We start from the raw sequence: 57,671 nt of genomic DNA, 5'->3' as shown, positions 1-57,671 counted from the left end.
GCCCAGTGCTCGACGCGCAGCCGGGTGTCGAACAGGCCGTGCGGGAAGGACGCGACGTCGCCGGCCGCGTAGATGTCGGGGTCCGAGGTGCGCAGCGTCGCGTCCACGGCGACGCCGCCTCCGTGGGCGCGGTCGGCCATCTCCAGGCCGGCCGCCTCGGCGAGGGCCGTGCGCGGGGCCGCGCCGATCGCCGCGAGGACGTCGTGCGCCGGGTGCTCCTGGCCGTCGTCGGTGCGGGCGGCGAGGACCATGCCGTCCTGCCCGACGATCTCGGTGAGCCGGGCGCCGAAGTGGAAGCGGACGCCATGCTCCCGGTGCAGGTCGGCGAAGACGCTGCCGAGCTCGGGGCCGAGGACCCCGTGCAGCGGTGTCGGCTCGGGTTCGACGACGGTGACCTCGGCGCCGTACTCACGGGCCGCCGCCGCGATCTCCAGCCCGATCCAGCCGCCGCCGGCGATCACGATGTGGCCGTTGTCCCGGCCGAGGGCCGCGAGGACGCCCTTGAGGCGCTCGGCGTGCGCGAGCCGGCGCAGGTGGTGAACGCCGGCCAGGTCGGTGCCCGGGATGTCCAGGCGGCGCGGCTCGGCGCCGGTGGCCAGCAGCAGCTTGTCGTAGTGGGCGAGCGTGCCGTCGTCGCCGAAGCGGACCGTCTTCGCGGTGCGGTCGATCGCGTCGACGGTCTGGCCGAGGTGCAGCTCGATGTCGTTCTGCGCGTACCAGGCGGGCTCGTGCACGAAGACGCTCTCGCGCGGCTCCTTGCCGAGCAGATAGCCCTTGGACAGCGGCGGCCGCTCGTAGGGGTGGTCGCGTTCGTCGCAGATCAGTATCACGCGGCCGGTGAAGCCCTCCGCTCGCAGCGTTTCGGCCGCCTTCGCGCCGGCCAGGCCTCCTCCGACGATGACGAATGTCTGATCCGCGTCGACCACGTGATGCCTCCTCGTTGAGCGTGCCGCCATATGCGAGCGTCCCGCACGCAGCGTGATGGGGGAAGGGGGACGTGCCCGATCACGGCACGCCGTGGCGCGTTCCGGCCCGTTTGGGCGCACGGGACGGACGGGGCGCTCCCGGTCAGCGTCTGGTGTGCGCCGTCAGCCGGCGGTGGAGCGAGCGGGCGGAGGCGTCGGTGAGGGACGCGATCTGGTCGACGACGACGCGTTTGCGGGCGCGGTCGTCGTCGGCCCGCTCGAACAGCGCCCGGAACTGGGGGTCGAGGCCGTCGGGGGCGCGGGCGGTGAGGGCCTCGGCGAGTTCGCCGATGACGACGCGCTGGTCGGCGCGCAGGCGTTCCTGCTCGGCGCGCTGCATGACGTACCGGTCGGCGACGGCCTTGAGGACCGCGCACTCCAGGCGGGTCTCGTGCGGGACGACGAGTTCGGCGCCGTAACGCGTGAGGCGGCCGGCGTGGTGCCGCGCGCGCGTGGCGCCCTCGGCGGCGAGGCAGAAACGGCCGATGAGCTGGCTGGTGGCGTCCTTGAGGCGGGCCTGGGCCACCGCCGTGCCGTCGTAGCCGTGCGGCCACCACGCCTGGTCCTGGAGGCGGTCCAGGGCGGCGGCGAGCTCCGCCGGGTCGGTGCCGGCGGGCACGTAGCGGCCGACGGCGACCCGGAAGATCTCCTGGCGTTCCGGTTCGGCGTGCAGGCAGTTGGGGTCGATGTGGCCCGCGTGCAGGCCGTCCTCCACGTCGTGGACGGAGTACGCCACGTCGTCGGCCCAGTCCATGACCTGGGCCTCGAAGCACGTGCGCGTGCCGGGGGCCTCCTGGCGGACCCAGTCGAAGACGGGCCGGTCGTCGTCGTAGACGCCGAACTTGGGCGAGCCGGCGTCGGTGGGGTGGCCGCCCCGCGGCCAGGGGTACTTGGTGGCGGCGTCGAGGGTGGCCCGGGTGAGGTTGAGGCCCACGGACCCGTCCTCCGTGAAGCGCTTGGGCTCGATCCTGGTCAGCAGGCGCAGCGACTGGGCGTTGCCCTCGAAGCCGCCGCAGTCCCGCGCGAAGTCGTTGAGGGCCTGCTCGCCGTTGTGGCCGAAGGGCGGATGGCCGAGGTCGTGGGAGAGGCAGGCGGCCTCGACCAGGTCCGGGTCGCAGCCCAGGGCTGCCCCGAGCTCCCGGCCCACCTGGGCGCACTCGAGGGAGTGGGTGAGGCGCGTGCGCGGCGTCGCGTCCCACTCGGGGCTGCGCTCTCCCGGGGTGACCACCTGTGTCTTGGCCGCGAGCCTTCTGAGCGCCGACGAGTGCAGGACGCGCGCGCGGTCGCGTTGGAAGGCGGTACGGCCGGGGCGTTTGTCGGGCTCGGGGGCCCAGCGGGCGACTGACGTCGGGTCATAGGCGGTGTCGGGGTGTGCGGTGCCTTCCATGATTCGACAGTAAGCGGCGGGAGTGACAATCGGGGCGCTACTCGCCTGCCGGGTCCCGTGGGGGGCGCGTTCGTGGCGTCTGTGGCGGGGCGCGTGCTTCCGCGCGCCCCTCAGGCCGCGTCGCTCCTGCCGTCCGCCGCCAGGGCCCGGTCGTAGCGGTGGAGCAGGAGGCTCGCCATCAGGGGGTGGACGCCCAGCGGGGCCGCGGCGATCCACGGGGCCGCCTGCGCGGCCTCCGTCGCGAAGCGTCCGGGGGCCGTGAAGCAGGAGGCCACCGCCACCCGGTCGCGGCCTCGCGCCGCCAGGGCCCGCAGCGCCGTCGCGACCGTCGGGGCCGCCGTCGACGCGTAGGCGGGGACCACCGGCACGCCCAGCCGTTCGGCGAGCAGCCGTGCCGTGCGGCGTGTGTCGGTCGCCGCGTCGGGGTCGCGGGAGCCGGCGGCCGCCAGCACCACCGCGCTCGACCGGCGCTCCCGCTCGGTCGCCGGCGCGCGCCAGCCGGCCTCGGTCAGGCGCTCGTGCAGGGTCTGCGCCAGCAGCGGGTGCGGTCCCAGCGGCGCGGCCACGCGCGTGCGTACCCGGGCCCGCGCCGCCGTCTCGGGGATGTCGTGCTTGACGTGGTGGCCACGGGCGAGGAGGAGCGGGACGAGGACGGCGTCCGTCGTGCCGCGGGCGTCCAGACCGGCCAGGGTGTCCGTGAGCAGGGGCTCGTTCAGCTCGATGTGCCCGAGGTGGACCGCCAGGCCGGGGCGCTCGGCGCGGACGACGTCCAGGAGCGCGCGGACGCTGCTCAGGGCGCGCGGGTCACGGCTGCCGTGGGCGACGACGACCAGCGCGGGCGGGCCGGGTCGCCGGCGGCCGTCGAGGTGGACGAGACGTGGCTGGCTCATGCACCCATCCTGGCGGGCCGAGGTTGCACCCCCGTTGCCTGACCGTCACGACTGTTTTCCGGGGGTTCACCGCCGGGGCGGGACGTGTGTGAGGCGCGGGACACATGGCCGCAAGGGCGAACCGGATCACCGCCCGTCACGTCTTCCCTGGCCGAAGGGGAGTTCGACTGGGGGGATCTCATGAACATCCGTCGACCGCGGCTGCCGCGCACCCGCGCCGGGCGGCGCCGGCTGGTGCAGGCCGTGATGGCCGGGTGCGTGCTGGCGCTGCTGCCGGCCACCTGGCTGTACGTGTCGACGTCCGACCGGATCGGCACGACGGCGCAGGCGCCGCGCCGCGAGGTCGCCGTCGTCTTCGGGGCGGGGCTGTGGGACGGCGAGCCGTCGCCGTACCTCGCGCACCGGCTGGACGCGGCGGCGAAGCTGTACCGGGCCGGCCGGATCGAGGTCGTCCTCGTGACGGGCGACAACAGCCGCGAGGACTACGACGAGCCCGACGCGATGCGCGCCTATCTGACGAGACACGGCGTGCCGGACCGGCGGATCGTCAGCGACTACGCCGGGTTCGACACCTGGGACTCGTGCGTGCGCGCCAAGAAGATCTTCGGCGTCGACGCGGCCGTGCTGATCAGCCAGGACTTCCACATCCGGCGGGCGGTCGCCCTGTGCGAGGCGGCGGGCGTCGACTCCTACGGCGTCGGCGTCGCCGCCAAGCACGACGTCACCTGGTACTACGGGGGCGCCCGGGAGGTCCTGGCGGCCGGCAAGGCGGCCCTGGACGCGGTGTTCGAACCGGATCCCCGCTTCCTCGGGCCGAAGGAGCAGGGGGTGTCCCGGGCGTCCGCGGCCGCCAGGTGAGGCGCCGGGGCGATCCGGGGGCGGGCGGGCGCGAGGTGCGCTTTCCGTGCCCGCCCGGTCCGCCATGCCCGCGGTGCTCCCCGTACCCCTCGACTTCTCGTACTCCTCGTGCCCGCCGCACGGGGAGCGTCAGCGTCCGGTGAAGCGCGGCCGGCGCTTCTCGAGGAACGCGGCCATCCCCTCCTTCTGGTCGTCCGTCGCGAACAGGGCGTGGAAGACGCGGCGTTCGTAGCGGATGCCGTCCCGCAGACCGGTTTCCAGCGCCCGGTCCACGCACTCGCGGGCCGCCCGCACCGCCGCGCCCCCGTACGACGCGACGGCCGCCGCCGCCTCCCACGCCTCGGGCAGGACCCGGTCGTCGGGGACCACCCGGGAGACCAGGCCCGCGCGTTCCGCCTCACGGGCGTCCATCGTGCGGCCGGTGAGGACCAGGTCCATCGCCTTGGGCCGGCCGATCAGGCGGGTCAGGCGCTGGGTGCCGCCGATGCCCGGGATCACCCCCAGTTTGATCTCCGGCTGCCCGAACACCGCCGACTCCCCCGCGATCACCAGGTCGCACATCATCGCCAGTTCACAGCCTCCGCCGAGGGCGACGCCGCTCACCGCGGCGATCCGCGGGGTGCGCAGGTCCGCGAAGTCCTCCCAGGCGGAGAAGTAGTCCTCCCGTGCCATCTCCACGGCCGATTTCCCCGCCATCTCCCGGATGTCGGCGCCGGCCGCGAAGGCCCGCTCGGAACCGGTGACGACGACGCATCCGACGGAGTCGTCCGCGTCCAACGGGCTCAGTACGTGCAGGAGTTCGGCCAGCAGTTCCGCGTTCAGCGCGTTGAGGACGTGCGGTCGGTGCAGACGGACCGTCACGACCCCGCCCGCGCGCTCCAGCTTCAGGTTGTCCATCGTGTCGCCTGCCTTCCCTTGTGTGTCCGGGCCCGTGCCCGGGCCTTGTCCGGGCTCTCGTCCGGGGCTCACGAGTCCCAGATCGCGCCGTACGCCGGAATCCCGCGCCGTTCCAGCCCGTGCACCACCTGCCAGGTCAGCTTCTTGTTGGAGATGCAGATCACCGCCTCCGCCCCGAAGTCGTGGTAGGCGGCGTACGCGAGGGCCACCATGTCGGGCTTGCCGCTCCGGGAGGTGTCATGGACGACGGCGTGGGGCTGGGCGGCGAGGATCTCGTCGACCAGGGCGTCGCCGTAGGTCGCCCGTGGATCGCGGGTCGCCCAGACCAGCCGGGAGGGGACCTCGGCGGCCAGCAGATGCGGCAGGCAGGGGCCGATGCCGCTGCCGGTCGCCACGTAGACCACCTTCGTGAACAGGACCTCGATGTTGGCGACCCCGGCGGTGGTGATGCCCTTCGTCCACACCTTCCGCGGCAGGTCGTCGATGAAGGCGCCGGTCCAGTCGCCCGCCCGCGAGACGGTGAGACGGAAGCCGGACTCGCCGGGGGCCGGGACGTTGGCGAAGGAGTGCCACTCCTTCAGCGGGCTGCGGCTGATCGCGGTCGAGGAGCCGGCGAAGGGCGTCACGCCGTGGTCGAAGCGCGCCAACGCCACATGACGGGAAGGGCGTTCGAGACGGACGTCCACCCTGCGCAGTCGCAGCCAGGGCAGCGCGACGCTGAAGGTGACCAGCGCCAGCACGGACACCGGCCCGGGGCCGGGAGCCGACATCAGCGTGTGCGTCCAGAAGAGGGCGAGGGCGGCCCAGCCGCCGAAGCGGTGGATCTTCTCGAAGTGGTCGTGGTGGCGGGAGCGGAAGGGCGGCAGGGCGGTGGCGACGATCACGGCGAGCAGCGTCGCCAGGGTCCAGCCGACGACCCGCAGCGAGCCGTCGGTCGTCCGGAGCGTCAGCGACAGGAACCAGGCCGCTCCCGCCAGCGCTGCGCCCACGTGCAGTCCGCCGAAGTGGTAGACCTTGCCCAGCGTCCAGCGCAGCCGCAGCGGCCAGTGCGTCGGGGCCGAGGTCGCCAGCCGGAACAGCAGGTTGATGACGTACTGCTGGCGGACCAGGACGGCCAGGGCGAGGTTGGCGAGGGACGCGTGCGCCAGGGTCTCCGCCGACAGGGGCCGACTCCCGTACGCGTAGGCCAGGTTGGCCAGCAGCACCAGCGCCGCGAGGCGGTTGTGGTGCATCAGCCGCGGGTGCTTGAGCAGACGCCTGGGCGCGGACAGCGGCGGGGGCAGCTCGACGGACCGCCCGTCCGGGGACGGCGAAGCGGAGACGGGGGCCGAGTCGGAGTCGGAGGCGGGGGCGGGGGCGGGGGCGGGGGCGGAGGGCGCGGGAAGCGGGGACGAGGGCGGTACCGGGGACGCGGGCGGGGAGGGGGGCGGGGAAGAGGACGTCGTCATCGGGCGGCCACCGCCGTCCGCTGCCGGGCCAGCTCCAGCAGCGCCGGCTTGTCGATCTTTCCGCGGTCCGTCTCCGGCAGTGACGTCATGGGCATGACATCTTCGGGCACGCAGTAGTACGGCAGTGCGTCCGCCACCGCGCGGCGGGCCGCGTCCGGGTCCACGTCGGCCGGGCAGACGAAGGAGACCAGGCTGCGGGCGTCGCGCCGCAGGGTCACCGCCCGGGTACAGCCCGGAACGCCTTCGAGGACCGACGACACGGAGTCCAGCTCGACGCGGAACCCGCGCACCTTGACCTGGTCGTCGGTGCGGCCGAGGTGTTCGAGTTCGCCGCCGGGCGTCCAGCGGCCGAGGTCCCGGGTACGGAACATCCGGCGCCCCCCGCCGAGGAACGGATCGGGTGCGTAGCGCTCGGCGTTCAGTTCGTCGTTGCCGAGGTAGCCGGCCGAGACGCAGTCGCCGCCGGCCCACATCTCACCGACCTCGCCGACGGGCAGGGCGCGGCGGTCGGCGTCGAGGACGTAGACGGTGTTGTTCGGGGTGGGACGGCCGATGGTGAGCAGCGGGGCGGCCGGGGCGTGCCGGCTCATCGTGTTCACGATGGTCGTCTCGGTGGGGCCGCAGCAGTTGTGGAAGGCGGCCCGGGCCGCCCAGGCGTCGGCGAGCGGGCGCGGGCAGGGCTCGCCGGCGACGGCCACCGTGCGCACCCGGGGGCAGGACGCCGGGTCGATGCCGGCGAGCACGGTCGGGGTGGCGACGAGCACGGTGGCGGTGCGCGCGGCCGCCGCGATGTCCTTGCCGCGGACGACCAGGGTGGCGCCGTGGGCCAGGCAGCCGAGGATCTCCCAGGCGGCCATGTCGAAGGCGATGTTGAGGAGTTGGGCCACCCGGTCGCCCGGGCGGATGCCGAGGCCGCCGGGTTCGGTGCACAGGAGGTTGGCGACGTTGCGGTGGGTGACCTTCACGCCGTTGGGGCAGCCGGTCGTGCCGGAGGTGAACAGGACGTAGCAGCCGTCGTCGGGGTCGATGCGGGGGCGGGGCGCGGTGGCGCGCGGGAGGGGTTCGTCGAGGGCGAGGACGCGGGGGCCGCGCGGGATCCGGCCGACGTGTGCGCGCTGGGTGAGCACGACGCGGGTGGCCGCGGCCCGGACGACGTGGGCGAGCTGGGCGGCGGGCGCGAGGCCGATGTCCTGGGGGACGTAGGCCGCGCCCGCCTTCAGGATGCCGAGCAGGCCGACGAGCATCGGCAGCGAGCGGCGGACGAAGAGGCCGACGTGGTCACCGGGGCGGACGCCCTCGTGGACCAGCCGGGCGGCGAGGGCGTCGGCGTACCGGTTGAGCTCGCCGTAGGTGAGGGTCGTGCCGCGGTGTTCGGCGGCGACGGCGTGCGGCGCGGCGGCGGCGTGCCGTTCGACGGCGCGGTGGACCAGCGGGTCCGGGACGTCGACGGCGGGGCCGCGGCCGTAGCGCCAGAAGAGATCCTGGTCACGGGGGGTGAGATGGCGCAGAGGCATGGTGGGGTGACCTCCAGGCTGCTTCGGGGATGCAGGTGACATGGCCGGCGACGGGGCGTGCCCGGACGTCGGACGGCTCACCCGGGGTGCGAACGCCGTTCGGGGGCTGCGGCGTGCGGGTCGTGCGGCGTGCGGTCTGACGCCGTGCGGAGTCGTGCGCCGTGCAGGGGTGGAGCGCCGCGCAGGGGGTCGTGCGCCGTGCGTGGTTCTGCGTGGTCCTGCGCCGTGCGGGTCGTGCGGGTCGTGCGCGCACTCGACTGTATCGGCGCCTTTTCAACCTTCAAGCATGCGCAACCGGACATCCACTGGACGGAATGAGTCACTTGCGGCGTCTTCGTCCACAGGGGCAACGTTCGTGCGGGTCGGCGACGACTCAAGGGCGGGGCGCCCTGTGCCTCACTCCGGGACGCGGCACTCGGGGAGGGTGCCAGCACACCGCCGTAACAGGAGGCCGCACGGCGTGTAACACAGGCGACGCACGCTGGGGGCATGCCGACCGCCTCGACGCCCACCCACTGCCCGTACTGCGCCCTGCAGTGCGGGATGGCCCTGTCGCCTCTGCCCGCGGGAGGCGTCGAGGTGGTCGAGCGCACCGGCTTCCCGGTGAACCGGGGAGCGCTGTGCGGCAAGGGGCGCACGGCGGCGGCGGTGCTGGCCCCGGGCGTCCGGCTGACCTCGCCTCTCGTACGGTCCGGCGACTCGCTCGTGCCGGCCTCCTGGGACCAGGCGCTGGACCGGATCGCCGGGGAACTGGGCCGGGTGCGGGCCGCGCACGGGGCCGACGCGCTCGGTGTGTTCGGCGGCGGCGGGCTGACGAACGAGAAGGCGTACGCGCTCGGCAAGTTCGCCCGGGTGGTGCTCGGCACCTCGCAGATCGACTACAACGGCCGGTTCTGCATGTCGTCCGCGGCGGCGGCCGGGATGAAGGCGTTCGGACTCGACCGGGGACTGCCCTTCCCGCTGGAGGACATCCCGCGCACGGGCTGTGTGATCCTGGTCGGCTCCAACCTCGCCGAGACCATGCCTCCCGCTCTGCGGTTCTTCAGCGAACTGCGGGAGAACGGCGGCACGCTGATCGTCATCGACCCGCGCCGCACCAAGACCGCCGAGCAGGCCGACCTGCATCTGGCGCCGCGGCCCGGGACGGATCTCGCGCTCGCCCTCGGCCTGCTGCACCTGATCGTCACCGAAGGGCGGGTCGACGAGGACTACGTGCGCGAGCGCACCGTCGGCTGGGAGGACGCCCGGGCGGCCGCCATGGCCCACTGGCCGGAGTACGTGGAACGGATCACGGGGGTGTCCGTTCCACAACTACGGGAGACCGTAAGGCTGTTCTGCGAGCCCGAGGCCGCGATGGTGCTCACCGCGCGCGGGCCCGAGCAGCAGTCCAAGGGCACCGACACGGTCGGCGCGTGGATCAACCTGTGCCTGGCGACGGGCCGGGCGGGGCGGCCGCTCAGCGGCTACGGCTGCCTGACCGGGCAGGGCAACGGGCAGGGCGGGCGCGAGCACGGCCAGAAGGCCGACCAGCTGCCCGGCTACCGCAAGCTGGACGACCCGGCGGCCCGCCGGCACGTGGCCGAGGTGTGGGGCGTCGACCCGGACTCGCTGCCCGGTCCCGGTCGCAGCGCGTACGAACTCCTGGACGCCCTGGGGTCCGACGTCCGGTCGCTGCTGCTCATGGGGTCCAACCCGGTGGTGTCCGCGCCGCACGCCGCGCACATCGAGCAACGCCTGAAGTCCCTCGACTTCCTCGCCGTCTGCGACGTCGTCCTGTCCGAGACGGCGGCGCTCGCGGACGTCGTCCTGCCCGTCGCCCAGTGGGCGGAGGAGACGGGGACGACGACCAGCCTGGAGGGGAGGGTGCTGCTGCGCCGGCAGGCGGTCACCGCCCCGGAGGGCGTGCGCAGCGACCTGGCGGTGCTGCACCAACTGGCTGCACGGCTGGGCGTCGAGAAGGGCTTCCCCGTCGAACCCGAGGAGGTCTTCGAGGAGTTGCGGCGGGCCAGCGCGGGCGGGATCGCCGACTACTCCGGGATCAGCTACGAACGGCTGGCGGCGGAGGACGGGGTGTTCTGGCCCTGTCCGGCCGGCCAGGACGGCCGCCCGGCGCCCGGCACGCCCCGCCTGTTCCTCGACCGGTTCGCCACCGAGGACGGCCGGGCCCGGTTCGCGCCCGTGTCGCACCGGCCGAGCGCCGAGGAACCGGACGACGACTACCCCGTGCTGCTCACCACCGGGCGGGTGGTCGCGCAGTACCAGTCCGGCGCCCAGACCCGGCGCGTCGCCGAGCTGAACGCCGCCGCGCCCGGCCCGTTCGTGGAGCTGCACCCCCGCCTGGCGGCGCGGCTCGGGGCGGCCGAGGGCGATGCGCTGGCCGTCGTGTCCCGGCGGGGACGGGCGGTGGCGCCGGCCCGGATCACCACGGGCATCCGCCCGGACACCGTTTTCATGCCGTTCCACTGGCCGGGCGCGGGCCGGGCCAACACCCTGACCAACCCGGCCCTGGACCCGACCTCGCGGATGCCGGAGTTCAAGGTGTGCGCGGTACGGGTGGAACTCGCGGGACCGTCCGCCTAGCAGAGCCTCTGCTCCGAACTCCCGCTCCGGACCCCGCCCTTCCGGACCCCGACGCCCCGGGGACTGACGACCCGGACCACGACGATCCGGAGCCTGACGACCCGGACCCGACGCTCCGGAGCCCTAGTCCGGCAGGCGCAGGGCCAGGCCGTCCAGCACGACGTCCAGGCCGTAGGCGAACTTGCTCTCGCGCAGCGCCACCGGATCGGCCGACTCGGCGGCGCTCGCGGCGTACGCGTCGGCCAGGTGGGCGTAGGGGGCGGCGGCCTGCTGGGCCGCGGGCATCAGGCGGGCGACGAAGTCCGCCTCGCTCTCGCCGGATCGGGCGACCGTGGTGAGCCAGGCCGCCTCGGTGGTGCTCACCCCCATGACGTAGCTCAGCACGGGCTCGATGGCGCGGCCCGGTTCGGCGAACCCCGCAGCCGTGAACAGCGAGGCCAGCCGCTCCGAGAAGGACATCAGGTTGGGGCCGAGGTAGGCGAGGCCCGCCTGACCGAGCACCGAGGCGAGCCACGGGTGCCGCAGTGCGGTCGCGCGGAAGGAGCCCGCGGCCTCGGCGACGGCGGCGCGCCAGTCGGGGCCGTCGGCCGAGGGGACCTGGATCTCGGCGGCGACCTCGTCCACGGCCAGCTCCATCAGCTCGTCCTTGGTGGCGACGTGCCGGTAGAGGGACGTCGCGCCCGCGTTCAGCCGGGCGCCCAGCTTGCGCATGCTCAGCGCCTCGATGCCGTCGACGTCCAGCATGGCGACCGCCTCCCGGACGATCGCGTCCCGGCTGAGCGCGGGCTGGTCGGGCTCGCGGCGCCCTCGGGCCCACACGGACGGGACGGGGCGGGGGTTCTGCGTCTCGGCGGCCACGGCTCTGCTCCCAAAGGGGTCGACTGACGACGGGCGAACATCGTGCGCGTCCAGCGTACAGAGTTCCCCGTTGCGCACACCGTTCCGATCTGCGTACAGTGTGCGCATCGAGCGGAACGCTGTACGTAGCGCTCGGCAGGCCGCCGTCGGAACAGTGTGCGCATCGCGAGAACACCGTGCGCACGACGAAAGGACAGGACGTCATGGAAACCCGTAGTCCCCGCCGCTGGTGGATCCTGGTCGTGCTGTGCCTGAGCACGCTGGTCCTGACGATCGACAGCATGGCGCTGACCGTCGCGGTGCCCTCGATGACCGAGGACATCGGCGCGAGCGCCCAGGACACCCAGTGGATCCTCGACTCCTACATCCTGGTCTTCGCCGGCCTGCTGCTGACCTCGGGAAGTCTCGGTGACCGTTTCGGCCGCCGACGGGTGATGCTGATCGGCCTGACGCTTTTCGGGGCGGCCTCACTGGCCGCCACGTTCTGCACCGACCCCGGCGAGGTGATCGCCGTCCGCACCGCGATGGGCGTCGGCGGGGCGCTGATCATGCCGTCCACGCTGTCCATCCTCATCACCGTCTTCGACGAGGAGGAGCGCGGCAGGGCGATGGCGGCGTGGGGCTCGGTGTCCATGCTGGGCCTGGTCGGCAGTCCGGTCCTCGGCGGCGTCCTCATCGACCACTTCTCCTGGCACTCGATCTTCCTGATCAACGTCCCGGTCGTCGTGCTCGCCGTCGTCGCCGCCTTGACCCTGATGCCGGAGTCCAGGGCGCCCTGGCAGAAGCCCGACCCGCTCGGCGCGGTGCTCTCCGCGGTCGGCATGACCTCCCTGGTCTGGTGGATCATCGAGCTTCCGCTGCACGGCGCGTTCGGCGGGCGCTCCACCCTCGGCCTCGCGGTCGCCGTCCTCGGCCTGGCCGGGTTCGTGGTCTGGGAGAACGTGACCCCCTCGCCGATGGTCCCGCTGGTCCTCTTCAAGCACCGCAACTTCAGCGGCGGTTCGCTCTCGCTGGCTCTGGTGCAGATCGGCAACGGCGGTCTGCTGCTGGTCCTCACCCAGTACCTGCAGTTCGTCCTCGGCTACTCCCCCGTCCGGGCCGGCCTCGCCTTCCTGCCGTTCGCCCTCGCGGCGCTGGCCGGCAACGGGGCGGGCGTGCACCTCGCCGGGAGGATCGGCAACCGGTTCGTCGTCCTGGCCGGGATGCTCGTGATGGCCGCCTCCTTCGCGCTCCTCGCCACGGTCGGCGCGGACTCCGGCTTCACCGTCCCGGCCGTGGCGCTGGGACTGCTCGGACTCGGCGCCGGACTCGCGATGCCCGCCGCCGTCGCCGCCCTCATGGGCACCATCCCCGCGGACAAGGCGGGCGTCGGCTCGGCCCTGAACGACACCGTCCAGCAGGCCGGCACCGCGCTCGGCATCGCGATCCTCGGTTCCCTGCTGACCAGCGGATTCGCCGCCGAGATGCCGGCCGACGCCCCCGAGGCGGCCCGGCAGTCGATCGGCGGGGCGTTGGCTGCGGCCGGCGGCGACCGCACTCTCGTGCGGGCGGCCCGGGAGGCTTTCACCGCGTCGATGACGACGACCTTCACGATCAGCGCGATCGGTGTCCTGGCAGCGGCCGCCCTGGCGGCCCTGGTCATGCGGGACGCCCGGCCGCAGCAGCCGGTCGCCGAGGCACCCGCGGAGGAACCGCAGCCGGTCGCCTGACCGTCACGGCTCCCGCACCGCGAAGGCCGACGCCCCACGGGGGCGCCGGTCTTCAGCGTGTCCGACGCGTGCGGCGTGCCCGGCGTGCCCGGCGTGTCGGCGGACTCCGGCCGTCGTCACCGTGATCCAGGACGACGGTGCGACCGGGCCCGCGTGCGGCGTGCGGCTGCGGTGTGCGGCCACGCCGGGTGGCGTGTCAGCGGACGGTGGTCCAGCCCGGGATCGTGGGGAGGACCTGCTGGGCGATGCGCAGCAGTGCCGTGTCGTCCGGACGCACGTCGTCCTGGCGCCAGATGGAGAGCTCGTAGGACCCGCCGCCGTCCTTGACGTCCGGGGCGACGACCAGGGTGCGGGCGACGCCGCCGGGCGCGGTCTGCGACTTGCCGCCGCCCAGGTTGAACTGGATGGCGATCGTCGGGCTCGAGTAGAGCACCGCGGGGTGACCCGCGATCGTCTTCGTCTGCGCCTCGTTCAGCAGGTCCTGCATCCCGCCGATCGGCAGGCCGTCGTAGGACCGCGACAACTTCACCGTGTAGGTGTCCAGTTGGACGGTCCCCTCGGGGGACGGGATGCTCTTTCCCCCCGTCTCGACCGAGCCGTCGCTGCCGTAGGCGGTCCGCGCGTACTCCGTCGGCGTGCCGAGGAGCGTCGGCAGGTCCGTGCGGTTGAGCGCCGTGCACAACTGCGTCCCGGAGAGGCGCTGCGCCGCCTTCGCGGCCTCGTCGGCCTTCTTGTCCTCGTCGTCGGCCCGGCAGGTGGCCGGCTTGTCGGCGGCCTTGGCGTCGTTCTGCTGGATCACGTACAGCGCGCCCCCCAGCGCGCCGACCACCACCAGCGCCGCGATGGCCTGAGCCCATGCGTTCGGGCCCTTCTCGGCCGCGGCGACTTCCTCGGTCATGTCCCCCATTACCCCCGGTACCCCCAGCTCGCGCCGGATGCGCGCGGAGGGAGCGTAGCGGGTGATCAGGCCACGGGGGAAGCGCGTTCCCGCCACGGCCCGCCCCGGGAGGTCGTCGGGGCGGGCCGCGGCGTCGGGAGCGGTGGAGGTCAGTTCACGTTGACGGCGCTCCAGGCCGCCGCCACCGCGTTGTACTCCGTGCTGCCGGCGCCGTACAGGTCACGGGCGGCGTTCAGGGTCGCCGTCCGCGCGCCCGCGTACTTGGTGGAGGACGTCATGTAGACGGTCAGGGCCCGGTACCAGATGGCGCCGAGCTTGTCGCGGCCGATGCCGGTGACCGTCGAGCCGTTGGACGTCGGGGAGTTGTAGGTGACGCCGTTGATCGTCTTCGTTCCGCTGCCCTCCGCGAGCAGGTAGGCGAAGTGGTTGGCGACTCCCGAGGAGTAGTGCACGTCGAGGTTGCCGACCGAGCTGCTCCAGTAGTCGGCCGAACTGCCGTCCTTGCTCGGCTTGTCCATGTAGCGCAGGGCGTCCCGGCCGAACCCGGAGCGGACGATCTTCTCGCCGATGAGGTAGTCACCGACGTCGGAGGAGTTGTTGGCGTAGAACTCCACCAACGAGCCGAAGATGTCGGACGTCGCCTCGTTCAGACCGCCGGACTCGCCCGAGTACGTCAGGTTCGCCGACTTGGACGTCACGCCGTGCGACATCTCGTGGCCGGCCACGTCCAGCCCCACCAGCGGGCCGAGCTGCGTGGCGTTGCCGTCGCCGTACGTCATGCAGAAGCAGCTGTCGTCCCAGAAGGCGTTGGCGTAGTTGTTGCCGTAGTGGACGCGGTTGTAGGAGCCCTTGCCGTCGCCTGCTATGCCGTTGCGGCCGTGCACGTTCTTGTAGTAGTCCCAGGTCACGTTGGTGCCGTACTGGGCGTCCACGGCCGCCGTCGCGCGGTCGGCCGCGGCTCCCGTCCCCCAGTGGTTGTCGGCGTCCGTGAACAGCGTGGCGGGGGCGCGGCTGAAGCAGATGCCGAAGATGCACAGGTCGGTCTTGTTCTCCGCGTCGCCGGTGTACGTGTTCCCGCGCGTCGGGTCCTTGAGCTGGTACGTCGAGCCCGACTGGGTCGTCTCCAGCGCGACCGTGCCGCCGTACAGGGACTTGCCGTCGCCGGAGACCGTCTCCAGGGCGTCCCAGGCGTCGATCTGGGCGCCGGTGCGCGCGTCGGTCAGCACTGTGCGGGCGACCGGGTTGCCGAGCGAGTCCAGGCCCACGGCGTTGGTCCGCCAGGCCAGTCGCGGGGCGCCGTGCAGGGCGTCGACGACCAGCTGCGGCTTGGCCTTCACCTGGTTCAGGCGTTCGCCGAGGTTGGCCGCGCGCAGGGCGTTCACGGCGACGTCGGCGGCTTGGGGAGCGGACAGCTTCGGGGTGATGCTCGGCAGTTCGATCGCCGCCCCGGTCGCGCGGTTCGCGCTGCGGTACGTGCCGTCGGGGGCCAGGTGAACGACGAAGTCCCCGCCGAGCACGGGGAGTTTGCGGTAGGTGCGGTCGTAACGGACGTGCTGGGCGCCATCCTTGTCGACGACCACGTCACGGACGGACGTGCTCTGCCCGGAGGTGAGGCCCAGGGCCGCGGCCCGGTCGGCGAGGACCGCCGCCGCGTTGTCGAGGGCGGTGGCGCGGGTCGGTCTGTCGGCCGCGCCGGCGGCCGGGGAGAGCGCGGCCGCCAGGAGTGCGGCCGTGGTGACGGCGATGCCGGTGGTGGCGAGACGGGAACCTCGGACGTGCTGCCGTATCCGACTCATCAGTCTCTTCGGTCTCCTCAAGAAGGCGCCGTGGGGGCGCGCGTGGGGATGGCGCTGACGTCGTCCTGGCATTTAAGAGGCCTCGACATGTCATGTCCATAGCATCGACGCGAGGGACCCGTGCAGGGCCGGTGAGGGGAGAGAATCGTTTCCGTGACCGCCCCCGCACTCCCCTTCTTCGTCTACGGCACCCTGCGCCCCGGCCAGGTCAACCACGACCTCTTCCTGCACGGCCGCACCCTGCGCGAGGAACCGGCCCGGCTGCCGGGCGCGGTGCTGTACGACGGGCCCGGCTATCCCTACGCGGTCGAGGCGCCGGGCGAAGCGGGCGCGACCGTCGCCGGGGACCTCGTGACGGCCCGCCCCGAGGAGTACGCCCGCCTGCTCGACGAGCTCGACCGGCTGGAGGAGTACGCGCCCGGCGACCCGCACAACCTCTACGAGCGCGTCGCGCGCGAAGTGACGAGGCCGGCGGCCGACGCCGCTCCCGTCCGCGCCTGGGTGTACGTGGCCGCACCCGCCGTCGCCGTCCGTCTGCGGGTACGCGGGAAGCCGATCGATGGCGGCGACTGGCTCACGCGGCGCTGACCGGTCACCCGTTCACACCTCCCGCAGACGGATTTCCGAGCGAAGCCGTACACACGCACGTGACCTGGTGAAACGCGACCGCACAGCACCCCGGCCACCGGCCGTCCGACACCCGTTCGCCCCATTCCTGACACACCATCAGCAAGCGCGTCCGCTCCGCTGCGACTTACCTCGGAAGGGCAGGGAATCTCGAGGAGCGAGCTCGAAGGAGCATCGATGCGACGACGCACCACCCGTCTGCCGACCGCCCGTCTGCTGACCGGTACCGCGCTCGCCGTCACCGCCGCGGCCGCCTTCGCCGCGCCCGCGTACGCCGTCACCGCACGCGGAGGCACCGGTACCGGCGCCGGGCGTCTGGAGGTGTACCCGGCCACCGCGGTGCCGGGCGGGCAGGTCTCGGTGAACACGGCGGACTGCGGGGCGGGCGCGGCGGCCGGCGACGCCGGAGCCGTGGGCGCCGGCCGTTTCCCGCTCGCGCCCGGCGCCCACGAGGGCGAGGCGGCCGGACGGTTCGGGGTGCCGCCGAGCGCGCAGCCCGGCACCTACGAGATCGTCGCGGAGTGCGCCTCGGACGGCCGGCGCATCACCGGGGACCTGGTGGTCGTGCTGGCCTCGGACCGGCAGCAGACGCTGCCGCGAGGAAGTGTGAAGACGGGGGTCGGCGGCGCACTGGGCCCCGACCCCGTACAGACCGCGGCCGGCGTGGCGGCTCTCGCCGTCGCCGCCGCGGGCGGTACCTGGCTCCTGCATCGCCGGGCGAGAGGCGACGGGATCTGACGGACACCCTCCGCTGTCCGTCCGCCGGTACCGCATGTCCCCTCCCCCTCCGGGTCCGACGCCCCTCGCGACCCGGAGGGGGACACGGGAGTCGCCGCACGCTTCCCACCCGCCCGCTCCCACCCGCCCGACGTCTGCACGCCGGGCGTCACCGCGCCGGACGTCACCGCGCCCGACGTCACCGCGCCCGATGTCACCGCGCCTGACTTCCCGGAACCGGACGTCACAGAAACGGGGTCTCCCGATGCTCAGGGTCGGCAACACCGCCATAGCCGCCGTCACCGCGGCCGCCCTGTGCGGCGGCGCGTGGCTGCTGCGCAGCGGCGCCGAGACGCACGCCCCGCCGCAGCCGTCCGCCGCCCAGGCCCACGCGGCCGGCCCCGACCGTGCGGGCAGGTCCGCCCCGGCGCTGCCGCCCTCACCGCCCGACCGCATCCGCATCCCCGCGATCCATGTGGACGCCCCGCTGACGGGCCTCGCCCTCACCCCGTCCGGCAGCCTCGACGTCCCGCCCGCCGAGAAGGAGAACCTCGCCGGCTGGTACGAGGCGGGCACCACCCCCGGCGAGACGGGCACCGCGATCGTCGCCGGCCACGTCGACAACGCCGACGGACCCGCCGTCTTCTACGACCTCGGCGCGCTGCGCAAGGGCAGCGCCATCGAGGTGGACCGGCGCGACGGCGGCGTCGCCGTGTTCACCGTGGACGCCGTCGAGGTCTACCCGGCCCGCGACTTCCCCGACGAGAAGGTGTACGGGGCGGCGAGCAGGCCCGAACTGCGGGTGATCACCTGCGGCGGGGGCTACTCGAAGGCGACCGGCTACCAGGGCAACGTGGTGGTGTTCGCCCACCTGACGTCAGCCCACAGCTGACCGACCCGCCCCCGCCCGCGCGCCCGGCCGCCGCCCCGCTGACCCGGCCGTCCACCGCCCCGCACGCCCAGTCATCCGCCGCCCGCGCGCCCGGCCCGCCTGCGCCCCGCACGCGCGGCCGCCTCCGCCCCGCATGCCCGGCCGCCCGCCGTCCGCTCACCCGGCCTCCTGCGCGCCGCGCGCCCGGCCGGCCACCGTCCGCCGTCCGCTCACTCGGGTATCCGGGCCGGACCCGGAACCCTCACACCCCCGCTCCTCGCCCGCTGAGGGCAGCGTTCCTCGCGGGAAACAACCGTGATGCGGCCGGGTAACGTCGGCACCGCACGCTCCTTGACATGACCTCGAATTCGCGTGTGGTGGTGATCGGAGCCGGCCTCGCGGGCGCCCGACTCGCCCGCCGGCTCGGCGAGCTGGGCACGCCCGCACTGCTCGTCGGCGAGGAGGAGCACCGGCCCTACAACCGGGTCCTGCTCGCGGAGGTGCTGGCCGGCCGGTACGCCCCCGAGGTGATCGCGCTGCCCGCGCCCGCCGGACTGGTCCGGGCCCGGGTCACCGGCATCGCCCGCGACCGGCGGACCGTCTCCTGCGCTGACGGCTCCGAGATCGCGTACGGCACGCTCGTCCTGGCCACCGGCTCCAACCCGGTGCTGCCGCCGCTGCGCGGCCTGTTCACCCCCGACCACGTCCTGCCGGAAGGCGTCCACGCCTTCCGGACCATGGACGACTGCCTCGGCCTGTCCAAGGCGGTACGGCCGGGTGTCCGGGCGGTCGTCATCGGCGGCGGACTGCTCGGCGTCTCGGCGGCCCGCGCGCTCGCCGTGCGCGGCGCGCAGGTCGTCCTCGCCCAGCAGGCCGAGCGCCTCATGGAGCGCCAGCTCGACCCGAACGCCTCCCGGCTGGTCCTGCGGCACCTCAAGGACCTCGGCGTCGAGGTCCACACCGAGTGCCGGGTGCGCGACGTGCGCTGCCTGGGCGGCGCCGTCCGCTCGGTGGAGATGTCCGACGGCTACGCCCTCGACGCCGACCTGGTGGTGCTGGCCTGCGGCGTCTCGCCCCGCGCCGGCCTCGCCAAGGACGCGGGGATCGCCGTCCACAAGGGCATTCTCGTCGACGACGAGCTGCGCACCTCCGACCCGCACATCCGCGCGATCGGCGACTGCGCACAGCACGACGGGACCGTGTACGGGCTCGCCACGCCCGCCCTGGAACAGGCGGACGCCCTGGCCGAGTCGCTCGCCGGGCGGCCCTCCCGCTACACCGGAACCCGCGTCCTCACCCGGCTCACCCTCGCCGGCAACAGCGCCTTCGACCTCGCCGCGTTCGGCGAGACCGAGCCGCTCCCCGGCGACGACGTCGTGCAGCTCGCCGACGCCACCCGAGGCACCTACCGCAAGGTCGTCGTCCGCGACGACCGCCTGGTCGGCGGGGTCCTCGTCGGCGAACTCGGCACCGTCGGCGCGCTCGCCCGCGCCTGGGAGGGAGCAGAGCCGCTGCCCTCCGACGGCGGCCCCCTGCTCCACCTGCTCACCAACGATGGAGGCTCCTGATGACCGCCACCCCGGAGGCCACGGAGGCCACCCCCACGATCGTCCTCGTCGGCCACGGCATGGTCGGCCAGCGCTTCCTCGAGGCGCTCGCCGAGCGCGGCCTGACCGCCACCCACCGCGTGGTGGTGCTCTGTGAGGAGCCGCGTCCCGCCTACGACCGCGTCGCCCTCACCTCGTACTTCTCGGGGAAGACGCCCGAGGACCTCTCCCTCACCGACCTGGAGTTCATCGCCGCGCACGGCATCGAGCTGCACATCGGCGACCCCGCGGAGACCGTCGACCGCGACGCCCGCCGGGTGACCGCCCGCTCGGGCCTGGTCGTCGACTACGACGTCCTCGTGCTGGCCACCGGCTCCTACCCGTTCGTCCCGCCGGTCCCGGGCAAGGACGCCGAGGGCTGCTTCGTCTACCGCACGATCGACGACCTCCTCGCCATCGAGGAGTACGCGAGGACGCGCGCCACGACCGGCGCCGTCGTCGGCGGCGGGCTCCTCGGACTGGAGGCGGCGGGCGCACTCAAGGGCCTCGGACTCACCTCCCACATCGTGGAGTTCGCGCCCCGGCTGATGCCCGTCCAGGTCGACGCGGGCGGCGGCGCGGCCCTGCTGCGCACCATCGAGGACATGGGCCTGTCCGTGCACACGGGCGTCGGCACCCAGGAGATCGTCGTCGGCGAGGACGGCGCGGTCACCGGCATGAAGCTGTCCGACGGCTCCGAACTCGCCGCCGACATGGTGGTGTTCAGCGCCGGTGTGCGCCCCCGCGACCAGCTCGCCCGCGACTGCGGACTGACGGTCGGCGAGCGCGGCGGCATCACCGTCGACGAGCAGTGCCGGACCGTCGCCGACCCGCACGTCTTCGCGATCGGCGAGTGCGCGCTGGCCGCCGACGGCCGGGTGTACGGCCTGGTCGCGCCCGGATACGAGCAGGCCGAGACCGCGGCGGCGACGATCGCGGCCGACGAGGCCAGCTTCACCGGCGCCGACCTGTCGACCAAGCTGAAGCTGCTCGGCGTGGACGTGGCGTCCTTCGGCGACGCGCACGGCACCGCCGAGGACTGCCTGGACGTCGTCTACTCCGACTCCCGCTCCGGCCTGTACAAGAAGCTGGTCATCGGCCGTGACGGCACCCTGCTCGGCGGCATCCTGGTCGGCGACGCGGAGTCCTACGGCACCCTGCGGGCGTTCACCGGATCCGTGCCGCCCGTCTCCCCCGAGTCGCTGGTCCTGCCCGCCGGTTCCGGGGAGGCCGTCCAGCTCGGCCCGTCCGCGCTGCCCGACGAGGCGATCGTCTGCTCCTGCCACAACGTGTCCAAGGGCACCATCCGCGGCGCGGTGACGGAGCACTCCTGCACGACCGTGCCCGAGGTGAAGAAGTGCACCAAGGCCGGTACCGGCTGCGGCAGTTGCGTGAAGGTACTCGGCCAGCTGGTCACCGCCGAGCTGGAGGCGAGCGGCGTCGAGGTCGACAAGGGCCTGTGCGGCTGCTTCTCACAGACCCGCGAGGAGCTGTACGAGATCGTCCTCGCCCTGCGCATCAACACCTACCAGGACCTCCTGGACCGCTACGGCCGCGACGGCGCCCGGGGCGGCGACGGCTGCGACGTCTGCAAGCCCGCGATCGGCTCCATCATCGCGTCCCTCGCCCCGACCATCGGCGCGAGCGGCTACGTCCTGGACGGCGAGCAGGCGGCGCTGCAGGAGACCAACGACCACTTCCTGGCCAACCTGCAGAAGAACGGCTCCTACTCGGTCGTCCCGCGCATCCCCGGCGGTGAGATCACCCCCGAGGGCCTGATCGTGATCGGTGAGATCGCCCGCAACTTCGGCCTCTACACGAAGATCACCGGCGGCCAGCGGATCGACATGTTCGGCGCCCGCGTCGAACAACTCCCCCTGATCTGGACCCGGCTGGTGGACGCCGGCTTCGAGTCCGGCCACGCCTACGGCAAGTCGCTGCGCACCGTGAAGTCCTGCGTCGGCCAGACCTGGTGCCGCTACGGCGTCCAGGACTCCGTCCGCATGGCGATCGACCTGGAGCTGCGCTACCGGGGGCTCAGGTCGCCGCACAAGCTCAAGTCGGCGGTGTCGGGCTGCGCCCGCGAGTGCGCCGAGGCCCAGTCGAAGGACTTCGGCGTCATCGCCACCGCCAACGGCTGGAACCTCTACGTCGGCGGCAACGGCGGCGCCACCCCGCGCCACGCCGACCTGCTCGCCCAGGACCTGTCGGACGCCGAACTCGTCCGGCTGATCGACCGGTTCCTGATGTTCTACATCCGCACCGCCGACCGCCTGGAGCGCACCTCGACCTGGCTGGAGCGCATCCCCGGCGGCCTGGACCACGTCCGGGACGTGGTGGTGGAGGACTCGCTCGGCATCTGCGAGGAGCTGGAGTCCCTGATGACGGCGCACGTGGCGCACTACGCCGACGAGTGGGCGACCACCATCAACGACCCCGAGAAGCTGGCCCGTTTCGTGTCCTTCGTGAACGCGCCGGACACTCCCGACCCGGTCGTCGGCTTCGTCCCCGAGCGCGACCAGATCAAGCCCGACCTGCCGCTGCTGACCATCGGCCACCGACCCCTGGAAGGGAGTGCCCAGCGATGACCCTGGCGCCCGAGACCACCGACCTGAAGGTTCAACTCCGGCTGGCGCAGCACGCGGAGGAGTGGTTCACGGTCTGCGACCTGAGCCTGCTCGTCCCCGGCCGGGGCGTGGCCGCCCTGCTGCCGGACGGCCGCCAGGTCGCCCTGTTCCGCGACCGCGCCGGCGAGCTGTACGCCGTCGACAACCGCGACCCGTTCAGCGGCGCGGCCGTCCTCTCCCGCGGCCTCACCGGCACCCACCGCGGCCGCCCCTTCGTCGCCTCTCCCCTGCTCAAGCAGCGCTTCGACCTCACCAGCGGCGAATGCCTGGACGACGAGACGGTACGCATCCACACCTACGAGGTCCGCACGGCCTGAGGGCTGGGGGCGCGGGCCGAGGGCCGGGAGGGGGCGGGCCGGGGCGCGGCCTGCCCGGCCGCCCTCAAGCCGTCGAGGGGCAGACCGTCAGGCCTTCAGGCCTTCAGGCCTTCAGGGCGTCGTACGACACCCCGGTCAGCTCCTCCGAGGCGGTCCACAGCCGTGCCGCCACCCGGTCGTCCAGGGTCCAGGACGCGCGCCAGGAGGGTGCGGGAGCGCCGCGCCACATCGCGAGGGACGGGCCGGTGAACGAGTCGGGGCGCACGCCGGGCGCGGTCGCGGCGTACAGGGCGGGCAGCGCACCGGCCTCGGCGGGCTGGGCGAGCACCCGGTTACCGAGCGCCATCATCCGCTCGGCGATCCGGCGTCCCTCCGCACGAGGACCGGCCGTCTGCAGGTTGGTCGACGCGTATCCCGGGTGCGCGGCCGCCGCCACGACGTCGGCGCCGGTCGCCGCGAGCCTGCGCGCCAGCTCGTGCGTGAAGAGCAGGTTGGCGGTCTTGGACCGTCCGTAGGCCACCCAACGGCGGTAGCTTCTGCCGGAGTTGAGATCACCGAGATCGACGGCGCCGAGCAGGTGCGCCATGCTGGACACGGTCACGACCCGAGGTCCGGGGGTCCGATCCCCCGCGGCGAGCAGCCTGGGCAGCAGAAGCCCGGTGAGGGCGAAGTGCCCGAGGTGGTTCACTCCGAACTGCGTCTCGAACCCGTCGGCGGTGACGCCGTACGGCATCGCCATCACACCGGCGTTGTTGACGAGCAGGTCGAGCCGCTCGTACGGCAGCGACGCGGCGAACGCCCGCACAGAGGCGAGATCCCCGAGGTCGAGCGAGCCCAACTCCACCTCTGCCTGCGGCACTTCGGCGCGCAACCGCTCGACGGCGTCCCTCCCCCGCACCTCACTGCGGCAGGCGAGCACGACGCGTGCACCCCGCCGCGCGAGCTCCCTCGCGGTCACATACCCGAGCCCGCTGTTGGCCCCGGTGACCACGGCCGTACGACCACGCTGATCAGGCATGTCGCGCACACTCCAGGCAGCCATGGCCGTCCTTCCTCCGTGCTCCCAGCCCCGTTGGCAGGCACAGCGTACGGCGGCCGTCGCCGGGACCGGGCGAGGGGCCTCAGCCGCCGCCCACCCGATACCCGTCCGCGTAGCCGATCAGCGTGGTCTCCGACCTCAGCTCCACGGGACGCTCGCAGAGGACGACGACGTCCTCCAGCGGCCACCACCGGCCGACCCGGTACAGGGCCTCCTGCGCGGTCTCCAGCGCCGGCGAGGCGGGCAGTCCCGCGGCGGCCAGCATGCAGCGCCACCGGATCAGCTCCCACGCCGAACCCCAGCAGTCCAGGCCGCCGCCGAACTCCTCGTAGAAGTAGATCTGCTCCCGGCTCGGCGGCGGTGGCGGCGTGATGACGTCCCCGTCCCGCTCGGGCCGCACGATGCGCTCCGGAACGGGACCGCGGATCCTCCCCAGCAGGTCGTGGTGGACCGAGACGGCGAAACGGGTCAGGGACGGGGGCGGCGACGAGCCGAACCGCTTCGTCATCTCCTGCTCCAGCTCGTACGCGCCGTGCACGTCCCGGTCCCAGTAGAAGTCGAGCTGGTCGTACATCGGGAAGCCCAGGGCATCCACCAGTCGTGCCTGCGCGTCGGCGGAGTCGATGAACGCGTGCCCCACCGGTCGTCTCACCCTCCCGGCCGCCTGCACCTGTTCGCGAAGCAGTTCCTCGGCCCGCTGCGCGAACTCCGGCGGCACCGATATCGGCGGCCCTGCGACGGCGTCGCCGAGCAACGTGCCGTCGAGCCGGTCCTCCCACCCGTGGCGCATCACCCAGGACGCCAGCGCGCCGCCCAGCGGTGACTCCATCCACACCGCCGTCCGCGGAACGGTCATGCCGTGGGCCCGGTACACCTCGGCGACCGCCGCCTCCGCCGCCGCCCGGTCACAGCGCTCAGTGGACAGCGCCGCCCTCAGTAACCTGTCGGACTCCCCCGCCACCCGCTCCGCGACCGCCTCGGTCACCAGTTCTTCATATCCCATACCCGTCATCTCCCCCTCCGCCACCCGGCCCACGCCCGGCCCACGCCAGGGGTGTTCGCCCGCCCCCATCCCTGGCGACGGGTACGTTCTTGACCCTCACACCGTGTCAGGCGGTCACCTCGGAGACATCATGTTCACCATCGGAGACTTCGCCCGTCACGGCCGCGTCTCGGTCCGCATGCTGCGTCACTACGACGCGATCGGACTGCTGCGCCCGGCCCACGTCGACCCCGCCAGCGGCTATCGCCACTACACGGCCGCCCAGCTCGCCCGCCTCAACAGGATCATCGCCCTCAAGGACCTCGGATTCACCCTCCAGCAGGTTCAGGACATCGTGGACGAGAAGGTCGGCCTCGAGGAACTGCGCGGCATGCTGCGGCTGCGGCGGGCCGAACTGGAGACCGCGATGGCCGCCGCGGGAGCACGTCTGGTCCAGGTCGAGGCGAGGCTCCGGGCCATCGAGAACGAGGGACACATGCCCACGAACGACGTCGTGATCAAGAGCGTCGCTCCCATCAGGGTGGCGGAACTGACCGCCACGGCGGCGAGTTACGGGCCTGAGGACATCGGCCCCATCATCGGGCCGCTCTACGACGAACTGTTCCGGTGTCTGGACTCGGCGGGCATCACCCCCACGGGCCCCGGCATCGCGTACTACGAGGACGCCCCGGAGGGCGGCGGCAGGATCAGCGTCCACGCCGCCGTCCAGGTCTCCGCCGCTCTGCGGGACGGCGTCCTCCGCGTCGTCGACCTGCCGTCCCTCGACGGGGCGGCGACCATCGTGCACCGCGGCTCGATGGACACCGTCCTCCCCACCGCCCAGGCGCTGGCCCGCTGGATCGACGCCAACGGCTACCGGCCCATCGGATACCCCCGGGAGGTCAACCTGGAATGCCCCGAGAACCGCGACGAGTGGGTGACCGAACTGCAGGCCCCGCTGCGCCGGACCTGACCACTCGCGCCCCGGACGCTGTCGCCCGGGTGGGTCAGCTCGTGGCCGGGACCACGGGGCCGAAGGAGGCAGCGGCTATCTTCTGGACGTAGCGGACCTCGGTGCCGTCCACGCCGGTGGGGTTGATCGAGTAGACGATCTTGCGGGAGAGGTCTCGGGCGGCGAACACACCGCTGGTGTAGCCGGGACGGGAGCCGGTCTTGCCCCACACCACGGCGCCGTTGGATGCCTTGACCCGCATCAGGCCCATGGTCATACAGGCCCGCCCGGCGTCGGCCTCGGTCCGGCACTGGCTGCTGCGGAAACTGGGGACGTCCGGGACCGCGAAGAGCTCGGCCTGCTGGGCCGGCGGAAGGAAGCGGCCACGGAAGAGCGAGGATATGAAACGGTCGAGGTCTGCGGGGGTGGAGATCATGCCGCCCTCGGCCCAGGGCCAGGGACTCTGCTCCGTGACGTCCACCGGGTGCGTCGTGCCGTCCGAGGACTTGACCGTCAAATAGCCGTGGGCGTGCGGGCTGGGCAGCCGCGGATCATGGGCGTCGGGAACGTACGTATCGTGCAGGTCCAGGGGCCGGGTGATGCGGGACCGCACCTCTTCGGCGAAGCCGTGCCCGGTGACCTTCTCGACCAGCAGGCCGGCGACGAAGTAGTTCATCCCGCTGTACTGCTGCGCGGTGCCCGGCGCGAACTGCATGGGCTGGCCTGCCATCAGGTCGATGACCTGCTGCGGTGTGAAGCTCTTGAAGCGGTTGGCGGCGAACCATTCAGGACTGCCGTCCCCGAAGTCGGAGCCGCCGGCGCCGCGCGGAAGGCCGCTGGTGTGGTTGAGCAGCTGACCGACAGTGACAGGCGGCAGGTCGGCGGGCACGACGCCCGGCAGATACCGCTGGACGGGCTCGTGCAGGTCGATCCGGTGCTCGGCAGCGAGCTGGAGAACGATCGTGGCGGTGAACACCTTGGAGATACTGCCGACGCGGATATGCGCATTGGACGGCACGCCCTGACCGGTCTTCAAGTCGCCCACCCCCGCGGTGCCCGACCAGTGGCCCGCACGGCCGGTGATCCGTAACAGCGCGCCGGTGACGTCCGCATTCGGCAGGCCGCCGATGGCCGCCTGGAGCGCGACCGGGTCCAGCCCGGGCAACGGCGCGGATACGGCAGCGGGTGTCGAGCCCGAAGTGGCGGCGGAAGCCGGCGCGGCCAAAGCCGTGGCCAGCAGGCTTCCGCAGGCGGCCAGGGTGATCCAACCGGTTCGACGGGCAGAGCTGTTCACTGTGGGGCACTCCATGAGGGTGATGGGTGATGGGTGATGGTGACGGGACCGGCAATCGACCGGCCCACCACCAGTCTCATCCGCACCGACACCCCAGCCCATCAGGGAGCCCCCTGAGCCGACCCCGATCCAACCCTGGTACGTGCTCGGCTCCCGCATGCCGTTCCGGCGACGCAACAAGAAGAGGGGCGGCGCCCGACCAGGCACCGCCCCTCATCACCCCGCCACTAATCCCGCCGAATCAACTCCGGATCGATCCGCCGCCCCACCAACGGCAAGGACCCAAGAGCGGCGACAACGACAACCCCGACCGCCGCCCCCAACAACAACGGCAACCCGTCACCGTCCCAGAAGGTCTCACCCCCGCCGGTGACCAGATAACTGGACTCGGTCATCTTTCCCGTCACTACGGCGAGCACGAGCCCGATACACAACGGTAGAACGACCTGGGCCACTTGCACGGCTTGCAGAGTTCGAACCTTTGCCCCCAACAACGTCAACGCCGTGACCTGAGCCCGACGCTCCATGGCCCTGTCAGTGGCAGCAACGAGATAGGCCACCACGCCGATGACCAGCCCCAGCACCATGCCAACGGCGAGGAGTGTCTTGATGACGGTGATCTGCTGGAGCGAAGTGATGACGATGCCGGGCGTATCTACTGCAGTCGTCGGGTCAACTCCAGCGATGCCATCTAGGACAGAACGCACCGTTTCGGGCGCTGAACTACTGAGGAGGACGAGGGTGGCTCTAGCGGGACGAAAACCTGACGGAAGAGCATTGGGCGGGAGGAGAACGTCGCCGCTATGCAAGGAAGGTAGACCTGGATAATCCCTGTACCAGAGTTGCTTAGCCGGCAATGTCAGGTGCACGACTCTACTCTGCTTTTCACGCAAGACATGAAACGGGAAGACCATTCCTGGTTTGTCAGTCTCGTCATAGCTCTGATTCGGATCCATTAGTCGAACGGCTCGCCCATCCACACATCCATCAGCCCTCACAACAATCGCCCGCAACTGATTACATGTCGCGACTACAGCGCTGACCATGCCTTGGGGCTGATCTGCACCAAGATCTCTCCAGGAGTCCATGACAACAGCATGAGCACGAACACCCTTGACTTGTTCCCACGCCCTCTGCTTCTGATTAGAGACTCCATCTAGGGAGATCTGATAGAGCTGAACTGGCGAGGTGTTTTTGGAAACCTGGGCCAACTCGACGAGCACGCCTTGCACGAGCGAGGCAGAGAAGATCAGCAACACCAGGCTGGTCGCAACTCGCAACACTCCACCAGACTCTGCCTCGTTTCGCCGCATAGCCAGTCCCAGCGAAAGCGATTCGGTAGAGCGAGCCATTCGTCGAGCAAGCGAGCGGGAAAGTAGCGGTAGGCTGAGTACGATTCCGCCGCCGACTAGCACGACGGCAATAGGAATCAGGATCGAAGACAGTTCGGTATCTCGGGGCTGACGCCCCAACGCGCCAAGCAGACAATACGTGACCACGATGCCCATCCCCGGAGCCACCAGGAGCAACCCCCACCTGCTGGGCTGCTTTTCAACAGCACTGCGCCGTACGGCTAGCGGACTGTCCGCCGCTTCGCTGGCGCTAGACCGGCCTACGATCCACGCCAAGGTGGTGGTACACACCACACAGAGGATGATCGTCGATTCAGACAACGCGCCATCGGACGGATACCACTTAAAGCCAGGCAAGCCTGTCCGCGAGACGCACTGGTTAACGATCCAATATGCGCCAAGGCCAGCAACAGAGCCTAGTAGGGCTGCTGCAACTGTCTCGGCAGCGTTTACCCTTTGGGTGCCCTTCCTGCTCAACCCGATGAGCCGCAGAGCAGCAAGCCTTCGACCTCGAGACGCGGCGGAGAGCCTGGCGCATACGGAAAGAAAGACCACAAGCGGGAGCAGCACAACACCGGTGAGGGTGAAACGCAGAATCTCTAGTGTCGAAGGCTCTACGGTGTCATATGGCGGCACCTGTGTACCGAATGTGGTCACACGGTGGCCACCCTCGAGGGCGTGTCGGTCAATGCCTACGTACGCATACAACTCATCCGGATAAGCCAGACCAGTCGCTCCGATTAGCCCTTTATCTTTACCTGGCAAAAGTTGAGCAAGACCAGGCTCCCGCCGTAGCACATCACGCAGACGAGGGGAAAGAAAGACCTCCCCCGCGCCGGGAAGCTCAAGCAGCCCAGGCGGCGGCGTAATGATCTTGCTTCCTCTGGCTACAAAAACGCGAGTGAGTGGCTTAGAACCGTACGGGTCAGTTCTCGTGAGGGCGAAAGAGTCCCCCATTGCAGCAATACATTGGCCGCTGAAGTTCACTCTGTCGCAATCAGGTTCACGCGCTGCCATGCGTCCGTCCTGCGCAGCCAGAATCCCGGGAATCGCCAACACGACGGCAAGGCAGCAAACACCGATTGCACTTCCCGTCGCCATGAGCAGAAAGCGCACGCGGTTTCCACCAGCGCTCCCCAACAGCAGCTTTGTTCCGAGGATGAGCTCTCTCACGACACCTCCCGAATATGGGCCGCGATTTTACCGTCACACATGATGTAGCGACTATCCGCACGCGCTGCCACTTGGTCATCGTGTGTGACCAACAGCACGGCGGTCCCCTGTGAGCGAGCGAGGGCCAGGAACTCCTCCAGCACAGCTGCAGCATTGGCGCTGTCAAGTGATCCGGTCGGCTCATCCGCAAAGACCACGGCTGGCTTGTGTACCAACGCACGAGCGACTGCGACCCGTTGACTCTGCCCTCCTGAAACCTGTGAAGGCCTGCGCTTCCGCAGATCTGATAGTCCGAGCCGCTCCAGGACTTCACCAGCAGCGGCAAGAGCCGGGGCTTTGCGCTGCCCGGCAAGCCGCAGAGGCAGGGCCGTGTTCTCCTCCACGGTGAGCTCCGGGAGCAGTTCGCCATACTGGAACACAAACCCGAAGCGTTCACGACGCAGGGCGCTGAGTTCCTCATCATCGAGTTCACCAAGGACTCGCCCCTCAAACCGGACTTCACCACGCGACACTGGCAGAACCCCGGCAAGGCAATACAACAGCGAGGATTTACCTGAGCCACTCTGCCCAGTGATAGCCGAGACTTCGCCACGGTTCAGACTGATGTCAGCCGCCTTGACAGCAGGGGTTGCACCGTAAAAGAGGTCAACTGCCGTTCCAGTGAGAACTTCTGACGTACTAATCATTGCCACCTTAAAGAGCGGGAGCCCAGACGCAGATGCCCCTGGGCTCTGAGCTGCGTGGGTCTCAGTCGCGGTGATGCGACAAGCTCTTGGTCTTCGAGCAGTTGTCAGGATGCAGGGATCCTCGGTCACGGCAAGCACGGATCTTTGCTTGAGTCGTGTAGCGCTGCGCGCCGTCCCAGTTGAAGTGATGCATGTTCACCGTGCGGCGTTGTTTGCCGTTGTAGCGCACCCAACCGTGCCCCTCGACCTGCACCTGCATATAGACGTTATGGCCGTCGCCGGCAGAGTCGTCATGAAGCAGCCCTGACCACTCAAAGGCCCCGTGCTGCGTACCGGGCGGGTTGAACTTGAACGCGCCCTCTGTGAACTCCACTCCTCCCGAGTGAAGCCTCTCGATGCTGCCCGACTGCACAGCCAACGCGGTCCCAGCCCCCAGGAAGAGCAGTCCTGCCGCGACCACTGTCGTCATTGCCCGCCTCACGCCATACCTCCATCACCACCAGCGACGCTGTCATCGCCTTGAGTAACGGACTGTAGCGGTGCGTATGTTGACAGAAACGATCTATCACCGCGTAACCACCACATCAGGTGATCGACTTCAAGCCACCCCATGCAAAAAGAAGACGGCACCCCCCGCACGGGGTGCCGTCTTTCTTGGGGCCGGGGCCGTCATCGATCGGTGAGGGTCGGGGACCGGCGGCGGCTCCGGGGTTCTTGGCCCGGCAGGGCTCAGCGGTGGTCGCTGCCCACCGACTGGGTTGCCGCCCGGCCTGCCTCGAGGCGGGCGACCGGGATGCGGAACGGGGAGCAGGAGACGTAGTCCAGGCCGACCTCGTGGAAGAAGTGGACGGACTCCGGGTCGCCGCCGTGTTCGCCGCAGACGCCGAGCTTCAGGTCGGGGCGGGTGGCGCGGCCCGCCTCCGCCGCGGACTTGACCAGTGAGCCGACGCCGTCCCTGTCGATGGTCTCGAAGGGGCTGACGCCGAAGATGCCCTTCTCCAGGTAGGCCGTGAAGAACGAGGCCTCCACGTCGTCGCGGCTGAAGCCCCACACCGTCTGCGTGAGGTCGTTCGTGCCGAAGGAGAAGAACTCGGCTGCTTCGGCGATCTGGCCGGCGGTGAGGGCCGCCCGCGGGAGTTCGATCATCGTGCCGATCGCGAGCTTCAGCTCGACGCCGGTGGCCGCCTCGACCTCGGCGATGACCTGGTCGGCCTCCTCGCGGACGATCTCCAGTTCCTGGACCGTGCCGACCAGCGGGATCATGATCTCGGCACGCGGGTCGCCCTTGGCGTTGCGGCGCTCCGCCGCCGCCTCGGCGATGGCGCGGACCTGCATCGTGAACAGGCCGGGGATGACGAGGCCCAGGCGCACGCCGCGCAGGCCCAGCATCGGGTTCTGCTCGTGCAGCCGGTGCACCGCCTGCAGCAGCCGCAGGTCGTTCTCGTGGGACTCCTGGCGGGACTCGGCCAGCGCCACTCGTACGGACAGCTCGGTGATGTCGGGCAGGAACTCGTGCAGCGGCGGGTCCAGGAGACGGACCGTCACGGGGAGGCCGTCCATGGCCTCGAAGAGCTCGACGAAGTCCTTCTTCTGGAGCGGGAGCAGCTGCTTCAGCGACTCCTCGCGCTCCTCCTGCGTGTCCGCCAGGATCAGGCGCTCCACCTGCTCGCGGCGGTCGCCGAGGAACATGTGCTCGGTGCGGCACAGGCCGATGCCCTGGGCGCCGAAGCGACGGGCGCGCAGCGCGTCCTCGGCGTTGTCGGCGTTGGCGCGGACGCGCAGCCGGCGCTTGCGGTCGGCGAAGGCCATGATGCGGTGGACGGCTTCGACGAGCTCGTCGGCGTCGTCGGCGCCCGCGTGCATGCGGCCCTCGAAGTACTCGACGACCGGGGACGGGACGACGGGTACCTCGCCCAGGTAGACCTTGCCGGAGGAGCCGTCGATGGAGATGACGTCGCCCTCCTCCACCACGTGGCCGCCCGGCACGGTCATCCGGCGGCGCTTGGTGTCGACCTCGAGCTCCTCGGCGCCGCAGACGCAGGTCTTGCCCATGCCGCGGGCCACGACCGCGGCGTGGGAGGTCTTGCCGCCGCGGCTGGTCAGGATGCCCTCGGCGGCGATCATGCCGTCCAGGTCGTCGGGGTTCGTCTCACGGCGGACGAGGATGACCTTCTCGCCGGAGCGCGACCACTTAACGGCCGTGTAGGAGTCGAACACGGCCTTGCCGACGGCCGCGCCCGGGGAGGCCGCGATGCCCCGGCCGACCTTCTCGACCTTCGCGTCCTCGTCGAAGCGCGGGAACATCAGCTGGGCGAGCTGCGCGCCGTTGACGCGCTGCAGCGCCTCCGTCTCGTCGATCAGGCCCTGGTCGACGAGCTGGGTGGCGATGCGGAACGCGGCGCCGGCGGTGCGCTTGCCGACGCGTGTCTGGAGCATCCACAGATGGCCGCGCTCGATGGTGAACTCGATGTCGCAGAGGTCCTTGTAGTGGTTCTCCAGCGTCTCCATGATGCCGAGCAGCTGGTCGTAGGACTTCTTGTCGATCTGTTCCAGTTCGGCGAGCGGGACGGTGTTGCGGATGCCGGCGACGACGTCCTCGCCCTGGGCGTTCTGGAGGTAGTCGCCGTAGACGCCCTGGTGGCCGGAGGCGGGGTCGCGGGTGAAGGCGACGCCGGTGCCCGAGTCGGGGCCGAGGTTGCCGAAGACCATCGAGCAGACGTTGACCGCGGTGCCGAGGTCGCCGGGGATGCGCTCCTGGCGGCGGTAGAGCTTGGCGCGGTCGCCGTTCCAGGACTCGAAGACGGCCTTGATGGCGAGGTCCATCTGCTCGCGCGGGTCCTGCGGGAAGTCCCGGCCGGCCTCGGTCTTGACGATCTTCTTGAAGCGGGTGACCAGCTTCTTCAGGTCGGCCGCCTCCAGCTCGGTGTCGACGGCGACCTTCTTCGCCTTCTTCGCCGCCTCCAGCGCGTCCTCGAAGAGCTCGCCGTCGACGCCGAGGACGGTCTTGCCGAACATCTGGATCAGCCGGCGGTAGGAGTCCCAGGCGAAGCGGGCGTCGCCGGCCTGCTCGGCCAGGCCCTGGACCGACTTGTCGGAGAGGCCGATGTTCAGGACGGTGTCCATCATTCCCGGCATGGAGAACTTCGCGCCGGAGCGTACGGACACCAGCAGCGGGTCGTCGGCCTGGCCGAGCTTCTTGCCCATGCGGTCCTCGAGGGCGACGAGGTGTGCACTCACCTCGTCACGCAGTGCCGCCGGCTCTTCGCCGCTGTCGAGGTAGACCTTGCAGGCCTCGGTGGTGATGGTGAACCCGGGAGGGACGGGGAGGCCCAGGTTGGTCATCTCGGCGAGGTTCGCGCCCTTGCCGCCGAGGAGGTCCTTGAGTTCCTTGTTGCCCTCGGTGAAGTCGTAGACGAACTTCACGCCCTCAACGCTCGCGGCCTGCTCGGCACCATGAAGATCTTTGCTTTCCGACACGGGTCTCGACTCCTCGAGGACGCGGTGGCTGCCCTGACGGGCAGGAACATACCCAGATCAAAGGCTTCTGGGTACGTCCACTTGCGCGTCATGCGCGCGTAACCAGCCGTCTGCCAGCGGATCGAAAGTCAAGGCTTGGCAAGCGCAGGGCAGTCGATGTTTTCACCTCTTGAACGCAAGCACCTCCCATCCGTCGTCAATTGCGCTCACATGAGCATCGAGTGACGCGATTGATTTCGATCGATGAACGATCAAGGGGTGGCACTCAGTGCCACCCCTTGGAGAAGTGCAGTCGCTCCCGATTCGCTCATCTGAGCACTGCCCCCCTCAGGGGTGGCGAGAATCACGCTTCCTCGGACCTCCCCATGTCACCATGCGGACGCCCCGAGCGCCCGTTGCACGAGCACCCCGTCACGCGAGCACCCCGTCACACGAGCACCCCGTCACACGAGCACCCCGTCACACGAGCACCCCGTCACACGAGCGCCCCGTCACACGAGCGCCCCGTCACACGAGCGTCCCGTCACACGAGCGTCCCTCAGACCCCCAGGGCCAGCAACCGCGCCTCGGCCCGCTCGGGCGCGTACAGGTGCTCCACGACCAGCGCACCCGCCCCGACCAGGCCCGCCCGCTCCCCCAGCCGTGAGGTCACGACGTCCAGCCGGGCCGTGGAGCGGGGCAGCGCGCGCTGGTAGAGCAGCTCGCGCACGCCGGTGAGGAAGGCGGTTCCGGCCAGGTCCCCGGCGATCATCAGCACCCCGGGGTTGAGCAGCGTCACGACCGTCGCCAGGACGTCCCCGACCCTGCGGCCCGCCTCACGGGCCAGCGCGGCCGCCTCCGGGTGCCCGGCGGCGAGCAGGTCGCGCACATCCGAGCCGGACGCAGCCGGCACTCCCGCCTCCGCCAGCCGACGGGCCACGGCGCCGCCGCTGGCGACGGCCGCGAGACAGCCCTGCGAACCGCAACGGCACAGCGCGTCCGCGCCCACCCGGATGTGCCCGATGTCGCCGGCCCCGCCGTCCACCCCCCGGAAGATCGCGCCGTCGACCACGACCCCGGCGCCGATGCCGGTCGACACCTTGACCAGCACGAACGCCGAGCAGTCGGGGTGGCCGGTGCGCTGTTCGCCGTATGCCATGAGGTTCGCGTCGTTGTCGACGAGGACCGGGACCGCGGCGGGCGCCCCGGCCCGTTCCGTGAAGGCGCGGGACAGGCGACCCCGTATGTCGTAGCCGTCCCAGCCCGGCATGATCGGCGGCTGGACGACCCGCCCGGTCCCGGAGTCCACGGGGCCGGGGACGCCGAGTCCGATGCCGCAGACCTCTTCCGGCCGGTGGCCCGCCTTCTCCAGCAGGTCGGCGAACCAGCCGCCGAGCGCGCCGAGCACGGCGTCCGGGCCGTCCTCCACGACCAGCGTGCCGCCGCACTCCGCCAGGATCTCCCCGGTCAGCGTCAGCACGGCGGCGCGTGCGTGCCGGGTGTCCAGGTCCGCCGCGAGGACGACCGCGTGGGCGTCGTCGAACTCGAGGGTGATCGAGGGGCGGCCGCCCAACGGGGAGTCCACGGGGCCGCCGGCGCCCTCGCGGAGCCAGCCCGCGCGGAACAGACGGTCCAGGCGCTGGCCCACGGTGGCGCGGGAGAGTCCGGTGGCCTGCTGGAGGGCGCCGCGGGTCGTCGCGCGGCCCGTGCGCACCAGTTCGAGCAGATCTCCGGCGCTGCCCTGACCTCGTCCCGTCATGCGCACCCCCTTGTGTTCATCAAGCCTGCATTACATATTGAGTTCTGCGTGTTAAATAGACGTAACCCTACGGTAGCCACTGCCGAGCCACTGCCGCGCGCGGTGGTCTCGTCGTCTTCGGGGAGTCCCGCGTGGATCGCACCGCCCAGCTCGTCGGCCGCGCGGCCGAGCCCACCGTCGCAAGCCTCACAGACGCCACAGGCCACGCAGGCATCGCAGACGCCACAGACATCGCGGACATCGCAGAGGTCACAGACACCATCGGCGGCTCCGCTTCCCTCCGCGCGCTGCACAGCGGAGCGGTGGCGGTCCTGGACGCCAACTGGACGGGCACGTCGACGGTTCCCTCGCGCGGCCTGTACCCGCACCAGTGGTCCTGGGACTCGGCGTTCATCGCCATCGGACTGCGGCACGTCTCGCCGCGCCGGGCACAGACCGAGCTGGAGACGCTGCTGAACGCCCAGTGGGGCGACGGGCGCATCCCGCACATCGTCTTCAACCCCTCCGTGCCGCTCGACGCGTACTTCCCGAGCCCCGACTTCTGGCGCTCCTCGACCGCGGGGCGCGCGGCGGGCGCCCCGCGCACCGTACAGACCTCCGGCATCGTGCAGCCACCGGTGCACGCGCTCGCGGCCTGGCTGGTGCACCGCGCCGATCCTGGGCTCTCGCGGGCCCGCGGCTTCCTCGCCCGGGTGTACCCGCGGCTGGCCGCCTGGCACCGCTATCTGGTGCACCGGCGCGACCTGGGGGGCGGCGGGCTGGCGTCGGTCGTCCACCCGTGGGAGCAGGGCATGGACAACTCCCCGAGCTGGGACGCCCCGCTCGCCCGCATCGCCCCCGCCCCGGCCCGCTCCTTCCGCCGCGCCGACCTCGACCACGGGGCGCCCGAGGACCGTCCGACGGACCTGGACTACGGGCGGTACGTCCGGCTGGCGACGGAGTACCGGGATGCGGGCTACGCCGACACGCGCCACGCACACATGGGCCATGCACACTTGGGTCACGCACATACGGGCCACGCGCACACGGGCGGCTCCCACACAGGCCACGCCCGCATGAGCCACGCTCGCGCAGGGAACGCAGGGAACGCAGGGAACGCAGGCGACTTCGCCGTCGAGGACCCCTCGTTCAACGCGCTGCTCATCGCCTCCGAGTACGCCCTCGCGCACATCGCGGAAGAGCTGGGGGCGACGGGCGCGGCCCGCCGTGCGCGCGCGGAGCGGCTGACGGCGGCGCTCGTCGAGCGGCTGTGGGATCCCGCGGAGGGCATGTTCTTCTGCCGGGACGTCAACGGCGGGGGCCTGGTGCCGGAGCGCGGCGTCTCCGGCCTCGTCCCGCTCATGGTGCCCGGCCTGCCGCGCGAGGTCGCCGCCGGCCTCGTACGGACCCTGCGCGGACCGCACTTCGGGCTGGGCTCCACCACCCGCCTCGTGCCCAGCTACGACCTGCTCGGCGAGGCCTTCGACCCGCACCGCTACTGGCGCGGCCCCGCCTGGTTCAACACGAGCTGGCTGCTGGAGCGGGGTCTCGCACTGCACGGCGAGCACGCCGGGGCGGAGGCACTGCGCCGGGCGGTGCTCGACCTCGCGGGCTCCTCGGACTTCGCCGAGTACGTCGACCCGTACACCGGCGAGGCCTGCGGCACGACCGGCTTCAGCTGGACGGCCGCGCTCACGCTCGACCTCGTCCACCGGGACGGGCCGGGCACCGGTACCAAGGGAGGGGACCTGGCATGACGGACCGGCATCATCTGCTCGTGTACGGCGGGACGTTCGCCGCCGTGGACGACCGCGGGGACATCAGCGGAGTGAGGGGGACCGGCACGGCCGCCGGGTCCCCGGAGGGACTGTTCGTCCGGGACGCCCGCCACCTCAGCCGGTGGCAGCTGACCGTCGACGGCGCCGTGCCGGACACGCTCTCACCGGTGACGGACGGGGAGGCCACACGGTGCGTGCTGGTCCCGCGCGGCGGGCGCGACGAACCGCCGTCCTGCACGCTCTTTCGCGAACAGGCCGTCGGGGACAGCTCGTTCGTGGAGTCGCTGCGGGTGGTCAGCAACCGTCCGGTGGCGACGACGGTACGTCTCGCGGTCACCGCCGACGCCGACTTCGCCGACCAGTTCGAGCTGCGCGCCGACCACCGCACCTACGCGAAGGCCGGGGCCGTCCGCCGCCGTCAGGTTCTCGACGACGGGGTGGAGTTCGGCTACCGGCGCGGCGCATGGGCGTCCTGCACGACGGTGACGGCCGAGCCCGCGCCGGACGGCGTGGAGGAGACCGGCACCGGGGCGCGCCGTCTGGTGTGGACGCTGGAGCTGGAACCGCACGGCACGGCCGAGCTGGTCCTGCGGGTGATGGCCCGGCCGCACGGCGAACGGCGGACCTTGCGCGTGCCTCGCTCGCCGGCCTCGGTCGCCGGTCAACTGCAGGCGTTGGAGGACGAGTTCACCGAGGGGGTGGCGTTCCCCACCGGCTGGCCCGACCTGGCCGCCGCCTGCGCCCGCGGTCTCGCCGACCTGGCCGCGCTCCAGGTCCTCGCGAGCGGTCCGGACGGCGAGGAGCTGCGCGTTCCGGCGGCGGGCGCCCCCTGGTTCCTGACCCTGCTGGGCCGCGACGCCCTCCTCACCTCCCTCTTCACGCTCCCCTACCGTCCCCGCACGGCCGCCGCCACGCTGCTGGCGCTGGCCGCGGCCCAGGCCACCGAGGCGTCGCCGCGGACGGTGTCCCAGCCCGGCAAGATCGTGCACGAGGTACGGCACGGCGAGCTCGCGCACTTCGGGCAGGTGCCGTTCGGCCGCTACTACGGATCGGTCGACGCCACCCCGCTGTTCCTCGTCCTGCTCGGCGCGTACGTCGAGCGGACCGCGGACACCGCGCTGGCCCGGCGGCTGGAGCCGCACGCGCGGGCGGCGGTGGGCTGGATGCTGGACCACGGCGGGCTCACCACCCGCGGCTACCTGGTCTACCGGGCCGATCAGGGCGGTCTGGCCAACCAGAACTGGAAGGACTCCCCCGGTTCCATCTGCTCCGCCGACGGCGTCCGCGCGACGGGGGCCGTGACGGCGGCCGGGGCGCAGGGGTACGCCTACGACGCGCTGCGCCGCACGGCGTGGACGGCGCGCACGGTGTGGGGCGACGCGTCGTACGCGGCCCTGCTGGAACAGGCGGCCGCCGACCTCCGCGACCGTTTCCAGCAGGACTTCTGGATGCCGGACCGCTCCTTCCCGGCGCTCGCCCTCGACGGCGCGGGCCGTCAGGTGGACGCGCTCGCCTCGGACGCCGGGCATCTGCTGTGGTCCGGGCTGCTGGACAAGGAGTACGGGGAAGTGGTCGGCCGGCGCCTGCTCGAGCCGGACTTCTTCTCCGGCTGGGGCGTACGCACGCTGGCGGCCGGGCAGCCGGCGTACCACCCGCTCTCCTACCACCGCGGCTCGGTCTGGCCGCACGACAACGCGCTGATCACGCTGGGTCTCGCCCGCTACGGCCTGCACGACGAGGCCCGGACGGTCGCGCACGCGCTGGTCGACGCGGCGGCCGCGACGGGCCACCGGCTCCCCGAGGTCCTCGCCGGCTACGGCCGCGACACCCACGCGGTGCCGGTGCCGTACCCCCACGCGTGCGCGCGGGAGTCCCGGTCGGCCGCGGCTCCACTGGCCCTGCTGACGGCGGTCGGCGGCGCGTAACGGCGGCGGCGGGCGTCACGGGGGGGGGCGCGCGTGGCGGAGGTGGCGCGCGTGGCGGGGATGGCGGTAGAGGTGTTTGGCGAGGCGTTTGCGCGGTGTTTGCCGAGCGCTGGCCGAGGGGGCTGAACGCGGGCCGGGGGCAGGCCGTACGAAACTGTGGCGGATCCGGCCCGCCTCGGATCCGCCGATCGCCAGGCTTCGTACGGAAGGACCCTCGGGTGCCTGTCTCCACCTCCACCTCCTCATCCCCGCTTCCCGACTCGACGGACCACGAGGAGGCGCCGACGTCCACGACCGCCCCGGCGGAGGAGGCGGCGGAGCCCGCGGAGGAGGAGGCGGGGGCCGCGGCGGGGGCGGCGGAGCCCGCGGAGACGACCGACGCCGGCCCGGCGGGGGAAGCGGCACAAGCACCAGGGAAAGCGGCCGAACCCGCAGGCGAAGCCGCCGACTCCGCAGGAGAAGTGGAACAACCCGCAGGGGAGGCCTCGGACGCCGCGGACGGGGCGGGCGTTGTCGCGGTGGTCTCGGGGGCTCGCTGGTGGCAATGGCGGAGCCGGCACCCGCGGGCCGCCCGGGTGGTGTGGTGGACGGTGACCGTCCTCGCGTTCGGGCTCGTGCTCGGGGCGCTGCTGCTGCCCAACCGGCTCGCCGGGCTCGAGGTCAACAGGTTCACGCGGCTGCCCGTGGAGGCGATCATCGGGGCCGCCCTGCTTCTGGCGCTGCCCCGACGGCCGCGGACGGTGGTCGCGGTGCTGGGCGGGGTGCTCCTCGGCGCACTGACCGTGCTGAACGTGCTCGACATGGAGTTCACGGAGTATCTGGGCCGTGACTTCGACCTCGTTCTGGACTGGGGCCTGCTGGACGACGCCCAGTCGTACGTGGCGGACTCGATGGGCCGGGCGACGGCGGTGGGCGCCGCGATCGGCCTGGTGCTGCTCGTCGTGCTGCTGTCCGCGCTGATGGCGCTGGCGACGGTCCGGATCAGCAATCTGATGGCGCGCGACACCCGGCGGGCGACCCGGGCGACGCTGATCGCGGCCACCGCCTGGGTCACCTGTTCCGTCGTGGGCCTGCAGATCACCGGGATGCCCGTCGCCTCGCACCGCAGCGCGGACACCCTCGTGAAGAAGGCCCGGCAGGTGCGGCAGACCATCAAGGACGAGGCCACGTTCGGCAAGGAGGTCCGTCACGACACGTTCGGAGCCACCCCGGCCGACCAGCTCGTGCCGGACCTGCGCGGCAAGGACATGATCTTCACGTTCATCGAGAGCTACGGCCGCAGCGCCATCGAGGACCCGGTCATGGCGCCCGGCGTCGACCGGACGCTGGGCACGAGCACGCAGGCCCTGGCGAAGGCCGGCTTCCACGCGAAGAGCGGCTGGCTGACGTCGGCCACGTACGGCGGCAGCAGCTGGCTCGGCCACTCCACCACGCTGTCCGGCCTGTGGGTCGACAACCAGCAGCGCTACCGCTCGGTGATGGCCAGCGACCACCTGTCCTTGACGAAGGCGTTCAAGAAGACCGGCGCATGGGACACCGTCGGCGTGATGCCGGGTGTGCAGAAGGGCTGGCCGGAAGCCAAGTACTACGGACTGGAGAAGGTCTACAACGCTTTCGAGATGGGTTACCAGGGACCGAAGTTCAGCTGGTCGACGATGCCGGACCAGTACGCCCTGGAGGCCTTCCAGCGGCTGGAGCACGGTCGCACCGACCGCGACAAGCCGCTGATGTCGGAGATCATCCTGACCTCCAGTCACCAGCCCTGGGCGCCGATCCCGAAGATGGTGGACTGGGACTCCCTCGGTGACGGCTCGGTGTTCGAGGGCATCGAGAAGGCCGGCAAGAAGGCGTCGGACGTCATCGCCGACGGCACGGCCTCCAAGGAGGAGTACGGCAAGTCCATCCAGTACTCGGTGACCGCGCTCACCCAGTGGCTCGAGCGCTACGGCACCGACGAAACGGTGCTGGTCGTCCTCGGCGACCACCAGCCGATCGCCCGGGTCAGCGGCGACAACGCCAGCCGCGACGTGCCGATCTCCCTCGTCGCCAAGGACCCGAAGGTCCTCGACAAGATCGCCGGATGGAACTGGACGGACGGCCTCAAGCCGGCCCACAACGCCCCGGTATGGAAGATGAGCGCGTTCCGCGACAAGTTCCTCACCGCCTATGGCTCGACCCCTCACCCGACGGGCTGACCGGCGAGGAGGGGCCGGGGGCGGACCGGGGGCGGACCGGGGGGCAGGCCCCCTCAGCCGCCCGAGGTGTCGAGTTCCGCTTCCTCGCCGATGCCCGCGCAGTCGTACGGGTCCTTCAGCCAGCCGTCCGGGAGGACGACCCTGTTGTTGCCGGAGGTGCGGCCGCGAGGCCCGTCGGCGCCGACGGGCCAGGGCTGGTCGAGGTCCAGTTCGTCCAGTCCGGCGCGCAGTTCGGCGAGGGAGGACGTGATCGCGAGGCGTTTGCGCATCTCGCTGCCGACCGCGAAGCCCTTGAGGTACCAGGCGACGTGCTTGCGGAAGTCGACGACGCCCTTGGACTCGTCGCCGATCCACTCGCCGAGCAGGGTCGCGTGGCGGACCATGACGTCGGCGACCTCGCGCAGCGACGGCTCGGCGATGTCGTCCGGGCGGCCCTCGAAGGCGGCCACGAGGTCGGCGAACAGCCACGGCCGGCCCAGGCAGCCGCGTCCGACGACGACTCCGTCGCAGCCGGTCTCGCGGACCATCCGCAGCGCGTCCTGCGCCGACCAGATGTCGCCGTTGCCGAGGACGGGGATCTCCGGGACGTGTTCCTTGAGGCGCGCGATCGCCTCCCAGTCCGCCGTGCCGCCGTAGTGCTGGGCGGCCGTGCGGCCGTGCAGGGCGATGGCCGTCACACCCTCCTCGACGGCGATGCGGCCCGCGTCGAGATAGGTGATGTGGTCGTCGTCGATGCCCTTGCGCATCTTCATGGTGACGGGCAGGTCGCCGGCGCCGCTGACGGCCTCGCGCAGGATCGCGCGCAGCAGGTGGCGCTTGTAGGGGAGCGCGGAGCCGCCGCCCTTGCGGGTCACCTTGGGGACCGGGCAGCCGAAGTTGAGGTCGATGTGGTCGGCGAGGTCCTCCTCCGCGATCATGCGGACGGCCTTGCCGACGGTGGCGGGGTCGACGCCGTACAGCTGGATCGAGCGCGGCTTCTCGCTCGCGTCGAAGTGGATCAGCTGCATGGTCTTCTCGTTGCGTTCGACCAGCGCCCGGGTCGTGATCATCTCGCTGACGAACAGGCCCTTGCCGCCGCTGAACTCCCTGCACAGGGTGCGGAAGGGCGCGTTCGTGATCCCGGCCATGGGGGCCAGGACGACGGGCGGCCGGACGGTGTGCGGGCCGATCTGCAGGGGGGACACGGGCGTGGACATTGCTCCATTGTCGCGTACGCGGAGGGGTACCCGGCCTCGTGTTCTCCGAGGATCATGCATCACTCATTAGTTAGACGCACTATCGATACCGGCGTACGATGGAACGCATGCCCGAGCTCAGCCCTCGCCGACGTGTCCTGGTCCTCGCGATCTGCTGCATGAGTCTGCTGATCGTGAGCCTGGACGTCACCGTCCTGAACGTCGCCCTGCCCGCCATGCAGCGCGACCTGCACGCGTCGACCGCCGGCCTCCAGTGGACGATCGACGCCTACACCCTGGTCCTGGCGGCGCTGCTGATGCTGGCCGGGTCGACCGCCGACCGCGTCGGCCGCAAGAAGGTGTTCATGGCCGGCCTGGTCGTGTTCGCCGCCGGCTCCCTGCTGTGCTCGCTCGCCCCGAACCTGGAGCTGCTCGTCGCGGCGCGGATGGTGCAGGCGGTGGGCGGCTCGATGCTGAACCCGGTCGCCATGTCGATCATCACCAACACCTTCACCGACCCGCGCGAACGCGCCCGCGCGATCGGCGCGTGGGGCGCGGTGGTGGGCATCTCGATGGCTGCGGGCCCGCTGCTGGGCGGACTGCTCGTGGAGTCGGTGGGCTGGCGCTCCATCTTCTGGATCAACCTGCCGGTCGGCCTGGCGGCCCTGCTGGCGACCCTGCGGTACGTCCCCGAGTCGCGTGCGCCGAAGGCCCGCCGTCCCGATCCGGTCGGCCAGCTGCTGGTCATCGTCCTCTTCGGCTGCCTGACATACGCGATCATCGAGGCCCCCGAGGCGGGCGCGGCCACCAGCGGTCCCTTCGCCGCCGTCGCTCTCGCCGCCCTGCTGGGGCTGCTGTGGTACGAGCCCCGCCGCGCCGAACCCCTCATCGACCTGCGGTTCTTCCGCTCGGCGCCGTTCAGCGGGGCGACCGTCGTCGCGATCAGCGCGTTCGCCGCGCTGGGCGGCTTCCTGTTCCTGTCGACGCTGTACCTGCAGAACGTGCGGGGCCTCGACGCCCTGCACGCGGGGCTGTGGATGCTCCCCATGGCGGTGCCGACGTTCCTGTGCGCGCCGCTGTCGGGCCGGCTGGTCGGCACCCGCGGCCCGCGGCTGCCGCTGGTGATCGCGGGGACGGCGATGACGCTCAGCGGGCTGCTGTTCGCCCTGTTCGACGCGGAGACGTCCGACGCGACGCTGTTCCTCGGATACGTGCTGTTCGGGGTGGGCTTCGGGTTCGTGAACGCGCCCATCACCAACACGGCGGTGTCGGGCATGCCGCGCAGTCAGGCCGGGGTGGCGGCGGCGGTCGCCTCCACCAGCCGCCAGCTGGGCCAGACCCTCGGCGTCGCGGTGATCGGCGCGGTCCTGGCGGCGGGGGTGAGCGCCTCGTCGTACCGCGCCACCTTCACCGAGGCCGCCGTCCCCGGCTGGTGGATCCTCACCGGCTGCGGCGCCGTCGTCCTCGCCCTCGGCACGCTCACGACCGGACGGTGGGCCCGGCGCACGGCCGAGCGCACCGCGGAGCGACTGGAGGCCCCGGACGTCCGCGAGGCGGCAGGCGTCACCGCCTGACCTCCACAGGACTGCAGGCGTCAGCACCCGGCCTCAACAGGACGGCAGGCGGCAGCGCCCGGCCCCCACAGGACTGCAGGCGTCAGTGCCCGAACTCCACGAGGCGCAGGCGGCGGCGCGTGCCCTCCGGGCGGGCGCGGGGTCGCGGTCCAGCCGCTGTGCCTGGTCAGGCGGAGCGGGGCGGCAACGCGCCGAGAACGGCCGCGAGGCCGTGCGGGTCGTGGCGGGCGATGTTGTGGCCGACGGGGATCTCACGGACCCGCCAGCCCGGGTCGTCGCGCAACCGTTCGGTCAGCGCCACGAACGGGCTGCCCGGCCACGCGCCACCGCTGATGAACGTCCGCCCCGGCGACGGGCCGAGGTCTCCTCCCAGCCTGATCGACTGGAGGAAGCTCGCCAGTGGGTGCGGTCGCGCACGCGGGTCGAGCCCTTCGGGGACCGCGACCCATCGGCCGTCGGCGCGGGCGCCGGCGACGAACAGCGCCCGGAAGCGGTCGCTGGTCAGGGACCAGCAGGAATCCCCGTCGTCCGGGACGTAGGCGTCGATGAAGACGAGCTGGTCGAGACGGTCGCCGAGCCGGTCCGCGACCCCGGCGATCACCATCCCGCCGTAGCTGTGCCCGCACAGCGCGACCGGTGTGCCGTCGCCACGCTCGACGATCTCGGCCACCTGGTCGACATGGGCGTCGAGGTTCGGCGGTCGGTCCACGTCGGCCGGCCCGTCCGGCTCCAGCCCCGCCAGGGTCACCGCCTCGACGTGGTGACCGTCTCGGTGCAGCTCGGCGGCGACCGCGTCGAACGCCCAGCCGCCTTGCCAACCACCCGGCACCATCACGTACTTCACCGCGTCGCGCCCTGGGCGAAGACGTACAGCTTCTCCAGACGTTCCCGGCTCTCCTCGTCCACCGGTGTGTACGTCACCATGCGCGCCCCGTGGTCCGGGCTCAGCCAGAGGTCGGTGTGGGTGAGGGTGAGAAGGCCGACGTGCGGATTGCGGAACTCCTTGGTCTTGCTGCGGCCCACCACCACCTCGTAGCGCTCCCAGTTCTCACGGAACTCCGGTGACTCCGCCTGCAGTCGCTTGACCAGCATCTTCCAGGCGGGCTCGGAGAGGTGCCCGGCCATCGAGGCGCGCAGTTTCGCAGCCATCAGTCGCATGGACGCGTCGAGGTGGACGACCGACTCGCGCCACTGCGGATGGGTGTGGATGAGGACCATGCAGTTGCGGTCCTGCGGCGGAATCGCGTCGAGGTCGCACAGCAGATGGGCGTAGGTGCGGTTGTAGGCCAGGATGTCGTAGCGGCTGTTCTGGACGCAGGCGGGGAGCGGGTCGAGCTGGTCGAGCAGCAGTCGCACCGCGTCGGTGACGCCGGCGCAGGAGGAGGCGGGCGTCGGGTCGGTCGCGCCGGCCAGCTGGAACAGGTGGGCCCGTTCGCTCGGGTCGAGCATCAGCGTGCGGGCGAGGGCGTCCAGCACCTGGACCGAGACGTGGATGTCCCGGGACTGCTCGAGCCAGGTGTACCAGGTGACGCCGACGGCCGAGAGATGGGCGACCTCCTCGCGGCGCAGGCCGGGCGTGCGGCGGCGCGCTCCGCGCGGGAGGCCGACCTGTTCGGGCGTGATGCGCTCGCGGCGGCTGCGCAGGAAGGCGGCCAACTCGTGGCGCCGGATCTCCGAGCCGCCCGTCGCCGCGACCGTTCCGGCCGATCCCGCCGCCCGAGCCGCTCCCGCGGTGCCGGCCGGTCCCGCCGCTCCGGCCGATGCCGCCGTCCGAGCCGATCCCGCCGTCGCGGCCGCTCTCGCCGCACCCACCGTTGCGGCGGTCGCGGCGGTCGCGGTGCTCGTCGTCTCCTGGGCCATGGTGGTCATGTCTCCAGCCTGCCGTCGCGCGGATCCTGTTGCCAGGTACTCCTTCTACCAGGATAAGGAGACTCTGGTACCCGCCTGAGGGGCGGCGCAGGCTCGGCGGCGTGACCCAGACAACCTCGACCCCCGCAACCGTCCCCGTCCCCCGTGGCGCCGGCGCCCCGGCGCCGGGCCACGCCCTCGGCCCCCTCGGACTGTTCACGGTGCTGCTCGGCGCGGCACTCCCCCTCATCGACTTCTTCATCGTCAACGTCGCCCTGCCCACCATGGGCCGGGACCTCGCCGCGAGCGAGTCCGTCCTCGAACTCGTCGTCGCCGGGTACGGACTCGCGTACGCGGTGCTGCTCGTGCTCGGCGGCCGGCTCGGCGACCTGTTCGGCCGGCGCCGGCTCTTCCTCGGCGGCATGGCCGCCTTCGGCCTGACCTCGCTGGCCTGCGGGCTCGCTCCCGACGCGTGGTCGCTGGTCGCGGCACGGGTCGCGCAGGGCGCGTCGGCCGCCGCGATGGTGCCGCAGGTGCTCGCCACCATCCAGTCGGCCACCGAGGGCCCGCGCCGCGCCAAGGCGATGAGCCTGTACGGCGCGACCGCCGGGCTGTCCATGGTGGCGGGCCAGATCCTGGGCGGCGTACTGGTCGCCGCCGACATCGCCGGCAGCGGCTGGCGGTCCGTGTTCCTGGTCAACGTGCCGTTCGTGATCGTCGGGCTGATGCTGGCCGTCCGTACCGTCCCGGAGACGCGCTCGCAGCGCCCGGAGCCCGTGGACGGACCTGGCACCGTGCTCCTCGCCGCCGCGCTCCTCACCCTGCTCGCCCCGCTCACCGAGGGCCGGGCCGCGGGATGGCCCCTGTGGACCTGGCTGTCGCTGGCCGCGTTCCCGCTGGTCACCGGCGCGTTCTATGCCGTGGAGCGGCGGGCCGACCGGCAGGGCCGCACACCGCTGGTCCCGCCGAGCCTGTTCGCCCTGACCACCCTGCGTCGCGGCCTGACGATCATGGCGCCGCTCGCGGTCGGCTTCAGCGGGTTCATGTTCGTGATCGCCGTCGCCTTGCAGAGCGGGGCGGGACTGGGCCCGGTGCGCGCCGGTCTCGCGCTCGCGCCGATGGCGCTGACGTTCTTCCTCGCCTCGCTGGCCGGGCCGCGCCTGGTGGCACGGTTCGGGGCGCGGGTGGTGACCGCGGGCGCGGTGCTGCAGGGCGTGGGCGTCGTGCTGATCGTGCTGGCGGTGCGCGCCGACTGGCCGGACGTCGGCTTCGTCGAGCTGCTGCCGGGCGCGGCGGTCGCCGGTGCGGGGCAGGCGCTCCAACTGCCCGTCGTGATGCGGATCGTGATGTCCGAGGTGCCGCCGGCCCGGGCGGGCGTCGGCAGCGGTGTGATGGTGACCACCCAACAGGCCTCGCTGGCCCTGGGCGTGGCCACTCTCGGCACCCTGTTCCTCTCCCTGGTCCCGGGGATGGGCATGCGGGACGCCCTGCTGACCACGCTGGCCGTGCAGTTGGCCGGGGTGGCCGTGACCGGACTGCTGAGCCTGCGGCTGCCCCGCAAGGTGGGCTGAGGCCGGCCGGACGTGGACTCCGCGGAGCACGGCGGAGCACGGCGGCCACGGCGGAGACGCCGGCACCGGCGACGGCGGAGCACGGCTTGGTCAAGTCGTCCCCCGGGAAACCCTGTTGATGTTGGTCGTGCTGCACACTCCGAGAGGCCCTTGCGGGGGCAGCCGCAATGCCCTCGGAGGCTGGAGACGTCATGCCGGAGAACAACACGAGCAAGGTGAGCCGCTTCGACCAGCACGGCCGGCGACACGTCGTCCGGGTGCGCCGCGCGGGCGTGCAGCGCACCATCAGCTGCGAGACGTGCGGCTGGCGCACGGGGGCGCAGTTCCTGCCCTGGCTGAAGGCGGAGGAGCATCTCGCCCAGGCGCACCAGGCGACCGTGGATCCCTCGGGAGGCGGCGGCGAGTCGCGATGACCTCCGGGCGTCCCGGGGGTCGTATCGGTGACGAAGGAGGAGGTTTGGGGACTCCCTGTTCCGCGTCGCCTCGATCACCAGGTCGCCGTCCTCCTCACCCGGACCGCGATGGCGGACCCGGTCCCGACGCCGCTGATGCGTGACTTCTGGCGGTGTGCGGCGGCGAGTTGACCTCGTCCGGGGCCCTGGAACCGCAGTCTGAGAGCTGAAGTACCCTCCGCAGAAGCAGAAGCAGAAGCAGAAACAGAAACAGGCGGAGACGGGGACGGGGCTCCCGGAACTCGGGCGGAGAGCAGGGCGCAATGATCGGGACGGCGTTCCGTACCGCGGACGTGCCGGTGGCGGACAGGTTCGAGTACTGGCGTCACCTGATGGACCGGACGATCGCGCCCAGCGACATCAGCAGCGACTACGCCGCGGACTTCCGGGCGGAGCAGCGGTTGCTCGAACTGGGGGCGGTGCGGGTGTGGCCCGTCCAATTGTCGCCGACGCGGTACCGGCGGAACGCGCGGCTGGTGCGGCAGTCCGATCCCGAGGAGTACCACCTGTCGCTGGTGCTGGGCGGCGGGCTCGGCTTCGACCACATGGGGCGGTCCGAGACGTACGGCCCGCAGGACCTGTGGCTGTCCGACAGCTCACGCCCGTACGTCGTCGAGCCCTACGACATGCAGCCGTCGCCCGGCCAGGACGTCCCCCTGGTCACCGGGGTGGGCGTGGAGGTCCCCAGGGCGCTGCTGCCCCTGCCGCCGGCCCGCGTCCGGGAGCTGCTGGGCAGACGGCTGTCGGGGCGGCAGGGAACGGGCGCCCTGCTGACGGGCTTCCTCACCGGCCTCGACCAGCAGGCCGCCTTCCTCCAGCCGTCCGACGCACCGCGTCTGGGCATCGTCCTGGTCGACCTGCTGACCGCGTGGCTCGCCCAGGAGCTGGAGGCGGAGGCCGCCCTGTCGGCGGAGGCCCACCGCCGGATCACGGTCACCCGGGTACGGGCGTTCATCCGGCAGCACCTGCACGACCCGGAGCTGCGCCCGCCCGTCGTCGCCGCCGCGCACCACATCTCGCTCAGCTATCTACACCGGCTCTTCCAGGAGGAGGGGACGGGCGAGACGGTCGCGGCCTGGATACGGAGCCAACGGCTGGCGGGCGCCCGCCGTGATCTGGCGAACCCCGCGCTGCTCACCACGCCGGTCCACGTCATCGCCGCCCGCTGGGGCATCCTGCGCGCCTCCGACTTCACCCGGGCCTTCCGCGCCACGTACGGGATGTCGCCCACGGAGTACCGGTTCCTGGCGCTGACGGCTCCTTCGGGGGACGAGGGGGGCGAGTAGACACACCATCAACTCCCTGTGCACCCGTTGTTAAGGACAGCCCCCGGGCCGCCCCGCATGCTGGTGCCGTGATGAACACGCGTGTTTCACCCGAGTCGAGAGAAGTCCTTCATGGGTAGGGCCTTCCGGACGCCCCTCGCCCTGGCGGCCGCCGCCCTGCTGGCCGCGCCCCTGCTCACCGCCTCCTCGCTCACCGGCACGGCGTCGGCGGCCACGGCAGCGACGGCAGCGGACACCGCGAGCAGCGCCGAGGCCGCCGACACCCCCGTCTACGCCCGGCTGTACAACCAGGGCACCGGATTGTGCCTCGCCGTGCCCGGCGCCGACCCGCCTCAGGGAACCAAGCTGGTCCAGTGGCGATGCAGCACCAGCGCCAGCCAGTACTGGGCGCTCCTGCCCGTGGCCGACGGGTACCAGGTGCGCAACCTGGGGACCGGCCTGTGCCTCGCCATGGGGAAGGACACCAAGGACAAGGGCGCCACCGCCATCCAGTGGCCGTGCAACGGAGGCGACGCCGCCGACGACGCCGAGCAGGTCTGGGCCCATGACGACATCGACCGGCTGAAGAACAAGAACAGCCAACTCTGCCTGGCCATCCTCGGCACGGCCACGGCCGAGAAAACCGAGGCCCAGCAGTGGGACTGCGGCACGAACGGGGATCAGCAATGGCTCTGGTGACAGAACAGCGGGCCGCGCGGCGCTCCCGGCTGCCCCTGCTGACCGCACTCCTCGGCCTGGCGGCCGCGTTGGTCGCAGCCGTCCTCATCGCCCCCGACCCGGCGTCCGCGGCCCCGATCTCCACCCCGATGACGGTCTACCGGAACACGGTGACCCAGGGCGACGGGCCCCGTACCCCCGACATCATCAGCACCAGCGCGAACGACGCGGTCGTGGTCTGGCGCGAGGGCACCACCGCCTCGGTGATCACCGACGAACCCGGGAAACCAGTCGTCGACCACGGGTACATCCGGTACTCGTACACCACCGACGGCGGCACGACGTGGAGCCGTCCGAAGACGCTGGCGCAGGAGACCAGCGAGTACTCCTGGCACTACGTCGAGCTGTACAAGACGGGCAGCCGCATCATCGCGTACCTGGGCCGGACGGGGATCACGAAGCGCAGCGGCCTGCCGATCAACGCCATCGTCGCCAAGGAGAGCACCGACGGGGGGCACACCTGGCACGACTTCACCGTCAACCTGCCGCTGAACCCGACCGACGACAGGACCGCCCCCGGCAAGCAGAACCTCGCCCTCGCCGGACGCCCCGTCCAGATGGCCAACAACCTCTACGTCATGCCGTACTGGTCGTCGGGCAGGGAGAACGGGGTGCTGTACTCCTGGAACCTCAAGGACTGGACGGCCGGCCCCGCCGTGGCCAACCCGAACGCCAATATGCCCGGCGAACCGCAACTCGTCGTCTCGAAGGAGAACCAGAACAAGCTGCTCCTGGTCGCCCGCAGCACTCCCTCCGTGCCGGGCACAGCGACGTTCGCGTTGACCGCCACCGGCACCGTCACCACCACCGGCACGAACGTCAGCATGACCTGGAGCCCCTTCGCCACGGACACCAACGTGCCCAACAACGACTCCAAGAGCTACTTCACCAAGGACAGCGCCGGCCGGTATCTGACGATCTACAACACCGACACCGACCCGGTCCGGCAGATTCTGAACTACCGGGTCAGGAGCGCCGACGGCGTCTGGGGAAGCAGCAAGCAGTTCGCCGACCCCGCCGGCCCCAACGACCCGACTCCGGCCGGCGACGGCGCGGGCTGGGACGCCTATCCGATGGCCGACGAGTACGCGCCCGGCAAGTTCTTCGTCGTCTGGGAGCACGACACCTCGGCCATCCTGGTGAGCACGCTCGACATCTCCGACACGTAGACACCGGACCGAGCGGCGGCCGGTGGACGGGCCGCGCGCCTCAGGAAGCGGTCCGCAGCCCTCGCAGCAGCAGGTCGACCACTGCCGTGAAGTCGTCCTCGACGCCCGGCCGCTCCCACACCCGGTGGTAGCCGGGGTCGTGGAAGCGGCCGGTGGCGTGGAAGACGGCGCGGGCGGCGGACTGCGGGTCGGGGGCGGCGAACGTGCCGGAAGCCACTCCCGCCTCGATGATCCGGGTCAGCTGGCCGGTCAGGTCGGCGATGTGCTCCTCGACCACGTCGCCGGTCTCGCCGGTCAGCACCATGTACGTGGCGAACAGTTCGGGGTCGTCGCCTGCCTTGCGGCGCTTGGCCTCGAACAGCGCCGCGAGCCAGTCGCGCAGCCGGGTCTCCGGGGCGCGTGACGCGTCGGCGGCGATGACGGAAAGAGTCTCGAACATCCGGTCCAGCCACCGCTTCGTGACCGCCGCCCGCAGCGCCGCCTTCGTACGGAAGTGCCGGTAGACGCTGCCGTGGCTGACGCCGAGCGCGCGGGCCACGTCGACCACGGTGGCCTTGGCCGGGCCGTGCCGGCGCAGCACCTCCTCGGTCGCCTCGAGGATGCGCTCGGCGGTCAGGGTCTCGGTGGTCGGTGGCATGCTCAGACCGTACCCGGAGGTCGGGTCAGCGCTCGCTGTCGAGGTGGGCCATCGCGGCGGCCGCGTAGCGCTCGCCGGCGGCCGCGTCGGCCGGGACGGCCTCCTCGATCGCGGCGAGGTCGCCGGCCTCGAGGACGACGTCCAGCGCGCCCAGCGACTCCGTGAGCCGCTCCCTGCTCCGCGCGCCGATCAGCGGCACGATGTCCTCGCCCTGCGCCAGCACCCACGCGATCGCGATCTGCGCGACGGAGACGCCCTTCTGTTCGGCGATCTTCCGCAGGGCCTCCACCAGGTTCAGGTTGTGCCGGAGGTTGTCGCCCTGGAAGCGGGGCGAGTGGGTCCGGAAGTCGTCGGCGGCGAGCCGGCGGTCGGCGGTGAAGTGGCCGGAGATCAGCCCGCGCGACAGCACGCCGTACGCGGTGATGGAGATCCCCAGTTCACGGGTGACCGGCAGGATCGACTGCTCGATGCCGCGGGAGATCAGCGCGTACTCGATCTGCAGGTCGGCGATCGGCGCGGTGGCGGCGGCCTTGCGGATGGTCTCGGCGCCGACCTCGCTGAGGCCGATGTGCCGCACGTACCCCTTCTCGACCAGTTCGGCGATCGCACCGACCGTCTCCTCGATCGGCACGTCGGAGTCGAGCCGGGCGAGACGGTAGACGTCGATGTGGTCGACTCCCAGGCGCTGGAGGGAGTAGGCGGCGAAGTTCTTCACGGCGGCGGGCCGGCCGTCGTAGCCGGCCCAGGAGCCGTCCGGCCCGCGCAGGGCGCCGAACTTCACGCTGGTCAGGGCCTGTTCGCGGCGGGCGGCGGGCGCGGTGCGCAGCGCTTCGCCGATCAGCAGTTCGTTGTGGCCCATGCCGTAGAAGTCGCCGGTGTCCAGCAGGGTCACGCCGGCCTCCAGGGCCGCGTGGATCGTCGCGATCCCCTCGGCCCGGTCCGCGCCGCCGTACAGCGCGGACATGCCCATGCAGCCGAGGCCGAGGGCGGAGACCTGGGGACCGGTGGCGCCGAGGGAACGGGTTCGCATCGTCATGCACACCAGCCTGCCATGACGGATGACAGATTTCAATATCTGTCATCCGTCACTCGCCAGCCGGTGTCCCGGCCGACCGCCGGTCTCCTGACCGAGCGCCGCCCGCCGACTGGCGCCTCTTCGATGCGGTCCACGGCTCGCGGACCGTCCGGTCCGCGGCCCGCCCGGTCGACGGGGCGGGTGACGCGAGGACAATGGGAGGTGCCGGTGCGCAGTCACCTCGGCGGCGCCTGCCGCCGGCCGAGCGGCCCTTCTGCGCCGCCGTGGAGGCCTGCCATGAGCATTCGCATCGCCACCTTCAACATGGAGAACCTCTTCCGCCGGCCCACGGCCTTCCTCGTCGAGGACCCGGCGAAGCGCGAGGAGATCCTGGACGACTTCGCCACGCTGGTCGCCCTCCTCGACCTTCCGGTGTACACGGACGACGACAAGAAGAAGATCGCCGGGCTCGTCGAGAAGCACCGGGCCTACGACATCGACCCGAAGGACCCGCCGCCGATCTACGTGAACCAGTCACGGCCGGGCAAGGACTCCGGGCTCTTCACAACGACGGGCACCGGAAGGAACACCCGCGTCCAGGTCACCGCCAAGGGCCGTGCCGCGTGGGCCGGTTGGGCCGAACTGGGGCAGGACGACTTCGAGATGAACGTGGTGCGCAACACCGGCCGGGTGGTCTCGGAGGTGGACGCCGACATCCTGCTGACCGTGGAGGTCGAGGACCGGCTCACCCTGGAGCGCTTCAACACGCAGGTGCTGGCCGGGGCGCTCGGCCGGCGGCCGTACCCCTACGCCCTGCTGATCGACGGCAACGACCCCCGGGGCATCGACATCGGCATCCTCAGCCGGCACCCCATCACGTCCGTGCGGTCCCACCTCTTCGACACCAACCCCGAACGTCCCGACCTGCGCCTCTTCAGCCGCGACTGCCCCGAGTTCGAGATCCGGCTCAACGGGACGCCCCTGGTGGTCCTCGGCAACCACCTGAAGAGCAAGTTCCAGGACAATCCCGGTCTGCGCCTGGCGCAGGCGAAGCGGGTCGCGGAGATCTACCGGGCCGCGCTGGAACGCACCCCGCACGTCGTCGTCGCCGGGGACCTCAACGACGACCCGGACAGCGACCCGGCCACGGTCCTGCGCGACACCGGGCTGCGGGACGTGATGAGTCATCACGCCTATCGCGGACTGCCCGGCACCCACGGGGAGTGCCGGAGCGAGCGGGACAAGCTCGACTACATCCTGCTCTCCCCCGAGCTGTGGCCGGAGGTCCAGCACGTCGGCCTTGAGACCCGCGGCATCTTCGCGAAGGACATCAAGTCCTTCGACACGGTGACCTCGAAGGGCACCGCGGCCTCCGACCACGCGGCGCTCTACGTGGACGTCGACCTGTAGGCACGGAGGAGACGGCGTCGCCCGGAGCTGCGCCCCCTGCCGGCCCGCAGCGGGCGCAGTTCCTCCGCGCGTCGTGGCCGGGGCCCTCGGCCGCGCCCCGCGGCCGCCCTCCTCGCCGGCATCCCGCCCCCTTCCGCATTTGTGGAATTTGCGCGGCCGAACGCCCCCGAAGGCCCCGTCGACGGCATGTCGGCCCCGCCCGGGGGCCATCCTGACGACGACCCCCACCACCCATAGCATCCCAACCCTCCCATCATGTACGGAAGTTGGGTATAAGGAGCGGACGACATGCAGCACCGACCCGGCACCCTCCTCTACGACCCGGCCACGGACAGGTTCGGCGAGTGCCAGGACCGTTCCGGCCCCTACGCGATGCTGCGGCCGGTCGGCGGCGGCCGGGAGTGGCAGGCCGATCCGACGGCGCTGCGGCCGGCGACCGAGCGGGAGCGGCTGCAAGCGGGCGTGCGCGCGGCGAACCAGCGGGCGCGGACGGACGGCCCGTTCATGCTGGGCCTGCGCCGTCCGCCCGAGCCGGTCCCGGACTGCCCGCAGTGCGTCGAGCTCGCGACGCGGCGCGCCGAGGCCCGTGCCGCCTACGACTACAGCGCGGAGACCGACGCCGACGTGCTCCTCCGCGGCCACCAGCGTGAGCGGGACTGCACGGCATGACGCGAGGCCGGCCCCGACGGGACTCCCGTCGGGGCCGGCCTCGTGGCGCCGAGCGTCGTGGGCGGTTACGCGCCGATCAGGCGGGCAGCGAGGTAGCCCTCGATCTGGTCGAGGGAGACGCGCTCCTGCTTCATCGAGTCACGCTCGCGGACGGTGACCGCGTTGTCCTCGAGGGTGTCGAAGTCGACCGTCACACAGAACGGCGTGCCGATCTCGTCCTGACGGCGGTAGCGGCGGCCGATCGCGCCGGCGTCGTCGAACTCGATGTTCCAGTTCTGGCGCAGCGCGGCGGCGAGGCCCTTGGCCTTCGGCGACAGCTCGGGGTTGCGGGACAGCGGCAGGACCGCGACCTTCACCGGGGCGAGGCGGTGGTCGAGACGCAGGACCGTGCGCTTCTCCAGCTTGCCCTTGGCGTTGGGCGCCTCGTCCTCGACGTAGGCGTCGAGGAGGAACGCCAGCATCGCGCGGCCGACACCGGCCGCGGGCTCGATGACGTACGGCGTCCAGCGCTCGCCGGCCTCCTGGTCGAAGAAGGAGAGGTCCTGGCCGGAGGCCTTGGAGTGGGCGGAGAGGTCGTAGTCGGTGCGGTTGGCGACGCCCTCCAGCTCGCCCCACTCGTTGCCGCCGAACTGGAAGCGGTACTCGATGTCGGCGGTGCGCTTGGAGTAGTGGGAGAGCTTCTCCTTCGGGTGGTCGTACCACCGCATGTTCTCTTCACGCATGCCGAGACCGGTGTACCAGTTCCAGCGCTGCTCCATCCAGTACTCCTGCCACTTCTCGTCCTCGCCCGGCTTGACGAAGAACTCCATCTCCATCTGCTCGAACTCGCGGGTGCGGAAGATGAAGTTGCCGGGCGTGATCTCGTTGCGGAAGGACTTGCCCATCTGCGCGATGCCGAACGGCGGCTTGCGGCGCGAAGTGGTCTGCACCTGGGCGAAGTTGGTGAAGATGCCCTGGGCGGTCTCGGGCCGCAGGTAGGCGATGGAGCCGGTGTCCTGGGTCGGGCCGAGGTGGGTGGAGAGCAGACCCGAGAACTGCTTGGGCTCGGTGAACTGGCCCTTGTTGCCGCAGTTGGGGCAGTTCACGTCGGCCAGGCCGTTCTCCGGCAGACGCTTGTGCTTGGCCTCGTACGCCTCTTCCAGGTGGTCCGCGCGGAACCTCTTGTGACAGGCGGTGCACTCGGTGAGCGGGTCGGAGAAGGTGGCGACGTGACCGGAAGCCACCCAGACCTCGGGGGCCAGGATGACGGACGAGTCGATGCCGACCACGTCCTCGCGCGACGTCACCATGTAGCGCCACCACTGGCGCTTCAGGTTCTCCTTGAGCTCGACACCCAGCGGTCCGTAGTCCCAGGCGGCACGCTGACCGCCGTAGATCTCACTGCAGGGGAATACGAAGCCACGGCGCTTGCTCAGGCTGACGATGGTGTCGATCTTGTCGGCGGCCACGGTGCTCTCTTCATAACGACGACGGGCGACGAAGCGAGGTGCTTCCAGCGAAGACTTCAGGGTACCGGCGGGGGCTCCCCCTCGACCAAATCGGGACCCCGTCCCCAGCGGCCATACCGCAGCCCTTCGGGGCTTACCGGGCCCTTACCGGCACCTTGCCCGATGCCTTGTTGACAACGGTTTCCATATTTGTTGAAAATGACTGTCATGAACGCACGACGACTCATATCCGGCACCGCCGTCGCGGCGGCCACCGCCCTCGGCCTCGGCACCCTCTCCGCCTGCTCCTCCGACAGCGCGGCCGCGGCCAACACGGACAAGTTCGACGTCGTCGCGTCGTTCTACCCGATGGCCTTCCTCGCCGAGCAGATAGGCGGGGACCACGTCCACGTCACCAGTCTCACCCAGCCCGGCCAGGAGCCGCACGACCTGGAGATCAGCGCCAAGCAGACCGCCGCGCTCCAGGAGTCCGACGCGGTGCTCTACCTGAAGAACCTCCAGCCCTCCGTCGACGACGCGGTGGCCCAGTCCCAGGTCAAGACCAAGATCGACGCCGCCTCCCTCACCTCGCTGGAGAAGCACGGCAACGAGGTCGGCGGCCACGCGGCCGAGCACGACGACCACGAGAACGAGGAGCTGGCCGGCCTCGACCCGCACATCTGGCTCGACCCGGTGCGCTACGCCCAGGTCGCCGAGGGCGTCGGCAAGGCCTTCGAGAAGGCCGACCCGGACCACGCGGCCGACTACAGAAGCAACACCGCGACCCTGGTGAAGAAGCTCGGCGACCTCAACACCGAGTTCAAGGACGGGCTGGCGGACACGAAGACCAAGGTGTTCGTCACCACCCACGCCGCCTTCGGCTACCTCGCCGAGCGCTACGGCCTGACCGAGGAGGCCATCAACGGCCTCGACCCCGAGTCGGAGCCCAGCGCCGCGCGCGTGAAGGAGCTTGAGAAGATGGCCAAGGCCGACGGCGTCACCACCGTGTTCTACGAGACGCTCGTCAGCGACAAGACCGCGAAGACCATCGCCGGCGACGCCGGACTGAAGACGGACGTCCTCGACCCGATCGAGGGCATCACGGACAAGTCCCGCGGCAAGGACTACTTCTCGGTCCAGCAGGCGAACCTCAAGGCGCTGCAGACGGCCCTGGGAACCAAGTGATCTCTACGGAGGGCGTCATGGACACGAAGGCCGAGCCCGTGATCGCGATGCGCGCAGTCAGCGCCCAGCTGGGCTCGCGCCCCGTGCTGCGGGGCGTCGACCTCACCGTGCGGCGCGGTGAGGTCGTCGCCCTGCTCGGAGCGAACGGCTCCGGAAAGTCGACGGCCGTGCGCAGCGTCATCGGCCAGGTGGCGATCGAAGCGGGCGAGATCGAGCTGTTCGGCACCGCGCACCGCCGGTTCCGGGACTGGTCGCGGATCGGATACGTGCCGCAGCGCACGACGGCCGCGGGCGGCGTCCCGGCCACGGTGACGGAGATCGTCTCCTCGGGCCGGCTCTCGCGCACCCGCTTCGGCGTCTTCCGCAAGGCCGACCACGCGGCCGTCCGCCGGGCCCTGGACCTCGTCGGCATGGCCGACCG

46 protein-coding genes and 1 pseudogene (2 of these 47 cut by a window edge) are annotated in these 57,671 nt (G+C 71.5%); 23 read left to right on the top strand and 24 right to left on the bottom strand.

Annotated elements, in window-relative coordinates:
- The 3 genes from OHS82_RS28445 to OHS82_RS28435 all read right to left on the bottom strand — a co-directional run.
- A protein-coding gene (locus tag OHS82_RS28445; protein WP_057574788.1) for an NAD(P)/FAD-dependent oxidoreductase crosses the window boundary here: on the bottom strand, nt 1-926 show its 5' portion. Its footprint begins 340 nt before the window's first position; only the first 926 of its 1,266 coding nucleotides appear in the window; it begins with the start codon at nt 924-926; its stop codon lies off the left edge, out of view.
- Between the two features lie 142 nt (nt 927-1,068).
- Nucleotides 1,069-2,352: a deoxyguanosinetriphosphate triphosphohydrolase gene (locus tag OHS82_RS28440; RefSeq protein ID WP_057574787.1), complete on the bottom strand. Its 1,284-nt coding sequence runs from the start codon at nt 2,350-2,352 to the stop codon at nt 1,069-1,071.
- A gap of 110 nt (nt 2,353-2,462) precedes the next feature.
- Nucleotides 2,463-3,242 (bottom strand): sirohydrochlorin chelatase, encoded by a 780-nt coding sequence (locus tag OHS82_RS28435; RefSeq protein ID WP_328434788.1) that lies wholly within the window; start codon nt 3,240-3,242, stop codon nt 2,463-2,465.
- A gap of 180 nt (nt 3,243-3,422) precedes the next feature.
- Here OHS82_RS28435 and OHS82_RS28430 point away from each other — a divergent pair, with 180 nt between their 5' ends.
- Nucleotides 3,423-4,100, top strand: a complete 678-nt coding sequence (locus tag OHS82_RS28430; RefSeq protein WP_057574785.1) for a SanA/YdcF family protein — start codon at nt 3,423-3,425, stop codon at nt 4,098-4,100.
- A 129-nt stretch (nt 4,101-4,229) separates the two neighbouring features.
- On the opposite strand, the gene OHS82_RS28425 is transcribed toward OHS82_RS28430, so the two are convergent.
- From OHS82_RS28425 to OHS82_RS28415, 3 genes are all read right to left on the bottom strand, one after another.
- Entirely contained in the window at nt 4,230-4,997 is a 768-nt protein-coding gene (locus OHS82_RS28425) for an enoyl-CoA hydratase-related protein (RefSeq protein ID WP_328434787.1), read from the bottom strand.
- A 68-nt stretch (nt 4,998-5,065) separates the two neighbouring features.
- Nucleotides 5,066-6,445, bottom strand: coding sequence for a hypothetical protein (locus OHS82_RS28420; protein ID WP_328434786.1), 1,380 nt, complete (start codon nt 6,443-6,445; stop codon nt 5,066-5,068).
- Nucleotides 6,442-7,959: an amino acid adenylation domain-containing protein gene (locus OHS82_RS28415; protein WP_328434785.1), complete on the bottom strand. Its 1,518-nt coding sequence runs from the start codon at nt 7,957-7,959 to the stop codon at nt 6,442-6,444. Before OHS82_RS28415 ends, OHS82_RS28420 begins: the two co-directional genes overlap by 4 nt.
- Before the next feature lie 489 nt (nt 7,960-8,448).
- On the opposite strand from OHS82_RS28415, the gene OHS82_RS28410 reads away from it, so the two are divergent.
- The gene (locus tag OHS82_RS28410; RefSeq protein WP_328434784.1) at nt 8,449-10,539 is read left to right on the top strand and encodes a molybdopterin oxidoreductase family protein; all 2,091 of its coding nucleotides are present in this window, start codon (nt 8,449-8,451) and stop codon (nt 10,537-10,539) included.
- Between the two features lie 123 nt (nt 10,540-10,662).
- Here OHS82_RS28410 and OHS82_RS28405 read toward each other — a convergent pair whose 3' ends face one another.
- The gene (locus OHS82_RS28405) at nt 10,663-11,397 is read right to left on the bottom strand and encodes a TetR/AcrR family transcriptional regulator (RefSeq protein ID WP_057574780.1); all 735 of its coding nucleotides are present in this window, start codon (nt 11,395-11,397) and stop codon (nt 10,663-10,665) included.
- A 203-nt stretch (nt 11,398-11,600) separates the two neighbouring features.
- Between OHS82_RS28405 and OHS82_RS28400 the strand changes: the two genes are divergently transcribed.
- Nucleotides 11,601-13,106: an MFS transporter gene (locus OHS82_RS28400; protein WP_057574779.1), complete on the top strand. Its 1,506-nt coding sequence runs from the start codon at nt 11,601-11,603 to the stop codon at nt 13,104-13,106.
- 196 nt (nt 13,107-13,302) lie between these two features.
- Here the strand turns inward: OHS82_RS28400 and OHS82_RS28395 are convergent, their stop codons facing one another.
- Entirely contained in the window at nt 13,303-14,004 is a 702-nt protein-coding gene (locus OHS82_RS28395) for a DUF6215 domain-containing protein (protein WP_057574868.1), read from the bottom strand.
- Nucleotides 14,005-14,153: 149 nt separating this feature from the next.
- Nucleotides 14,154-15,800 (bottom strand): M4 family metallopeptidase, encoded by a 1,647-nt coding sequence (locus OHS82_RS28390; protein WP_328434783.1) that lies wholly within the window; start codon nt 15,798-15,800, stop codon nt 14,154-14,156.
- Nucleotides 15,801-15,953: 153 nt separating this feature from the next.
- Between OHS82_RS28390 and OHS82_RS28385 the strand changes: the two genes are divergently transcribed.
- The 6 genes from OHS82_RS28385 to nirD all read left to right on the top strand — a co-directional run bounded on the left by OHS82_RS28385 (nt 15,954) and on the right by nirD (nt 22,545).
- A complete protein-coding gene (locus OHS82_RS28385) occupies nt 15,954-16,388 on the top strand; it encodes a gamma-glutamylcyclotransferase family protein (RefSeq protein WP_328434782.1) in 435 nt (144 codons plus the stop codon).
- Nucleotides 16,389-16,604: 216 nt separating this feature from the next.
- Nucleotides 16,605-17,165, top strand: a complete 561-nt coding sequence (locus OHS82_RS28380) for a hypothetical protein (RefSeq protein ID WP_328434781.1) — start codon at nt 16,605-16,607, stop codon at nt 17,163-17,165.
- 244 nt (nt 17,166-17,409) lie between these two features.
- Nucleotides 17,410-18,036: a class F sortase gene (locus tag OHS82_RS28375; protein WP_057574776.1), complete on the top strand. Its 627-nt coding sequence runs from the start codon at nt 17,410-17,412 to the stop codon at nt 18,034-18,036.
- A gap of 335 nt (nt 18,037-18,371) precedes the next feature.
- Nucleotides 18,372-19,583 carry an NAD(P)/FAD-dependent oxidoreductase gene (locus OHS82_RS28370; RefSeq protein WP_328434780.1) on the top strand — a complete coding sequence of 404 codons (1,212 nt, stop codon included), beginning with the start codon at nt 18,372-18,374 and terminating at the stop codon, nt 19,581-19,583.
- Entirely contained in the window at nt 19,583-22,189 is a 2,607-nt protein-coding gene (nirB, locus tag OHS82_RS28365; RefSeq protein ID WP_328434779.1) for a nitrite reductase large subunit NirB, read from the top strand. Before OHS82_RS28370 ends, nirB begins: the two co-directional genes overlap by 1 nt.
- A complete protein-coding gene (gene nirD, locus OHS82_RS28360; protein ID WP_057574773.1) occupies nt 22,186-22,545 on the top strand; it encodes a nitrite reductase small subunit NirD in 360 nt (119 codons plus the stop codon). The genes nirB and nirD overlap by 4 nt, the downstream gene beginning before the upstream one ends.
- Before the next feature lie 103 nt (nt 22,546-22,648).
- Here nirD and OHS82_RS28355 read toward each other — a convergent pair whose 3' ends face one another.
- Nucleotides 22,649-23,587 carry an oxidoreductase gene (locus tag OHS82_RS28355; RefSeq protein ID WP_057574772.1) on the bottom strand — a complete coding sequence of 313 codons (939 nt, stop codon included), beginning with the start codon at nt 23,585-23,587 and terminating at the stop codon, nt 22,649-22,651.
- Between the two features lie 79 nt (nt 23,588-23,666).
- Nucleotides 23,667-24,587: a hypothetical protein gene (locus tag OHS82_RS28350; RefSeq protein WP_057574771.1), complete on the bottom strand. Its 921-nt coding sequence runs from the start codon at nt 24,585-24,587 to the stop codon at nt 23,667-23,669.
- A gap of 130 nt (nt 24,588-24,717) precedes the next feature.
- On the opposite strand from OHS82_RS28350, the gene OHS82_RS28345 reads away from it, so the two are divergent.
- Nucleotides 24,718-25,539, top strand: coding sequence for a MerR family transcriptional regulator (locus OHS82_RS28345; RefSeq protein ID WP_328434778.1), 822 nt, complete (start codon nt 24,718-24,720; stop codon nt 25,537-25,539).
- 34 nt (nt 25,540-25,573) lie between these two features.
- On the opposite strand, the gene OHS82_RS28340 is transcribed toward OHS82_RS28345, so the two are convergent.
- From OHS82_RS28340 to OHS82_RS28310, 7 genes and pseudogenes are all read right to left on the bottom strand, one after another.
- On the bottom strand, nt 25,574-26,812 hold the full coding sequence (locus OHS82_RS28340) for a serine hydrolase domain-containing protein (protein WP_328434777.1): 1,239 nt from the start codon (nt 26,810-26,812) through the stop codon (nt 25,574-25,576).
- Between the two features lie 227 nt (nt 26,813-27,039).
- Nucleotides 27,040-28,320, bottom strand: a complete 1,281-nt coding sequence (locus tag OHS82_RS28335) for an ABC transporter permease (protein ID WP_328436186.1) — start codon at nt 28,318-28,320, stop codon at nt 27,040-27,042.
- 168 nt (nt 28,321-28,488) lie between these two features.
- Nucleotides 28,489-29,121, bottom strand: a pseudogene (locus tag OHS82_RS28330) (FtsX-like permease family protein); the annotation flags it as partial.
- Nucleotides 29,122-29,333: 212 nt separating this feature from the next.
- Nucleotides 29,334-30,023, bottom strand: coding sequence for an ABC transporter ATP-binding protein (locus tag OHS82_RS28325; protein ID WP_328434776.1), 690 nt, complete (start codon nt 30,021-30,023; stop codon nt 29,334-29,336).
- A gap of 61 nt (nt 30,024-30,084) precedes the next feature.
- Nucleotides 30,085-30,492, bottom strand: a complete 408-nt coding sequence (locus OHS82_RS28320) for a hypothetical protein (protein ID WP_328434775.1) — start codon at nt 30,490-30,492, stop codon at nt 30,085-30,087.
- A gap of 260 nt (nt 30,493-30,752) precedes the next feature.
- Nucleotides 30,753-33,500 (bottom strand): pyruvate, phosphate dikinase, encoded by a 2,748-nt coding sequence (ppdK, locus tag OHS82_RS28315; RefSeq protein WP_443061806.1) that lies wholly within the window; start codon nt 33,498-33,500, stop codon nt 30,753-30,755.
- A 538-nt stretch (nt 33,501-34,038) separates the two neighbouring features.
- Nucleotides 34,039-35,238 carry an ROK family protein gene (locus tag OHS82_RS28310; RefSeq protein ID WP_057574766.1) on the bottom strand — a complete coding sequence of 400 codons (1,200 nt, stop codon included), beginning with the start codon at nt 35,236-35,238 and terminating at the stop codon, nt 34,039-34,041.
- Between the two features lie 131 nt (nt 35,239-35,369).
- On the opposite strand from OHS82_RS28310, the gene OHS82_RS28305 reads away from it, so the two are divergent.
- The 3 genes from OHS82_RS28305 to OHS82_RS28295 all read left to right on the top strand — a co-directional run bounded on the left by OHS82_RS28305 (nt 35,370) and on the right by OHS82_RS28295 (nt 41,115).
- Complete coding sequence (locus tag OHS82_RS28305) at nt 35,370-36,974, top strand: MGH1-like glycoside hydrolase domain-containing protein (protein ID WP_443061805.1); 1,605 nt, start codon at nt 35,370-35,372, stop codon at nt 36,972-36,974.
- Nucleotides 36,971-38,920, top strand: a complete 1,950-nt coding sequence (locus OHS82_RS28300; RefSeq protein ID WP_057574765.1) for an amylo-alpha-1,6-glucosidase — start codon at nt 36,971-36,973, stop codon at nt 38,918-38,920. Before OHS82_RS28305 ends, OHS82_RS28300 begins: the two co-directional genes overlap by 4 nt.
- A gap of 218 nt (nt 38,921-39,138) precedes the next feature.
- Nucleotides 39,139-41,115, top strand: a complete 1,977-nt coding sequence (locus OHS82_RS28295) for a CDP-alcohol phosphatidyltransferase (protein ID WP_443061804.1) — start codon at nt 39,139-39,141, stop codon at nt 41,113-41,115.
- A gap of 53 nt (nt 41,116-41,168) precedes the next feature.
- On the opposite strand, the gene dusB is transcribed toward OHS82_RS28295, so the two are convergent.
- A complete protein-coding gene (gene dusB / locus OHS82_RS28290; protein ID WP_057574764.1) occupies nt 41,169-42,311 on the bottom strand; it encodes a tRNA dihydrouridine synthase DusB in 1,143 nt (380 codons plus the stop codon).
- 107 nt (nt 42,312-42,418) lie between these two features.
- Here dusB and OHS82_RS28285 point away from each other — a divergent pair, with 107 nt between their 5' ends.
- On the top strand, nt 42,419-43,864 hold the full coding sequence (locus OHS82_RS28285) for an MFS transporter (protein WP_328434774.1): 1,446 nt from the start codon (nt 42,419-42,421) through the stop codon (nt 43,862-43,864).
- Between the two features lie 166 nt (nt 43,865-44,030).
- Here OHS82_RS28285 and OHS82_RS28280 read toward each other — a convergent pair whose 3' ends face one another.
- On the bottom strand, nt 44,031-44,708 hold the full coding sequence (locus OHS82_RS28280; RefSeq protein ID WP_328434773.1) for an alpha/beta fold hydrolase: 678 nt from the start codon (nt 44,706-44,708) through the stop codon (nt 44,031-44,033).
- Nucleotides 44,705-45,733, bottom strand: coding sequence for a helix-turn-helix transcriptional regulator (locus tag OHS82_RS28275; protein WP_443041040.1), 1,029 nt, complete (start codon nt 45,731-45,733; stop codon nt 44,705-44,707). Before OHS82_RS28275 ends, OHS82_RS28280 begins: the two co-directional genes overlap by 4 nt.
- A 101-nt stretch (nt 45,734-45,834) precedes the next feature.
- Between OHS82_RS28275 and OHS82_RS28270 the strand changes: the two genes are divergently transcribed.
- The 5 genes from OHS82_RS28270 (at nt 45,835) to OHS82_RS28250 (ending at nt 50,907) form a co-directional block, all read left to right on the top strand.
- Nucleotides 45,835-47,283, top strand: a complete 1,449-nt coding sequence (locus OHS82_RS28270) for an MFS transporter (RefSeq protein WP_328434772.1) — start codon at nt 45,835-45,837, stop codon at nt 47,281-47,283.
- A gap of 191 nt (nt 47,284-47,474) precedes the next feature.
- On the top strand, nt 47,475-47,696 hold the full coding sequence (locus OHS82_RS28265; RefSeq protein WP_057574761.1) for a hypothetical protein: 222 nt from the start codon (nt 47,475-47,477) through the stop codon (nt 47,694-47,696).
- 302 nt (nt 47,697-47,998) lie between these two features.
- On the top strand, nt 47,999-49,021 hold the full coding sequence (locus tag OHS82_RS28260; protein ID WP_328434771.1) for an AraC family transcriptional regulator: 1,023 nt from the start codon (nt 47,999-48,001) through the stop codon (nt 49,019-49,021).
- A gap of 111 nt (nt 49,022-49,132) precedes the next feature.
- Nucleotides 49,133-49,699 (top strand): RICIN domain-containing protein, encoded by a 567-nt coding sequence (locus OHS82_RS28255; protein WP_328434770.1) that lies wholly within the window; start codon nt 49,133-49,135, stop codon nt 49,697-49,699.
- On the top strand, nt 49,687-50,907 hold the full coding sequence (locus OHS82_RS28250) for a sialidase family protein (RefSeq protein ID WP_057574759.1): 1,221 nt from the start codon (nt 49,687-49,689) through the stop codon (nt 50,905-50,907). Before OHS82_RS28255 ends, OHS82_RS28250 begins: the two co-directional genes overlap by 13 nt.
- A 40-nt stretch (nt 50,908-50,947) precedes the next feature.
- Here OHS82_RS28250 and OHS82_RS28245 read toward each other — a convergent pair whose 3' ends face one another.
- Both OHS82_RS28245 and OHS82_RS28240 read right to left on the bottom strand, forming a co-directional pair.
- Nucleotides 50,948-51,544 carry a TetR family transcriptional regulator gene (locus OHS82_RS28245; protein ID WP_057574758.1) on the bottom strand — a complete coding sequence of 199 codons (597 nt, stop codon included), beginning with the start codon at nt 51,542-51,544 and terminating at the stop codon, nt 50,948-50,950.
- Nucleotides 51,545-51,569: 25 nt separating this feature from the next.
- Complete coding sequence (locus tag OHS82_RS28240) at nt 51,570-52,580, bottom strand: aldo/keto reductase (RefSeq protein WP_057574757.1); 1,011 nt, start codon at nt 52,578-52,580, stop codon at nt 51,570-51,572.
- Nucleotides 52,581-52,856: 276 nt separating this feature from the next.
- On the opposite strand from OHS82_RS28240, the gene OHS82_RS28235 reads away from it, so the two are divergent.
- Nucleotides 52,857-53,969: an endonuclease/exonuclease/phosphatase family protein gene (locus tag OHS82_RS28235; RefSeq protein WP_328434769.1), complete on the top strand. Its 1,113-nt coding sequence runs from the start codon at nt 52,857-52,859 to the stop codon at nt 53,967-53,969.
- 288 nt (nt 53,970-54,257) lie between these two features.
- The gene (locus OHS82_RS28230; protein ID WP_328434768.1) at nt 54,258-54,638 is read left to right on the top strand and encodes a hypothetical protein; all 381 of its coding nucleotides are present in this window, start codon (nt 54,258-54,260) and stop codon (nt 54,636-54,638) included.
- A 65-nt stretch (nt 54,639-54,703) separates the two neighbouring features.
- On the opposite strand, the gene OHS82_RS28225 is transcribed toward OHS82_RS28230, so the two are convergent.
- A complete protein-coding gene (locus OHS82_RS28225; RefSeq protein WP_057574754.1) occupies nt 54,704-56,086 on the bottom strand; it encodes a glycine--tRNA ligase in 1,383 nt (460 codons plus the stop codon).
- Nucleotides 56,087-56,293: 207 nt separating this feature from the next.
- Between OHS82_RS28225 and OHS82_RS28220 the strand changes: the two genes are divergently transcribed.
- Together OHS82_RS28220 and OHS82_RS28215 are read left to right on the top strand one after the other, a co-directional pair.
- The gene (locus OHS82_RS28220) at nt 56,294-57,250 is read left to right on the top strand and encodes a metal ABC transporter substrate-binding protein (RefSeq protein WP_057574753.1); all 957 of its coding nucleotides are present in this window, start codon (nt 56,294-56,296) and stop codon (nt 57,248-57,250) included.
- A gap of 17 nt (nt 57,251-57,267) precedes the next feature.
- Nucleotides 57,268-57,671, top strand: the 5' portion of a protein-coding gene (locus tag OHS82_RS28215; RefSeq protein ID WP_057574752.1) for a metal ABC transporter ATP-binding protein. The gene runs 373 nt beyond the window's last position; 404 of the gene's 777 nt are visible here — the first part of the coding sequence; it begins with the start codon at nt 57,268-57,270; the stop codon falls past the right edge of the window.

Source organism: Streptomyces sp. NBC_00425, from assembly GCF_036030735.1.
In the GTDB taxonomy this organism is placed as follows: Bacteria; Actinomycetota; Actinomycetes; order Streptomycetales; family Streptomycetaceae; genus Streptomyces.
This window is presented reverse-complemented; position numbering and strand designations above follow the sequence as displayed.

Coding starts and splice junctions, on each gene's coding strand:
- OHS82_RS28440 (WP_057574787.1), bottom strand. CDS start 2,352: ATGGAAGGCACCGCACACCCCGACACCGCCTATGACCCGACGTCAGTC.
- OHS82_RS28435 (WP_328434788.1), bottom strand. CDS start 3,242: ATGAGCCAGCCACGTCTCGTCCACCTCGACGGCCGCCGGCGACCCGGC.
- OHS82_RS28430 (WP_057574785.1), top strand. CDS start 3,423: ATGAACATCCGTCGACCGCGGCTGCCGCGCACCCGCGCCGGGCGGCGC.
- OHS82_RS28425 (WP_328434787.1), bottom strand. CDS start 4,997: ATGGACAACCTGAAGCTGGAGCGCGCGGGCGGGGTCGTGACGGTCCGT.
- OHS82_RS28420 (WP_328434786.1), bottom strand. CDS start 6,445: ATGACGACGTCCTCTTCCCCGCCCCCCTCCCCGCCCGCGTCCCCGGTA.
- OHS82_RS28415 (WP_328434785.1), bottom strand. CDS start 7,959: ATGCCTCTGCGCCATCTCACCCCCCGTGACCAGGATCTCTTCTGGCGC.
- OHS82_RS28410 (WP_328434784.1), top strand. CDS start 8,449: ATGCCGACCGCCTCGACGCCCACCCACTGCCCGTACTGCGCCCTGCAG.
- OHS82_RS28400 (WP_057574779.1), top strand. CDS start 11,601: ATGGAAACCCGTAGTCCCCGCCGCTGGTGGATCCTGGTCGTGCTGTGC.
- OHS82_RS28395 (WP_057574868.1), bottom strand. CDS start 14,004: ATGACCGAGGAAGTCGCCGCGGCCGAGAAGGGCCCGAACGCATGGGCT.
- OHS82_RS28390 (WP_328434783.1), bottom strand. CDS start 15,800: ATGAGTCGGATACGGCAGCACGTCCGAGGTTCCCGTCTCGCCACCACC.
- OHS82_RS28380 (WP_328434781.1), top strand. CDS start 16,605: ATGCGACGACGCACCACCCGTCTGCCGACCGCCCGTCTGCTGACCGGT.
- OHS82_RS28375 (WP_057574776.1), top strand. CDS start 17,410: ATGCTCAGGGTCGGCAACACCGCCATAGCCGCCGTCACCGCGGCCGCC.
- OHS82_RS28370 (WP_328434780.1), top strand. CDS start 18,372: ATGACCTCGAATTCGCGTGTGGTGGTGATCGGAGCCGGCCTCGCGGGC.
- nirB (WP_328434779.1), top strand. CDS start 19,583: ATGACCGCCACCCCGGAGGCCACGGAGGCCACCCCCACGATCGTCCTC.
- nirD (WP_057574773.1), top strand. CDS start 22,186: ATGACCCTGGCGCCCGAGACCACCGACCTGAAGGTTCAACTCCGGCTG.
- OHS82_RS28355 (WP_057574772.1), bottom strand. CDS start 23,587: ATGGCTGCCTGGAGTGTGCGCGACATGCCTGATCAGCGTGGTCGTACG.
- OHS82_RS28350 (WP_057574771.1), bottom strand. CDS start 24,587: ATGGGATATGAAGAACTGGTGACCGAGGCGGTCGCGGAGCGGGTGGCG.
- OHS82_RS28345 (WP_328434778.1), top strand. CDS start 24,718: ATGTTCACCATCGGAGACTTCGCCCGTCACGGCCGCGTCTCGGTCCGC.
- OHS82_RS28335 (WP_328436186.1), bottom strand. CDS start 28,320: ATGGGCATCGTGGTCACGTATTGTCTGCTTGGCGCGTTGGGGCGTCAG.
- OHS82_RS28325 (WP_328434776.1), bottom strand. CDS start 30,023: ATGATTAGTACGTCAGAAGTTCTCACTGGAACGGCAGTTGACCTCTTT.
- OHS82_RS28320 (WP_328434775.1), bottom strand. CDS start 30,492: ATGACGACAGTGGTCGCGGCAGGACTGCTCTTCCTGGGGGCTGGGACC.
- OHS82_RS28310 (WP_057574766.1), bottom strand. CDS start 35,238: ATGACGGGACGAGGTCAGGGCAGCGCCGGAGATCTGCTCGAACTGGTG.
- OHS82_RS28300 (WP_057574765.1), top strand. CDS start 36,971: ATGACGGACCGGCATCATCTGCTCGTGTACGGCGGGACGTTCGCCGCC.
- dusB (WP_057574764.1), bottom strand. CDS start 42,311: ATGTCCACGCCCGTGTCCCCCCTGCAGATCGGCCCGCACACCGTCCGG.
- OHS82_RS28285 (WP_328434774.1), top strand. CDS start 42,419: ATGCCCGAGCTCAGCCCTCGCCGACGTGTCCTGGTCCTCGCGATCTGC.
- OHS82_RS28275 (WP_443041040.1), bottom strand. CDS start 45,733: ATGACCACCATGGCCCAGGAGACGACGAGCACCGCGACCGCCGCGACC.
- OHS82_RS28265 (WP_057574761.1), top strand. CDS start 47,475: ATGCCGGAGAACAACACGAGCAAGGTGAGCCGCTTCGACCAGCACGGC.
- OHS82_RS28260 (WP_328434771.1), top strand. CDS start 47,999: ATGATCGGGACGGCGTTCCGTACCGCGGACGTGCCGGTGGCGGACAGG.
- OHS82_RS28255 (WP_328434770.1), top strand. CDS start 49,133: ATGGGTAGGGCCTTCCGGACGCCCCTCGCCCTGGCGGCCGCCGCCCTG.
- OHS82_RS28250 (WP_057574759.1), top strand. CDS start 49,687: ATGGCTCTGGTGACAGAACAGCGGGCCGCGCGGCGCTCCCGGCTGCCC.
- OHS82_RS28245 (WP_057574758.1), bottom strand. CDS start 51,544: ATGCCACCGACCACCGAGACCCTGACCGCCGAGCGCATCCTCGAGGCG.
- OHS82_RS28240 (WP_057574757.1), bottom strand. CDS start 52,580: ATGACGATGCGAACCCGTTCCCTCGGCGCCACCGGTCCCCAGGTCTCC.
- OHS82_RS28235 (WP_328434769.1), top strand. CDS start 52,857: ATGAGCATTCGCATCGCCACCTTCAACATGGAGAACCTCTTCCGCCGG.
- OHS82_RS28230 (WP_328434768.1), top strand. CDS start 54,258: ATGCAGCACCGACCCGGCACCCTCCTCTACGACCCGGCCACGGACAGG.
- OHS82_RS28220 (WP_057574753.1), top strand. CDS start 56,294: ATGAACGCACGACGACTCATATCCGGCACCGCCGTCGCGGCGGCCACC.